The sequence below is a fragment of the Sphingomonas koreensis genome (genome assembly GCF_002797435.1).
In the GTDB taxonomy this organism is placed as follows: Bacteria; Pseudomonadota; Alphaproteobacteria; order Sphingomonadales; family Sphingomonadaceae; genus Sphingomonas; species Sphingomonas koreensis.
The window spans coordinates 3,472,495-3,528,028 of the sequence record NZ_PGEN01000001.1 but is presented as its reverse complement, the minus strand read 5'-3'; the positions used below and the strand labels follow the sequence as shown (position 1 = coordinate 3,528,028).

The 55,534-nt window shown below is 66.9% G+C and carries 56 protein-coding genes (2 of these 56 running past the window's edge); 33 read left to right on the top strand and 23 right to left on the bottom strand.

Features of this window, described 5'->3' with window-relative positions; all coding sequences use genetic code 11:
* A protein-coding gene (locus BDW16_RS16780) for a hypothetical protein (RefSeq protein ID WP_066576798.1) crosses the window boundary here: on the top strand, positions 1–72 show its final stretch. 309 nt of this gene lie to the left of the window's left edge; the window shows 72 of its 381 coding nt (coding positions 310–381); the start codon falls outside the window, past its left edge; the stop codon is at positions 70–72.
* Here BDW16_RS16780 and BDW16_RS21145 read toward each other — a convergent pair.
* From BDW16_RS21145 to BDW16_RS16755, 5 genes are all read right to left on the bottom strand, one after another.
* Positions 69–1,247 (bottom strand): hypothetical protein, encoded by a 1,179-nt coding sequence (locus BDW16_RS21145; protein WP_125958793.1) that lies wholly within the window; start codon positions 1,245–1,247, stop codon positions 69–71. The two genes, BDW16_RS16780 and BDW16_RS21145, sit on opposite strands and share 4 nt — an antisense overlap.
* Before the next feature lie 116 nt (positions 1,248–1,363).
* Positions 1,364–2,698 (bottom strand): hypothetical protein, encoded by a 1,335-nt coding sequence (locus BDW16_RS16770; protein ID WP_083954251.1) that lies wholly within the window; start codon positions 2,696–2,698, stop codon positions 1,364–1,366.
* A gap of 147 nt (positions 2,699–2,845) precedes the next feature.
* Entirely contained in the window at positions 2,846–4,255 is a 1,410-nt protein-coding gene (locus tag BDW16_RS16765; RefSeq protein WP_066576804.1) for a M16 family metallopeptidase, read from the bottom strand.
* 1 nt (position 4,256) lies between these two features.
* Entirely contained in the window at positions 4,257–5,675 is a 1,419-nt protein-coding gene (locus BDW16_RS16760) for a M16 family metallopeptidase (RefSeq protein WP_066576807.1), read from the bottom strand.
* A gap of 59 nt (positions 5,676–5,734) precedes the next feature.
* A complete protein-coding gene (locus tag BDW16_RS16755) occupies positions 5,735–6,490 on the bottom strand; it encodes a competence/damage-inducible protein A (protein ID WP_066576809.1) in 756 nt (251 codons plus the stop codon).
* 63 nt (positions 6,491–6,553) lie between these two features.
* On the opposite strand from BDW16_RS16755, the gene map reads away from it, so the two are divergent.
* The 4 genes from map (at position 6,554) to BDW16_RS16735 (ending at position 9,661) form a co-directional block, all read left to right on the top strand.
* Positions 6,554–7,381, top strand: coding sequence for a type I methionyl aminopeptidase (map, locus tag BDW16_RS16750; protein WP_066577007.1), 828 nt, complete (start codon positions 6,554–6,556; stop codon positions 7,379–7,381).
* Positions 7,381–7,563 (top strand): hypothetical protein, encoded by a 183-nt coding sequence (locus tag BDW16_RS16745; protein WP_066576812.1) that lies wholly within the window; start codon positions 7,381–7,383, stop codon positions 7,561–7,563. Before map ends, BDW16_RS16745 begins: the two co-directional genes overlap by 1 nt.
* Positions 7,564–7,703: 140 nt before the next feature.
* Complete coding sequence (locus BDW16_RS16740) at positions 7,704–8,888, top strand: BaiN/RdsA family NAD(P)/FAD-dependent oxidoreductase (protein WP_066577009.1); 1,185 nt, start codon at positions 7,704–7,706, stop codon at positions 8,886–8,888.
* Positions 8,889–9,001: 113 nt separating this feature from the next.
* Positions 9,002–9,661: a cation diffusion facilitator family transporter gene (locus BDW16_RS16735; RefSeq protein WP_066576816.1), complete on the top strand. Its 660-nt coding sequence runs from the start codon at positions 9,002–9,004 to the stop codon at positions 9,659–9,661.
* Positions 9,662–9,701: 40 nt separating this feature from the next.
* Here the strand turns inward: BDW16_RS16735 and BDW16_RS16730 are convergent, their stop codons facing one another.
* Positions 9,702–11,516 carry a DUF885 domain-containing protein gene (locus tag BDW16_RS16730; protein WP_066576820.1) on the bottom strand — a complete coding sequence of 605 codons (1,815 nt, stop codon included), beginning with the start codon at positions 11,514–11,516 and terminating at the stop codon, positions 9,702–9,704.
* Between the two features lie 313 nt (positions 11,517–11,829).
* On the opposite strand from BDW16_RS16730, the gene BDW16_RS16725 reads away from it, so the two are divergent.
* Positions 11,830–12,168, top strand: coding sequence for a P-II family nitrogen regulator (locus BDW16_RS16725; protein ID WP_066576824.1), 339 nt, complete (start codon positions 11,830–11,832; stop codon positions 12,166–12,168).
* A 125-nt stretch (positions 12,169–12,293) separates the two neighbouring features.
* Positions 12,294–13,706: a type I glutamate--ammonia ligase gene (gene glnA / locus BDW16_RS16720; protein ID WP_066576826.1), complete on the top strand. Its 1,413-nt coding sequence runs from the start codon at positions 12,294–12,296 to the stop codon at positions 13,704–13,706.
* A gap of 86 nt (positions 13,707–13,792) precedes the next feature.
* Here the strand turns inward: glnA and BDW16_RS16715 are convergent, their stop codons facing one another.
* Entirely contained in the window at positions 13,793–14,419 is a 627-nt protein-coding gene (locus BDW16_RS16715; RefSeq protein ID WP_066577015.1) for a TetR/AcrR family transcriptional regulator, read from the bottom strand.
* Positions 14,420–14,516: 97 nt separating this feature from the next.
* Between BDW16_RS16715 and BDW16_RS16710 the strand changes: the two genes are divergently transcribed.
* From BDW16_RS16710 to BDW16_RS16695, 4 genes are all read left to right on the top strand, one after another.
* A complete protein-coding gene (locus tag BDW16_RS16710) occupies positions 14,517–15,254 on the top strand; it encodes an SDR family NAD(P)-dependent oxidoreductase (protein WP_066577018.1) in 738 nt (245 codons plus the stop codon).
* Positions 15,251–16,369: an MFS transporter gene (locus tag BDW16_RS16705; protein WP_066576829.1), complete on the top strand. Its 1,119-nt coding sequence runs from the start codon at positions 15,251–15,253 to the stop codon at positions 16,367–16,369. Before BDW16_RS16710 ends, BDW16_RS16705 begins: the two co-directional genes overlap by 4 nt.
* 81 nt (positions 16,370–16,450) lie before the next feature.
* The gene (locus tag BDW16_RS16700) at positions 16,451–18,787 is read left to right on the top strand and encodes a TonB-dependent receptor plug domain-containing protein (RefSeq protein ID WP_083954252.1); all 2,337 of its coding nucleotides are present in this window, start codon (positions 16,451–16,453) and stop codon (positions 18,785–18,787) included.
* A gap of 2 nt (positions 18,788–18,789) precedes the next feature.
* Positions 18,790–19,836 carry a phytase gene (locus tag BDW16_RS16695; protein WP_066577021.1) on the top strand — a complete coding sequence of 349 codons (1,047 nt, stop codon included), beginning with the start codon at positions 18,790–18,792 and terminating at the stop codon, positions 19,834–19,836.
* 33 nt (positions 19,837–19,869) lie between these two features.
* Here BDW16_RS16695 and BDW16_RS16690 read toward each other — a convergent pair whose 3' ends face one another.
* Positions 19,870–20,658: a hypothetical protein gene (locus BDW16_RS16690; RefSeq protein ID WP_066576830.1), complete on the bottom strand. Its 789-nt coding sequence runs from the start codon at positions 20,656–20,658 to the stop codon at positions 19,870–19,872.
* Positions 20,659–20,762: 104 nt separating this feature from the next.
* Between BDW16_RS16690 and BDW16_RS16685 the strand changes: the two genes are divergently transcribed.
* Positions 20,763–22,265: a PQQ-dependent sugar dehydrogenase gene (locus BDW16_RS16685; RefSeq protein WP_066576831.1), complete on the top strand. Its 1,503-nt coding sequence runs from the start codon at positions 20,763–20,765 to the stop codon at positions 22,263–22,265.
* A 39-nt stretch (positions 22,266–22,304) separates the two neighbouring features.
* Entirely contained in the window at positions 22,305–23,612 is a 1,308-nt protein-coding gene (locus tag BDW16_RS16680) for a M20/M25/M40 family metallo-hydrolase (protein ID WP_066576833.1), read from the top strand.
* Here the strand turns inward: BDW16_RS16680 and BDW16_RS16675 are convergent.
* Positions 23,609–24,583 carry a quinone oxidoreductase family protein gene (locus tag BDW16_RS16675; protein ID WP_066576837.1) on the bottom strand — a complete coding sequence of 325 codons (975 nt, stop codon included), beginning with the start codon at positions 24,581–24,583 and terminating at the stop codon, positions 23,609–23,611. The genes BDW16_RS16680 and BDW16_RS16675 overlap by 4 nt on opposite strands.
* Before the next feature lie 87 nt (positions 24,584–24,670).
* Between BDW16_RS16675 and BDW16_RS16670 the strand changes: the two genes are divergently transcribed.
* The gene (locus tag BDW16_RS16670; RefSeq protein WP_066576839.1) at positions 24,671–26,095 is read left to right on the top strand and encodes an aldehyde dehydrogenase family protein; all 1,425 of its coding nucleotides are present in this window, start codon (positions 24,671–24,673) and stop codon (positions 26,093–26,095) included.
* A gap of 40 nt (positions 26,096–26,135) precedes the next feature.
* Here BDW16_RS16670 and BDW16_RS16665 read toward each other — a convergent pair whose 3' ends face one another.
* Genes BDW16_RS16665 through BDW16_RS16655 form a run of 3 tightly spaced genes read right to left on the bottom strand, consistent with a single transcriptional unit; the run spans position 26,136 to position 28,599 of the window.
* Positions 26,136–26,492, bottom strand: a complete 357-nt coding sequence (locus tag BDW16_RS16665) for a TFIIB-type zinc ribbon-containing protein (protein WP_075152722.1) — start codon at positions 26,490–26,492, stop codon at positions 26,136–26,138.
* A 50-nt stretch (positions 26,493–26,542) separates the two neighbouring features.
* On the bottom strand, positions 26,543–28,315 hold the full coding sequence (locus BDW16_RS16660) for an SLC13 family permease (RefSeq protein ID WP_066576845.1): 1,773 nt from the start codon (positions 28,313–28,315) through the stop codon (positions 26,543–26,545).
* A 59-nt stretch (positions 28,316–28,374) separates the two neighbouring features.
* Positions 28,375–28,599 carry a hypothetical protein gene (locus BDW16_RS16655; RefSeq protein ID WP_066576852.1) on the bottom strand — a complete coding sequence of 75 codons (225 nt, stop codon included), beginning with the start codon at positions 28,597–28,599 and terminating at the stop codon, positions 28,375–28,377.
* 183 nt (positions 28,600–28,782) lie between these two features.
* Here BDW16_RS16655 and BDW16_RS16650 point away from each other — a divergent pair, with 183 nt between their 5' ends.
* Positions 28,783–28,980, top strand: a complete 198-nt coding sequence (locus tag BDW16_RS16650) for a hypothetical protein (RefSeq protein ID WP_066576855.1) — start codon at positions 28,783–28,785, stop codon at positions 28,978–28,980.
* 6 nt (positions 28,981–28,986) lie between these two features.
* Here BDW16_RS16650 and BDW16_RS16645 read toward each other — a convergent pair whose 3' ends face one another.
* Together BDW16_RS16645 and BDW16_RS16640 are read right to left on the bottom strand one after the other, a co-directional pair.
* Complete coding sequence (locus BDW16_RS16645) at positions 28,987–30,123, bottom strand: alpha/beta fold hydrolase (protein ID WP_125958796.1); 1,137 nt, start codon at positions 30,121–30,123, stop codon at positions 28,987–28,989.
* 59 nt (positions 30,124–30,182) lie between these two features.
* The gene (locus BDW16_RS16640) at positions 30,183–30,803 is read right to left on the bottom strand and encodes a S24 family peptidase (protein WP_066576860.1); all 621 of its coding nucleotides are present in this window, start codon (positions 30,801–30,803) and stop codon (positions 30,183–30,185) included.
* 99 nt (positions 30,804–30,902) lie between these two features.
* On the opposite strand from BDW16_RS16640, the gene BDW16_RS16635 reads away from it, so the two are divergent.
* Together BDW16_RS16635 and BDW16_RS16630 are read left to right on the top strand one after the other, a co-directional pair.
* Complete coding sequence (locus BDW16_RS16635) at positions 30,903–31,091, top strand: hypothetical protein (RefSeq protein ID WP_066576861.1); 189 nt, start codon at positions 30,903–30,905, stop codon at positions 31,089–31,091.
* A complete protein-coding gene (locus BDW16_RS16630; RefSeq protein WP_241230464.1) occupies positions 31,088–31,402 on the top strand; it encodes a hypothetical protein in 315 nt (104 codons plus the stop codon). The genes BDW16_RS16635 and BDW16_RS16630 overlap by 4 nt, the downstream gene beginning before the upstream one ends.
* Here BDW16_RS16630 and BDW16_RS16625 read toward each other — a convergent pair.
* Together BDW16_RS16625 and BDW16_RS16620 are read right to left on the bottom strand one after the other, a co-directional pair.
* Positions 31,399–32,460: a hypothetical protein gene (locus tag BDW16_RS16625; protein ID WP_066576864.1), complete on the bottom strand. Its 1,062-nt coding sequence runs from the start codon at positions 32,458–32,460 to the stop codon at positions 31,399–31,401. The genes BDW16_RS16630 and BDW16_RS16625 overlap by 4 nt on opposite strands.
* Entirely contained in the window at positions 32,430–33,671 is a 1,242-nt protein-coding gene (locus BDW16_RS16620) for a TIGR04063 family PEP-CTERM/XrtA system glycosyltransferase (protein WP_066576866.1), read from the bottom strand. The genes BDW16_RS16625 and BDW16_RS16620 overlap by 31 nt, the downstream gene beginning before the upstream one ends.
* 102 nt (positions 33,672–33,773) lie before the next feature.
* Here BDW16_RS16620 and BDW16_RS21510 point away from each other — a divergent pair, with 102 nt between their 5' ends.
* The 3 genes from BDW16_RS21510 to BDW16_RS16610 are packed head-to-tail and all read left to right on the top strand — an operon-like array spanning position 33,774 to position 37,034.
* Entirely contained in the window at positions 33,774–33,920 is a 147-nt protein-coding gene (locus BDW16_RS21510; protein ID WP_164519399.1) for a hypothetical protein, read from the top strand.
* The gene (locus BDW16_RS16615) at positions 33,913–35,274 is read left to right on the top strand and encodes a DUF5935 domain-containing protein (RefSeq protein WP_066576868.1); all 1,362 of its coding nucleotides are present in this window, start codon (positions 33,913–33,915) and stop codon (positions 35,272–35,274) included. Before BDW16_RS21510 ends, BDW16_RS16615 begins: the two co-directional genes overlap by 8 nt.
* A gap of 17 nt (positions 35,275–35,291) precedes the next feature.
* Positions 35,292–37,034 (top strand): asparagine synthetase B family protein, encoded by a 1,743-nt coding sequence (locus BDW16_RS16610; RefSeq protein WP_066576870.1) that lies wholly within the window; start codon positions 35,292–35,294, stop codon positions 37,032–37,034.
* Between the two features lie 16 nt (positions 37,035–37,050).
* Here the strand turns inward: BDW16_RS16610 and BDW16_RS16605 are convergent, their stop codons facing one another.
* The 3 genes from BDW16_RS16605 to BDW16_RS16595 all read right to left on the bottom strand — a co-directional run bounded on the left by BDW16_RS16605 (position 37,051) and on the right by BDW16_RS16595 (position 39,831).
* Positions 37,051–37,920: a dienelactone hydrolase family protein gene (locus BDW16_RS16605; protein WP_066576873.1), complete on the bottom strand. Its 870-nt coding sequence runs from the start codon at positions 37,918–37,920 to the stop codon at positions 37,051–37,053.
* A gap of 86 nt (positions 37,921–38,006) precedes the next feature.
* Positions 38,007–39,101 carry an MBL fold metallo-hydrolase gene (locus BDW16_RS16600; protein WP_066576877.1) on the bottom strand — a complete coding sequence of 365 codons (1,095 nt, stop codon included), beginning with the start codon at positions 39,099–39,101 and terminating at the stop codon, positions 38,007–38,009.
* Between the two features lie 76 nt (positions 39,102–39,177).
* A complete protein-coding gene (locus BDW16_RS16595) occupies positions 39,178–39,831 on the bottom strand; it encodes a DUF1013 domain-containing protein (protein WP_066576879.1) in 654 nt (217 codons plus the stop codon).
* A 203-nt stretch (positions 39,832–40,034) separates the two neighbouring features.
* Between BDW16_RS16595 and BDW16_RS16590 the strand changes: the two genes are divergently transcribed.
* From BDW16_RS16590 to BDW16_RS16580, 4 genes are all read left to right on the top strand, one after another.
* Positions 40,035–40,310 carry a hypothetical protein gene (locus BDW16_RS16590; RefSeq protein ID WP_066576882.1) on the top strand — a complete coding sequence of 92 codons (276 nt, stop codon included), beginning with the start codon at positions 40,035–40,037 and terminating at the stop codon, positions 40,308–40,310.
* 61 nt (positions 40,311–40,371) lie between these two features.
* Positions 40,372–40,536, top strand: coding sequence for a hypothetical protein (locus tag BDW16_RS21385; RefSeq protein WP_157081387.1), 165 nt, complete (start codon positions 40,372–40,374; stop codon positions 40,534–40,536).
* Positions 40,533–41,474 carry an aldo/keto reductase gene (locus BDW16_RS16585; protein WP_066576884.1) on the top strand — a complete coding sequence of 314 codons (942 nt, stop codon included), beginning with the start codon at positions 40,533–40,535 and terminating at the stop codon, positions 41,472–41,474. Before BDW16_RS21385 ends, BDW16_RS16585 begins: the two co-directional genes overlap by 4 nt.
* A gap of 1 nt (position 41,475) precedes the next feature.
* Positions 41,476–42,300, top strand: coding sequence for a phytanoyl-CoA dioxygenase family protein (locus BDW16_RS16580; RefSeq protein WP_066576886.1), 825 nt, complete (start codon positions 41,476–41,478; stop codon positions 42,298–42,300).
* A 22-nt stretch (positions 42,301–42,322) separates the two neighbouring features.
* On the opposite strand, the gene BDW16_RS16575 is transcribed toward BDW16_RS16580, so the two are convergent.
* Positions 42,323–43,441: a GGDEF domain-containing protein gene (locus BDW16_RS16575; RefSeq protein WP_066576888.1), complete on the bottom strand. Its 1,119-nt coding sequence runs from the start codon at positions 43,439–43,441 to the stop codon at positions 42,323–42,325.
* 120 nt (positions 43,442–43,561) lie between these two features.
* On the opposite strand from BDW16_RS16575, the gene BDW16_RS16570 reads away from it, so the two are divergent.
* The 6 genes from BDW16_RS16570 to BDW16_RS16545 all read left to right on the top strand — a co-directional run bounded on the left by BDW16_RS16570 (position 43,562) and on the right by BDW16_RS16545 (position 51,608).
* Positions 43,562–44,458, top strand: a complete 897-nt coding sequence (locus BDW16_RS16570) for a LysR family transcriptional regulator (protein ID WP_066576890.1) — start codon at positions 43,562–43,564, stop codon at positions 44,456–44,458.
* Between the two features lie 141 nt (positions 44,459–44,599).
* Complete coding sequence (locus BDW16_RS16565) at positions 44,600–45,817, top strand: FAD-dependent oxidoreductase (RefSeq protein ID WP_066576893.1); 1,218 nt, start codon at positions 44,600–44,602, stop codon at positions 45,815–45,817.
* A gap of 181 nt (positions 45,818–45,998) precedes the next feature.
* Complete coding sequence (locus tag BDW16_RS16560; RefSeq protein WP_066576896.1) at positions 45,999–47,309, top strand: dicarboxylate/amino acid:cation symporter; 1,311 nt, start codon at positions 45,999–46,001, stop codon at positions 47,307–47,309.
* Between the two features lie 136 nt (positions 47,310–47,445).
* A complete protein-coding gene (locus BDW16_RS16555) occupies positions 47,446–49,179 on the top strand; it encodes a gamma-glutamyltransferase family protein (RefSeq protein WP_198585805.1) in 1,734 nt (577 codons plus the stop codon).
* A complete protein-coding gene (locus BDW16_RS16550; RefSeq protein WP_066576899.1) occupies positions 49,176–50,033 on the top strand; it encodes a dienelactone hydrolase family protein in 858 nt (285 codons plus the stop codon). Before BDW16_RS16555 ends, BDW16_RS16550 begins: the two co-directional genes overlap by 4 nt.
* A gap of 78 nt (positions 50,034–50,111) precedes the next feature.
* Positions 50,112–51,608: a helicase HerA domain-containing protein gene (locus tag BDW16_RS16545; protein ID WP_066576900.1), complete on the top strand. Its 1,497-nt coding sequence runs from the start codon at positions 50,112–50,114 to the stop codon at positions 51,606–51,608.
* Here the strand turns inward: BDW16_RS16545 and BDW16_RS21380 are convergent.
* Both BDW16_RS21380 and BDW16_RS16540 read right to left on the bottom strand, forming a co-directional pair.
* On the bottom strand, positions 51,605–51,757 hold the full coding sequence (locus tag BDW16_RS21380; protein ID WP_157081389.1) for a hypothetical protein: 153 nt from the start codon (positions 51,755–51,757) through the stop codon (positions 51,605–51,607). The two genes, BDW16_RS16545 and BDW16_RS21380, sit on opposite strands and share 4 nt — an antisense overlap.
* Positions 51,758–51,812: 55 nt before the next feature.
* Positions 51,813–52,610 carry a TlyA family RNA methyltransferase gene (locus tag BDW16_RS16540; protein WP_083954254.1) on the bottom strand — a complete coding sequence of 266 codons (798 nt, stop codon included), beginning with the start codon at positions 52,608–52,610 and terminating at the stop codon, positions 51,813–51,815.
* Between the two features lie 82 nt (positions 52,611–52,692).
* On the opposite strand from BDW16_RS16540, the gene BDW16_RS16535 reads away from it, so the two are divergent.
* Both BDW16_RS16535 and BDW16_RS16530 read left to right on the top strand, forming a co-directional pair.
* Entirely contained in the window at positions 52,693–53,235 is a 543-nt protein-coding gene (locus BDW16_RS16535) for a glycoside hydrolase family 108 protein (RefSeq protein WP_066576901.1), read from the top strand.
* A gap of 46 nt (positions 53,236–53,281) precedes the next feature.
* On the top strand, positions 53,282–53,695 hold the full coding sequence (locus BDW16_RS16530; protein ID WP_066576904.1) for a holin family protein: 414 nt from the start codon (positions 53,282–53,284) through the stop codon (positions 53,693–53,695).
* Positions 53,696–53,779: 84 nt separating this feature from the next.
* Here the strand turns inward: BDW16_RS16530 and BDW16_RS16525 are convergent, their stop codons facing one another.
* Positions 53,780–54,856 carry a Yip1 family protein gene (locus BDW16_RS16525; RefSeq protein ID WP_255265767.1) on the bottom strand — a complete coding sequence of 359 codons (1,077 nt, stop codon included), beginning with the start codon at positions 54,854–54,856 and terminating at the stop codon, positions 53,780–53,782.
* Positions 54,857–55,021: 165 nt separating this feature from the next.
* Here BDW16_RS16525 and hslV point away from each other — a divergent pair, with 165 nt between their 5' ends.
* Positions 55,022–55,534: the 5' portion of an ATP-dependent protease subunit HslV gene (gene hslV / locus BDW16_RS16520; RefSeq protein WP_066576908.1), read on the top strand. It continues 39 nt past the right edge of the window; only the first 513 of its 552 coding nucleotides appear in the window; its start codon is at positions 55,022–55,024; its stop codon lies off the right edge, out of view.

Below are 55,534 nucleotides of genomic sequence, written 5' to 3'. Positions count from 1 at the left end.
TGGATGCTGCTGTTCCTGGCGATCGGCATGGCGCTGGTCGTCCTGCTCGGCGCCGTCATCCTCACCCGCTAAACCTTGGGCACGTAGCGTTTCGCCGCGAGGCGCCCGAAGCCCTCGCCCGCCCGCTCCACCCAGAGCGGCCCCAGCCGGTCGCCGCCCGCAGCCGGCGCGGTCCCGACCATGAAAGCGTCGCGCAGCGTACGGATGCTGAGCCCAGCATACCATTTGAGCGATACGGGGACGATCGGTACGAACATCGGCTTGCCCTGCACCGTCACCACCTGCATCTGATCGCCGGGCAGGCTCACCTGGACGTTGAGCGCATGGATTGCACCGGGCGCGATGCTGAAGGGCTCGGAGCCCGCGGCGATCCGCGCGGCGCCGTGGAAGGTGGAAATCTGCGCATCCTGCTCGGCATTGGCGCCGAGCAGCGTCAGGACCGCGCGGATATTGTCCGCAGACTCGTGCCCGCGGTTCTGGATGAACAATTCCAGATCCAGCGTGACCATCCCGTCACGGATCGCTGCACGCATCGGCCGGATCTCGGTCACTAGCGGTCCATCGGGCGGCGGGACCGAGGGCAGCACAGGCTTTGCCGCCATGGGTGCGGCGGGCACCGCCGGAGCCACGGGAACCGGAGGTGCCTTGCTCAGCGGCGGCGGACCCGGAGTGGGGGCAGAAGCCGGAACCTCCAGCCCTTCGGGCTGCGCTTCCTCAACGTCCCGCAACCGACGGCGGCGGCCGAACCACCAACCCGCAACGCTGCCCGCCGCAAGAAGCAGGACACCGCCGAGTGCCGGCCAGAGCCAGCCGGGCAGGCCTTCAGGGGCAACCGGCGGCGCAACCGCACTGGTCGGGGAAGGCTGAGGCAGTTCGAGTTCGGGTGACGATATCGCAGCCGGAGGCGGCGTCGGGCTCGCCGCAGGCGCCGGCGCGGTCTCCAAGGCAGAAGCCGCGGGCACATCGGCCGCAGGAGCGCGGGCAGCTGCCGGGGTGGAGCGTCCGGTCGGCACGCGCGCCGCAGCGGTTGCCGAAGGCGTCGGGATCGGCACGGGCTGGACGGTCGCCGCAGGAGTGGGCGTTGGAGTGGGCGCCGGGGATGGCGTCTGTCCTGATGGCGGCAGGCTAAAATCGCGTACCGGCGGCGTGATGACGGCCGGGGGCGTGCTGTCCTGCGCTGCAACTGGCGCGGCGAGGAGCATGATCGGGATCAGCGCGATGGTCGCGCGAAGGGAAGACGCAGTCACGCGGGGCGCGTTAGCATGATGCGCAGGCAGCGGGGCACCAAAAAATGCGTACGGCCGGGCGCAGACAAAGCCCGCTCCACCGCGCGGGTGGAGCGGGCTTTCGCTACGCCCTCGCCTCAGATCTTGGCGGGAACGCTGTGCAGCCGGGCCTCGATATCGGCATAGACTGCCGGATCGTCCTGCAACGCGATCGGGACGAGATGCTCGCCGCCATTGACGCGGCCAATGGTGAAAGCTGCGGCAGTCCGCCCTTCGCCGCCACCGGGGAGACGATACCGCGCGTCGGCAACCAGCACCGGCGTGAAGCCGTCCTCGCCGTCGTGCGCAGCCGCGTCGACCAGCTCACGCGGCAGCGTTACCGCGGCATCGAGACGTTTGCCGCCGCCCGGCTCGATCCGCTCGGCGGGCACGACCTGCTCCGTGGGCAGTTGCATGAGCAGTCGCTCGATCTCCGAAGGAACGGCGGCGCTGTCGCCCAGCATGAACGCGCCGATGCGGACATCCTCCGCGGGCAGCGCGCCGGCATTGGCAACGGTCAACTCGAACTCGACCATAGCGCCGCGGCGGCTCATTCCCGCGCGAGTCGGCCGCATCGCGAGCTCAAGCACCGGGCGGCGGCCCTGCGGTTTCGCGCCGCCCAGCACCGCATCGATGTCCGCGGCATCAGGCGTGACCAGCTCCGGATTCTCGAGCGCAGGCTGCGCTGCGGTCGAAGCCACCTCCGGCTCGTGGCGCGGGGCGACGAAGATCGGCGCGGCGGCCACCGGGTCGGCAAGGCGCGGCCTGTGCACGGGTTCATGCACGAGCTCGGGCTGGACGGCGGCGGCCTCGGAACGGGGCGCATAGGCCAGATCCTCGTCGCGGCGGCGCGGACGTAGCAGCAGGAAGGCCGCGATCGCAGCCAATGCCAAGCCGGCGGCGGCGAGAATCAACCAGAGATTGCCGTTACCGGACGGTTCCGGCTGAGTCGCAGTCTCGGTGACCGGGGCCGCTGCGGTCTCGACCGGCGGATTCACGATCTCCGCTGAAGGCGGAGTCGCCGGCGCAGCGGCAACCGACTCGGCCGTTTCGGCTAGCGCGGTCTCAGGCGCGGGCTTCACGGCTGGGCGCGCCAGTGCCTCGGATCGCGGAGCGGGCCGTGCGGCGCGCTGTAGCTGCCGCGCCTCGGCTCGTGCGGCTTGGCGGGCGGCAGCGCGTTCGCGCTCCTCCTGCTCGACCTGAGCCAGCGCGCTGGGCGCGACCGGAGTGCGGGATTCGCCCGATGGCGCCTGCACCGCGGGTGCAGGTGCAGGTGCAGGTGCAGGAATCGGCGCAGGCTGGCTAGGCACCAGCACCGTCGGCGGGGTCACCGTCTCCTGCGCCAGCGCGGTTGTAGGGAGGGCAACGGCCGCAAGCAGCACGGCGATCGCCCGGCGGTGCGCGTAACGCGCTGGGTTGCTGTGTTGGGTCATAACGGGGGTTCAATGAGTGGAACCCGCATTTCGTCGCGTCACAAACTCGCAATTGCGGCGAACCGTTGACTGTCATCGCTCAAATGAAAAACGGGGCCAGCATCATACCGGCCCCGCTTCATTTCACTTCACTTCCCGAATATTCGTTCAAGGGACCGTAACGGTCTTGAACTCGACACCCTTCAACTCGGGAAGTTCCTGAAGCTGCGGCGTGACGACCTTCAGGTCACCCACCACCACCAGCGTCAACTTGTCGATCGGCAGGTTCTTTGCCGCTTCGCTGATCTGCGCCGGGGTTACAGCCAGCGTGGCGGGGACATATTTATCCATCCAGTCGCGCGGCAACCCGAGCGAGTCCCGCGTCGCCAGCGATCCCACCAGCGCCCCCGGGGTCGAGTTCTGGATCACGAACAGGCCCGCCATATACTGGCGCATCCCCGCCGCTTCCTCGTCGCCCGGCGGGGTCGCCTGGAGCGTGCGGATCTCGTGGAACACTTCCTTGAGCGCCGGACCGGTCACCGCGGTGGTCACGTCCGCGTTGAACGTCCACACCGCATTGGCCGGGTAGAAGGCCAGGCCAGATCCCGGCGAATAGGTATAGCCCTTCGCCTCGCGGATGTTGCGCGTGATGCGCGAGCTGAAGGATCCGCCCAGCAACGCGTTCGACACGCGCATCGGGATGTCTCCCGGCGTCCCCGCATTCGGTGCCGGATAGGCGATGCTGAAGGTAGATTGCGGTGCGCCCGGCCGGTCGACCAGCAAAACCTGCGGCCCCGGCTTGGGGCTCGGCGGCAGCGACAGCCGCTCCGGACCCGCGGCCCAGCCACCGAACGCCTTCTCGACCGCCGCTTTCACCACCGCCGCATCGAACTTGCCGGCAATGTAGAGATGCGAGCGCTTCGCCCCGAAATTCGCGGCGTGCCACGCCTTGAGCTGTGCGGTGGTGTAGGCGCCGAACTGCTGCGGAGTCGGCAACACCCGGCCATAGGGGTGGTCCGCGCCGTAATAGGCCCGGGTCAGCGCCGCATTGGCGAGCGTGCCCGGCTGGCTCAGCGCTACCGCTAGGCGGCGGTTCCAGTTGGCCTTGACCCGCGCCAGCTCGCTTTCGGGATAGCTCGGCTTTTGCACGACATCGGCGACCAGCGCGATCGCATCCGCTGCGCGCTCGGACAGCACATTGAGCGTCACTGACGAGCTTTCAGCCCCTGCGTTGGTGCCCAGCCCGCCGCCCATTTCGGCAGCTTTCTGCGCGATCTGCGCGGCGGTCATGCCTGCCGCGCCTTCCTTCAGCATGTCCACGGCTAGCAGCCCGAGCCAGGTATTCTCGCCCTCGTTGAGCGAACCGGCATAGGTCTGGAGCGACACCACCACCTTGGGCGCGACGCCATAGGGGATGAGCGTGACCTTCATCCCGTTGGCGAGCGTGAATGTTTCCGAAGCCGGTACCTTGAACGCCTTGGGCGCCGGGATCGGCGGCGGTGTGGTCGGAAGCTCCTGCGCGGCGAGCGGGCCGGTGAGCAGCGTTGCAGCCATCAGGCTTGCGATCATGCGGCGCATCTTACTTGGCTCCCGCGGGCTTGGGCGCAGCAGCGGGCGCCGCGCCGGGGTCGATCGCGTAGATCGATCGGTTGGTGGAACGCAGATATTCCTGCGCGGTCTTCTGGATCAGCGCCGGCGTCACCTTGGCGAAGCCGTCCTCGATCTGGTTCACCTTGTTCGGGTCGTTGTCGAACAACGCATACACCGCCAGCAGGTCGATCAGGCCGATCCGTCCGGTGCCGTCGATCGTCGAGTAAAGCGACGAGCGCATCTTGGTTCGCGCCCGCGCCAGCTCCTCGGCGGAGACCGGCTTGGTGCGCAGATCCTCGATCACGCTGTCAACCGCCGCCTTGATCTCGTCGCGGCTGCGATTGGCGTCATGCGTGAAGTTGAAGCTCCACAACATCGGGCCCTGATAGTTGAACATATTGCCCAACGGGAAGTTGATCCCCCCGCCTACCTCGCCGGCAATGCCGGTCTCGGCCACCAGCTTGCGGTAGAGACGACTGTCCTGTCCCTTGACCAGCATCTGGTCGATCAGGCCCATCGCATACCATTCGGGCGTGCCGCGCGCGGGAACGTGATAGCCCGCCGCCCAGCCCGGTTTGGGCGCAAGGCGATCGACGCGGCTCTTGAACTTCTCCGCGGTCTGGCGCGGCTCGCTGATGTCGGGCAGCTTCACCGGTGCGGATTTGGGCATCCAGCCGAAATATTTCTCGACCATCGCTTTGGTCGCCGCATAATCGATGTCGCCCGCCACCACGAGCACGGCGTTGGACGGCTTGTAGAAGGCGTCATGGAACTGGGTGGCGTCCGCCACCGTCGCCGCCTCGATCTCCTTGAGCTCGCCGTAGAAGTTATGGCTGTTGTACCAGTTGGTGTTGGCCAGCATCGGCAGGTCGATCCACGGCCAGGTGCTGTACGGCTGGTTGAGGACGTTGACCTTGACCTCGTTGCCGACGACGCCCTGCTGGTTCTTCAGCACCTCATCATTGATGACCGGGCTCGCCATGCGATCCGCCTCGAGCCACAGCATCCGCTCGAGCGCGTTCGAGGGAACGACCTCGAAATAGTTGGTGAAGTCGAACCGGGTCGATCCGTTGAGGATGCCGCCTGCGTTGCTGATGGTACTGATATGCACGCCCTTGGGCGCGTTCTTCGATCCCTGGAACAGCAGATGCTCGAACAGGTGCGCGAAGCCGGTGCGCTCCTTGGGCTCGATGCGGAAGCCGATGCCGTAATAGACGCCGACGGTCACCGTCGGCGAGATCGTGTCCTTGGCCAGCACCACACGCAAGCCGTTGGGCAGCGTGTAATATTGCATCTCGACCGACAGCTTCTGCTGCGCCTCGCGAGCCGCTGCGGGCGTTGCCGCCAGCCCGAGCGGCAGCGCCGCTCCGGCGAGCGCAAGCACCGCCACCCATCGTTTCATCTTCATGTGCATCCCCTGCTGATATTGTGTGTTACGATATCAGCACAGCACGTCACGTAAAGGGGTTAGATACCCCCTTTGACGACCTCGTACCCCGCGGCCGAAAGCCGGGCGCCCAGCTCCGCGGCGCAGGTATCGACCAGCGCCGGGTCGGTCGCCCGGACGACGAAATTGGCCCCCGTCCGCCCTTCACGGAAAAAGGGGTAGCTGCCGATCGCAACCCCCTCGAACGCGCGTTCGGTCTCGCCGAGCAGCCCGGAAATCTCGCTCTCCGCCGCCCAGCTGCCGATCGTTGCGCTCACCACCGGCCGCCCGCCCTCGAGCGTACCGGTCAGCGCGTCGAGCATCCCCGCGGTGATATGCGGCACCCCCGCCAGGATGAAGAGGTTGCCGACGCGGATGCCCGGCGCCCCCGACATCCGGTTTGGTATCAGATCCGCGCCCTCGGGAACGCGTGCCATGCGCAACCGCGCCTCGGTCAGCCCGCCGCGCGTCTCGTAATAGCGTTCCATCAGCGCGCGCGCCTCCGGATGGATCACCACCGGCACCCCCAGCGCCGCCGCGATCGCATCGACGGTGATGTCGTCATGCGTCGGGCCGATCCCGCCTGTGGTGAAGCAATAATCGTATCCGGTGCGGATCGCATTCACCGCTTCGACGATGCGGTCCTGCGTATCGGGCACCACCCGCACCTCGGCCAGCTGAATGCCCTGCACATTGAGCCAGATCGCGATCTGCGCGACATTCTTGTCCTGCGTGCGGCCCGAGAGAATCTCGTCGCCGATCACCACAAGTCCCGCGGTCCAGATACGCTCGCTCATGGCATGGCCATAGCCTGCCCGGCCGCCCTCGCAAAGCCGCCCTCTTTCGCCTATATCGCGGCGATGACCGAATATGTTGCCGTAACCGAAGACACGAATTTCGCCCGCGACGGGTCGATCAAGCTCTATGGTCCCGACGGGTTCGCAGGGATGCGCGCCGCCGGGCGCCTTGCCGCGGACATTCTCGATGCGCTGGTGCCACATGTCGTGCCCGGCGTGACGACGCAGGAGTTGGACGACATCGTCCGCAAGATGACGATCGATGGCGGCGCGGTGCCCGCGACGCTCGGCTATCGCGGCTATACGCACAGCTGCTGCATCAGCATCAACCATGTCGTCTGCCACGGCATTCCGGGCCCCAAGACGCTCAAGGACGGCGACATCGTCAATATCGACGTCACGCCCCTGCTCGACGGATGGCACGGCGACACCAGCCGCATGTATCTGGTCGGCGACGTGCCCTTGAAGGCCAAGCGCCTGGTCGACGTGACCTATGAATGCCTGATGATCGGGATCGAAATGGCGAAGCCCGGCAACACGATGGGCGATATCGGCCACGCCATCCAGAAATATGCCGAGAAGCACCGCTATGGCGTGGTTCGCGATTTCTGCGGCCACGGTCTTGGCCGCGTCTTCCACGACGCGCCCGAAGTCGTCCATGTCGGCCGCCCCGGCACCGGCCCGGAGCTGCGCCCCGGCATGTTCTTCACGATAGAACCGATGATCAACATCGGTCGCCCCGACGTGAAGCTGCTCGACGACGGCTGGACGGCGGTAACCCGCGACCGCTCGCTCTCGGCGCAGTTCGAGCATTCGATCGGCATCACCGAGGACGGCTGCGAGATCTTCACGCAGAGCCAGCGCGGCCTGCACCAGCCCCCGTACGCCTGATGGCAGAGGGAAAGTTCGAGCGGCACCGCCAGCCGTGGCGCACCGACGAGGTGCAGAAGCTGCACACGCTGGCGAAGAAGGGCATGGCGCTGAAGGCGATCGCCAAGGCGCTGACCCGCAGCGAGGAATCGGTCAAGGACCGCGCCAAGGCCGACGGCCTGTCGATCGCGAAGCTGCGTTAGGCAATTCCCAGCTACCCTAAGCCGTCACCCCGGCCTTGTGCCGGGGTCCACGGTTCCGCAAGCATTGAACAAGAGGCTCATTGTCACCGCTCGCCTTCCGGTGGATCCTGGCACAAGGCCGGGATGACGAAGGAAGCGACGTGACCGCCCAACCAACCACCTACGACGCGATCATCCTCGGCGCAGGCGCCGCCGGCCTGATGTGCGCGCTCACCGCCGGCCAGCGCGGGCGTCGCGTATTGCTGATCGACCATGCCGATCAGGTCGGGAAGAAGATCCTCATCTCCGGCGGCGGACGGTGCAACTTCACCAATCTGGGCATCGCGCCCGACCGCTATCTCTCCGCCAACCCGCATTTCGCCAAGTCGGCGCTGCGCCGCTACACCCAGCACGACTTCATCGCGCTGGTCGATCGCCATGGCATCGCCTGGCATGAAAAGACGCTCGGCCAGCTCTTCTGCGACGGCAGCGCGAAGCAGATCGTCGCGATGCTGCTCGCCGAATGCGAGGCCGGCGGGGTCGAGATCGCGCTGGGCCATGCGGTTCGCGACGTGACGCATGCCGATGGCCAGTACCGGGTGAGCGTCGGCGACCGCGAAGCCACCGCCCCTGCCCTCGTCCTCGCCACCGGCGGGCCATCCATTCCCAAGATGGGTGCCACCGGCTTCGCCTATGATCTTGCGCGCAAGTTCGGGCTCAAGGTGGTCGAGCCCCGTCCCGCGCTCGTGCCCCTGACGCTCGGCGGAGACGAAGTGCTGTTCCGCGAGCTCTCGGGCGTCGCCGCGCCGGTCGAGGCGCGCGCGGGCAAGGCGAAGTTCCGGGAGGCGGCGCTGTTCACCCATCGGGGCCTGTCCGGCCCTGCGATCCTCCAGGTCAGTTCTTTTTGGCGCCATGGCGAACCGGTCGAGATCGATTTCCTCCCTGATCGGGTGCCCAACTGGCTCACCGAAGCCAAGCGCGCCCACCCCCGCACAACGCTACGCAAGCTGCTCGGCGATGCGCTGCCCAACCGCCTCGCCGACACGCTCGCCGATCAGTTGGAGCTCGATACTGAACTCGCCAATACCGCCGACAAGAAGCTGGCAGAAGCCGAACGCCGCCTTGCCGCCTGGCACTTTCACCCCAACGGCACCGAGGGATACGCCAAGGCCGAAGTTACGATTGGCGGCATCAGCACCGCGGGCCTGTCCTCCCAAACCATGGAAGCACGCGACGTCCCCGGCCTCTATGCGATCGGCGAAGCGGTGGACGTCACCGGCTGGCTCGGCGGCTACAATTTCCAATGGGCCTGGGCGAGCGGCTGGGCGGCTGGAATGGCGCTCTGATCTGCCCATCGCGCTGTCGTGAAACGGTAGCGCCAATAAAACATATCCTGATCGCCTCACTATTGTAGCACGCCCTGCGATGCGGCACCGTCGCACCCGGGGGACGACAAGCAATGATACTCTGCTTTTTGCTCGAGCTTGTGTGGCAAGCGCTGACCTCACGCCCTAGTTTGGCCGGGCTTCAGGACTTTGTAGCCATTGTTATCAACGCGCTTGGCGGCTGCCTGACCTTCGTGTTCAGCGGAACCAAGATCACCGACTGGATATCGGTTGGCATTACAGCAATCGCAGCCGTTGTCGCCTTGAACGCATATCGCTATACCAGGCGGGCCGCACGTGAATCCCATGCCCAGACTTTGTTTCGCGAGTATCTGAAGTTCAGAGCGGATATTCAGGCAGACAGCAAATCAGTTCCCGACAAGGGAGATTTCATTTCCTACAAACTCCACGCGCTTGAGGAACTTTGGGACTATGTCGAGCAGATGACGATCTTCTGGTCGGACAATGAGTCCGGCGGACGGAAACAAGACCCGAGAAGATTCAACATATGGCCGATGTCAAGAATTCCTCCGCTTGGAAGATCGCGTAGAAAAGAATGGCAGGCATACTTCAAATCATGGGAACAGACGATCGCCTACCAGCTTCACCGGGATGGCATTGAAACGATCGAGCACATGATGCTGCCTCATATATCAGAAATATATGGTAGGAGATTCGTGAAGTTCGTAAAAAGAACTCACGAATCTCTCACCAGTACGAGCTACACTATATAGCTCCATTGATACGAATGACTGGCCTGCATTCTTTACAAATTCACTTCGCCGACACGATCCAGTCATCCACCTTCTTTTCCAGCACCGGCATCGGCAGTGCACCCGTGTCGAGCACCGTGGCATGGAAGGCGCGCGGATCGAATTTGGCTCCCAGTCCCGCCCTGGCTTTCGCCTTCGCGTTGAGGAGGGTCAGCTGGCCGATCTTGTACGCGAGCGCCTGCCCCGGCATCGCGATATAGCGCTCGACCTCGGCGATCGCGTCGGTCCTGGGCATCGGCGAGTTGGCGAGCATATAGTCGATCGCCTGCTCGCGGCTCCAGCCCTTGGCGTGGAGGCCGGTATCGACCACCAGCCGCATCGCGCGCAGCATCTCGTCGCTGAGGCCGCCCATCCGCTGGTACGGCTCCACCGCGACATCGAGTTCCCTGTACAGCGTCTCGGCATAGAGCGCCCAGCCCTCGACGAAGGCGGTGTTGCCGCCGAAGCGCATGAAGGCAGGGAGCTTGTCATTCTCCTGCGCCAGGCTGATCTGGAAGTGATGCCCCGGCACGGCCTCGTGCAGGTAGAGCGTCTCCATGCCCCAGGTATAGCGCACCGGCAGATCGTGGGTGTTGTAGAAGAACACGCCCGGACGCGACCCGTCGGGCGTACCCTGGACATAGCTGCCCGCGGCATCGCCTTCGGCACGGTAATCGGGCACCGGGCGGATCTCGAGCGGGGTCTTGGGGATCAGCGAGAATTGCTCGCGCACGCGCAGGTCCACGCGCTTGCCGATCGCCTCATACCCCTCGCGCAGCGCGTCGGCGCTCTTGGGCTGGAAGCGCGTGTCGGTGCGCAGGAAGGTGAAGAATTCGGGCAAGGTTCCGGTGAAGCCGACCGCCTTCTTCTGCGCCTCCATCTCGGCCAGGATACGCTTCACTTCGGACAGGCCCAGATTGTGCACATAGTCCGCGGTCAGCGGCAGCGTCGTGTTGCTCTCGATCGCATAATTGTACACCGCCGCGCCGCCGGGCAGCGCCGAGGTGCCGACGGTATCGCGCGCGGCCGGGAGATACTCGTTCGCCAGGAAGTCGCGCATCTTCCTGTGCGCGGGGATGATCACGTCCCGGATCTGTGCGGCATAGGCCGCGCGCAGCCGCGCCTGATCGGCTTCCCCGACGCCGTCGGGGAACTTCTTGACCGGCGCGTAGAAGACCGAGTCCTCGACGCCCTGCGCGATCAGCTTGTCGAACTGACCGATCATGTTGCGCACGACGAGCTTGGGCTGGACGATCTTGCGCTTCATCCCCTCGCGGAACAGCCCGATCACGCGATCATAGGTCGCTGCATATTCGATGTTGCGCTTGAGATTGTTGTCATAGTCAGCGACCGTCTTGAACGGTGCCGCACCCTGCCCCGAGGCAAAGTCGGGATAGAAGGTCTGAAAACCGGTGAAGTGATCCATCGGCAGGTACTTGCCGACGCTCATGATCGCGGGGGCAAAGCCCTTGAGGCTACGCTCCTGATCCGCCTTGAACACGTCATAGGCGATCCGGTTCACCGCGCTCAGCTTGCTCCGGTCGATCCGCTTGAGCGCGGCAAGGTCGTGCTCGACCGCCGCCTTCTCGGCAGCGGTATAAGCGTCGGTGTAATAGTTGCCGAGCCTGTCGGCGTAGCGCAGGTCGCCGCGGAAGATCGCCATCAGCGGCTGGCGCTTGAGCATCGCTTCGTCGCTGGCGTGGAACAGCGCCTTGAGCCTGGCGTCCTCGACGCCTTCGCCCGGCTGGGCCGCCGGGGCCTGCTGCGCAAGCGCGGGGGCGGAAAGAAGGGCGCTTCCGGCAAGCAGACCGGCGAGCATCAGGCGGGCGAGGCGCATAGGTTAAGAAATCCCCGAACAGGTGTGATAGCGAACCGCTACACCCGCCTTCCACACGCGGCAAGGCTGCCCCGCAATCGCGCAGAATTTCGCCCGCCCTGCCCAATTGTTAGGCAGGGATTCACGCGCCCGCGCCGCTACGGTGCCGAATCCCTTCGGACAGATGGACCGGGGATTCTGGCACGGCTCGTGCAACCCGCGCGGCAAGGGGCGTTTTGCTTGATCCTTGTCCGGGCCTTCGCCAAGCATCGGTGCGGGACCAGGCAAAGTCGGAGCGAAGCCAGCTCCGCTTGAAGCGAAGGAATGACAGGCCGTGAAAAAGATCGAAGCCATCATCAAGCCGTTCAAGCTGGATGAGGTGAAGGAAGCACTGCACGAAGTGGGGGTTTCGGGGATCACCGTCACCGAAGCCAAGGGGTTCGGGCGCCAGAAGGGGCATACCGAACTGTATCGCGGTGCAGAATATGTCGTCGACTTCCTCCCCAAGGTTAAGCTGGAGGTCGTGGTCGAGGACGCGCTGACCGACCGCGTGGTCGAGGCGATCGCCGCCGCGGCGCAGACCGGCCGCATCGGCGACGGCAAGATCTTCGTCACCGCGATCGAGACCGCGCTGCGCATCCGTACCGGAGAGCGCGACGACAACGCGATCTGATCGCCACGTTTCAGCTGATCATACGAATTTGACGCAGCGCAAAAATTTCACGAGACACCGCTGCAACGCAACATGATTCTCCGGCAGCCGCCGGTCTGACAATCAAGAGAAAGGGCTTGGTTCCAATGGCTAACACCGCCGCCGACATTCTGAAGATGGTTGAGGAACAGTCGATCGAGTGGATCGACCTGCGCTTCACCGACCCCAAGGGCAAGTGGCAGCACCTCACCATGGTGGCCAGCATCCTCGGCGAGGACGAACTGACCGACGGCCTGATGTTCGACGGATCGTCGATCGAGGGCTGGAAGGCGATCAACGAATCGGACATGATCCTGAAGCCCGATCTGGACGCGGTGTGGACCGATCCGTTCAGCGCCACCCCGATGCTGATCCTGGTCTGCGACATCGTCGAGCCTTCGACCGGCGAGCTCTATGCCCGCGACCCGCGCTCGACCGCGAAGCGTTCGGAGGCCTATCTCCAGTCGCTCGGCATCGGCGACACCGTCTATGTCGGCCCGGAAGCCGAATTCTTCATGTTCGACGACGTCCGCTTCGAGAACACCTATTCCTCGAGCTATTACCAGCTCGACGATATCGAGCTGCCGGGCAATTCGTCCAAACAGTATGAGAGCGGCAATATGGGCCACCGCCCGCGCGCCAAGGGCGGTTACTTCCCCGTCGCGCCGGTGGACAGCGCCGTCGATATCCGTGGCGAGATGGTCTCGACCATGCTCGAAATGGGCCTGCCCTGCGACAAGCACCACCACGAGGTCGCCGCGGCGCAGCACGAGCTGGGCCTGACCTATGGCACGCTGGTCCAGACCGCCGACCGCATGCAGATCTACAAGTATGTCGTGCATCAGGTCGCGCATGCCTATGGCAAGACCGCGACGTTCATGCCCAAGCCGATCAAGGAAGATAACGGCTCGGGCATGCACACCCACTTCTCGATCTGGGATGGCGGCAAGCCGCTGTTCGCGGGCAATGGTTATGCCGGCCTCAGCGAGATGTGCCTCTACTTCATCGGCGGCGTGATCAAGCACGCCAAGGCGCTCAACGCCTTCACCAACCCGTCGACCAACAGCTACAAGCGCCTGGTCCCGGGCTATGAGGCGCCGGTTCTGCTCGCCTATTCGTCGCGCAACCGCTCGGCCTCCTGCCGCATTCCGTACGGCGCGGGCAGCAAGGCGAAGCGCGTCGAGTTCCGCTTCCCCGACGCGCTGGCCAACCCGTATCTCTGCTATGCGGCGCTGCTGATGGCCGGCCTCGACGGCATCCAGAACAAGATCCATCCGGGCGACCCGATGGACAAGAACCTCTACGATCTGCCGCCCGAAGAACTGGCCGAAGTGCCGACCGTGTGCGGCTCGCTTCGCGAGGCATTGGACAGCCTGGAAGCCGATATGGACTTCCTCCTCAAGGGCGACGTGTTCTCGAAGGACCAGATCGAGGCCTATATCGAGATCAAGCGCGGCGACGTCGCGCGCTGGGAAATGACCCCCAGCCCGGTCGAGTTCGACATGTACTATTCGGCCTGAGCCGAATCCCTTCCAGGCGCCGCTTCCGCAGGAAGCCCGCCGGACAGCGAGACGCCCGGACCCGCAAAGGTCCGGGCGTTTTCGTATCAGTTGTTCAGCCGCCGCAAGCCGCACCAGCCCAGCAGTCCGCCGCGCGCCGCGGCCTCCAGTGCCGCGCGCCCCGCCCCGTCGCGTGCGAGCACCGACATGCCGGTCTGCACGCTGAGCAGAAACGCCGCGGCGCCGGCGACATCGAAGCCGGACGGCAACTCGCCATCGGCGACCGCGCGGGAAAGCCGTTCGGCGATGAGGTCGAGACCGGCCCGCCGTCGCGCACGAAGCTCGCACCGGACAGGGTCGCTCTCGCCATCCGCATGCTGGGTACCGAGCACGATCATGCACCCAGCCGGATCGCCGGGCGTCGAATAGGATCGCGCGGTCGCAGCCAGGAATTCCTCGATCGCGGCGTCGATCGTCGGGATATCGCGCAGCGCCCGCCAGATTTCGGTGCCGTAATGCGCTGCGTAGTGCGCCACCGCCTCACGGAACAGCGCATCCTTGCTGCCGAAGGCCGCGTAGAGGCTCGGCGCATTGATCCCCATCGCCGCCGTCAGGTCGGCGAGCGAGGTCCCTTCATAGGTCTGGCGCCAGAATAGCCGCATCGCGCGTTCGAGCGCCGCATCGCGATCGAACCCGCGGGGTCTGCCCCGTTCGGTCCGCTTAGCTTCCGGCATACCGGCCTCCTTTCTGTAGCGATCGATATAGAAAGCGGTTGACGCGCGGGCAAGCTGGCCCATATTTGTATCGATCACTACAGAAATGGAGATTGCAATGCGACTGGACGGGAAGCGAGCCTTGGTTACCGGCGGCAGCCGCGGAATCGGTGCGGCGATCGCGCGGCGGCTGGCTCGGGAGGGCGCGGATGTCGCCATCACCTACGCGTCCTCGGCCGGCGCTGCTGCCGGTGTGGCCGCCGAGATCGAGGCGCTCGGCCGCAGGGCGCTGGCGATCACCGCCGACAATCGCGACGCCGCGGCGGTCGAGGCCGCCGTCGACCAAGCAGCGGCGGCGCTGGGCGGGATCGATATCCTGGTCAACAATGCCGGCATCTTCCTCGCCGCGCCGGCGGACGACCTCAGCCTGGAGGATTTCGACGCGACGATGGCGGTCAATCTGCGCGCGCCGTTCGTCGCAGTGCGCGCGGTGCTCCCGCATATGGGCGAAGGCGGCCGCATCGTCGCGATCGGCAGCAACGTCGCGCTGGTCGCCCCCACGCCGGGCTTCTCGGTCTATTCCACGAGCAAGGCAGCGGTCACGATGCTGCATCAGGCGCTTGCCCGCGATCTCGCGCCGCGCGGCATTACCGTCAACACCGTCCATCCCGGATCGACCGACACCGACATGAACCCCGCCGACGGTCCGCACGCCGCGGACCAGATCGCCCGCACCGCGCTCGGCCGGTTCGGCAGCGCCGACGACATCGCCTCGGCGGTCGCCTATCTCGCCTCCCCCGAAGCGCGATCGGTGACGGGCACCGCGCTTCTGGTCGACAGCGGCGCCAACGCGTGAGGCTCGCCGCGGCCGCGCCGCTCGTCTTCGGCGCGGCCGTGATGGTGGCGGCGGAATTTGTCGTCATCGGCCTGATTCCGCCAATCATCGCCGATCTCCGGCTCTCGCCCGCGCAGGCGGGATCGCTGATCACGGTATTCGCGCTTTCCTCAGCGCTGCTCGGACCGCCGCTCGTCGCGGCGGCGACACGGCTGCCGGCGACGTTCGTGCTCGCCGGCGCCCTGCTGCCCTTCGCCGCGAACCTGTTGCTGCTCGTTGTGCCTGATTTCCCGCTCATGCTGCTGCTGCGAGTGTTGCAGGGCGCGGCGCTCCCTCTGTTCATGAGCCGGGCCGGAGTTCAACTCGGCGGCGGCGGGGGCAACGGGCGGGGGATCGCGCTTCTCTATGTCGGCGTGACACTCGGCGGCACGCTCTCACCGCCGGCGGGCAGCTTCATGGCCGGCCAGTTCGGCTGGCGGCTGCCGGTGGCGGCGATCGGCGCGCTCGCGCTGGCGGGCATCATCGCTTGCTTGGCGGGAAGCTTCGACGCGAAACCCGATCGTACCAGCGCGCCCTGGCGTCTGTTGGCGCGTCCCACGCTGCGCCGCCACCTGCTCCTCTCGACCCTGGCGTTTGCGGCGATGTTCACTGGTTTCAGCTATGCCGGGCTCCTGCTCCGCCATGCCGGGTTTGTCGGCGATGACGTCACGCTCGCGCTTCTCGCCTTTGGCGCTGCGGGCCTTGGCGGAAACTGGCTGGCGGGGAAGCTGGCGTCGCGCGCGCTCGCCGGCACCGCCATCTCGGCGCTGCTCACGGCGATGGCGGCGCTCACGCTCGGCACCGGCCCGTCCGTCGCCGGCGTGGTGATCGTGATCTGGGGTGCGGCGCATGCCGCGGGGTTCGTCTTTTGCCAAGTCCGGGTGATGGATGCCGCGCCGGAAGCGCCGGGCTTTGCCGGATCGCTCAACATCTCGGCCGCGAATATCGGCATCGCGATCGGTAGCCTCGGCGGGGGCAAGGCGATCGAGGCGGGCGGCGTTACGGGCGCTTCCGCTGCTGCGTGCGTCATAGCCCTGCTCGCGGTGGGCGTCGCCCTGACGTGGCCCAATAGCAACGTCATACAAACGTCATCGTAACGCAACCGATCCGACATCGATTTAGCACCGGAGTGACATGCGCCCCGCCTAGGCGCCCCTTCGACTCAATCGGGGGACCTCATGAACTGCAAATCGATCGTCGCCGCCCTTGCGGGGGCCAGCCTGCCCGTGATCGCGCTTGGCCTCGCCGCGCCCGCCGCCGCCCAGGCCGACGCGGCGGATGCCGAAGCGCAGACCGGAGGCGAGATCGAACGCGCCGCGGACGTCGTGGTCAACGGCAGCATCGCCTATCGCAACCGCACCGAGGGCGCCGAGCCCGAGCTGGTCTATGATCAGGAATTCTTCCAGCGCTTCGAGCCGCTGACCGCCGGCGACGCGCTCAAGCGCGTGCCCAGCGTCACCTTCCTGTCGGACGTGATCGAGAGCGACGGTGCGCGCCTGCGCGGCCTCGACCCCGGCTATACCCAGATTCTGATCAACGGCGAAAAGGTGCCCGGCACCAATGCCGACCGCAGCTTCTTCCTCGACCGGATCCCGGCCGAACTGATCAAGCAGGTCGAGATCGTCCGTTCCTCCTCTGCCCGCCGCACCGGCGACGCGGTCGCGGGCACGCTCAACATCGTCCTGCGCGACGGCTATCAGCTCGACGGCGGCTATATCCGCGGCGGCGCGCTGTTCTTCGACGATGGCGAGGTCAAGCCGAGCTTCGGCGCGGTGTTCGGAACCCAGGCCGGTCCCGGCCGCCTGCTCCTCGGCGCCAATGTCCAGGGCCGCTACAACCCCAAGAAGAAGTTCAGCACGCGCTTCGCATCGCCCGGCGGCGCCTTGCTCAACCGTGAGGATCAGTCGGACATCCGCGACGGCACCGACTATGCCTTCAACACCAGCTACAATATCGACGGCGAGACCACCGATATCGAGCTGAGCGGCTTCTATGTCCGCACGGATCGCATCGAGACCGAGCGTTCGTTCGAGTACAATACCGCGACCGGCTCCCGCGGCTCGCTTCGCAACGGGAGCGGCGGCAACCTGCTCACCGACAATTCGAACATCAACAACATCGATCAGTACAACTACTCGATCGGCGCCAAGATCACTCAGGAATGGTCAGCCGGTGAGACCAAGCTCAAGGTCGGCTTCGCCAAGATGAACGACGAGCAGTGGGAAACCGAGAACGAGATCGACTTCGACCGCGCCGTGCCGCGCTTCACCGGCGATCGCTTCGACACGCATATCCTCGACCGCGAATTCTCGGCCGGGGTCGAGCACAAGGCGCCGCTCGGCAACGGCATCGACCTCGTCTTCGGCGGCTTCTACCAGAACAAGGTCCGCGACGCGGACATCGAGGATGCGGCGCGCCAGCGCTTCAACCTCACCGCCGCGTTCCACACCGGCTACAACCAGTTCCAGTCGAGCCCCGACCAGAACGCCACCGCGTTCATCAACTTCGCGCCGTCGGTCGACAGCAAGGTCAAGGAAGAGCGCAAGGATCTGTTCGCGCTGGTCGAAGGCGATACCGGCCCGGTGAAATGGGAAGTCGGCCTCCGCTGGGAGAACACCAGCACCCGCGTCGACGACCTGACCACCGCCGCAGCGCCGATTAGCGGTGACTACAGCCATCTGCTGCCCAGCGCCTCGGCGAAGATCAAGGTGGGCAATAGCGGCCGAATCGCCATTTCGGGCGCACGCACCGTCCGCCGTCCGCGCTTCGACTACATCACGCCGGGCAATGTCGACAATCTCGGCGACAACCCCTTGATCGGCAACCCGTTCCTGCGGCCCGAAAGCGCGTGGGGCGCCGATATCGGCTATGAACACCGCATTGGCCGCACCGGCGTGATCGGCGTCAACTTCTTCTACCGTGACGTCAAGGATCTGGTGGAGATCGAGACGGTCCGCGCACTGAGCGGCACCGGCAACAGCACCATCTTCGAGCTGCAGCCGCGCAATGCCGGCGATGGCCGCGTCTACGGGGTGGAGTTCGACCTCTCGACCAGCCTCGGCTTCCTCGGCCTTCCCGACACGGGCGTATTCGGCAACATGTCGTGGCTTGAGAGCGAGATCACCGACCGGTTCGGCGAGCGCCGCTTCAACGACCAGTCCAACTATGTCTACAATTTCGGCGTCATCCAGAACGTGCCGACCTTCGCCGCGGCATTCGGGGCGACCTATCGCAAACAGGGTTCGGCGTTCGGGCGCATGGTCGGTGAAGAGGTCCGCACCACCTATGGCGCGGATCTCGAGATCTTCGTCGAGAAGCGTTTCGGAAAGAGCTTCACGATCCGCGCGGTCGGCTCGAACCTGCTGAATGGCGCCAAGCAGGAGCTGTTCAACAAGTTCGCCACGATCGGTGGCCAGAAACGGCGCGACGCCGCACTGGGCGACTGGGAGGAGTATGAGATCGAGCGCGAGACCGCTGGTCCCGTGTTTCAGTTCATGGCACGTTTCGCTTTCTGATGATGAAGCGCGCCCTCACCCTCAGCCTGCTGCCGTTCGCGGCGGCAGGCTGCGCCTCGACCAAGAGCGAGGTTCCGATCGTCCCCACCACCCCGGCGGCCAGCGTCCAGGCACGCGGCGAGACCGAGGCGGTAGGCACCGCCAATGCCGATGCCGCGGACGATCCCGCAATCTGGCGCAACCCGGCCAATCCCGCCGCCAGCCTGATCGTCGGCACCGACAAGAAGGCCGGGCTGCACGTCTATGACCTGACCGGCAAGGACCGCTTCTTCATCGACGCCGGCCGGGTCAACAATGTCGATCTGAAGGATATGGGCGAAGCGGGCGTGATCGTCGCGGCGAGCGACCGCAACGATCCGCGCAACGCGAAGCTCGCGCTGTTCCGGCTCGACACCGCGACCGCGAAGCTGATCCCGCTCGGCACCGTGCCGGTCGGCGCGGGCGAGGCCTATGGCGTCTGCCTCTACCGTACCGGCGGCAGGCTCCACGCCTTCAACGTCATCAAGGACGGCACGATCCGCCAGGTCGAGCTGGACCTGACGGGCCCCGCGCCCACGGGCAAGCTGCTTCGCACGATGAAGCTTGCCACCCAGTCCGAAGGCTGCGTCGCCGATGAGCGTACCCACCGCCTCTATGTCGGCGAGGAGGATGCCGGCGTGTGGCGCTTCGACGCGCGCGCCGACGGTCCGGTCGCAGGGACCAACATCGCCGCTGCGGACACCGAGAAGCTCATCGCGGACGTCGAGGGCGTCGCCATCGCCACCGAGGGCGAGGGCAATGGCGGCTATCTGCTGGTCTCCAGCCAGGGCGACCACGCCTATGCGGTCTACCGACTGTCGGACGAAGCATTCGTCGGCCGCTTCCGCCTCACGCCCGGCAAATTCGGCTCCACCGAGGAGACCGACGGGATCGAACTGATCACCGGCGATTTCGGCCCGGACTATCCGGGCGGCCTGTTCATCGCACAGGACGGCTACAACCCGCCCAAGGCGCAGAACTTCAAGTTCGCCGCCTGGGCCGACATCAAGGCCGCGCTCAAGCTCGACTGACGCGATGACCGCGCGGCCCGCCCGGCCGCGCGGTCATCGCCAGCCGCTGAGGTCCGCGGTTTCCAGCGTCGCGAGCAGATCGGGATATTCGCGGTCGAGCACCTTGAGGGTGCCGCGAAACACGCCGCGCAGATAGTCCTTGAGCTCGCGCTCAGCCGCATCGGCATTCTCACCCGCCATCCGTACGAAAATCGCGAGTGCAGCGGTCAGCGCCTCCTCGCTCAGATAGCCCTGGCGGCGCATCTCCCAGCCGGACTCGGCTTCGTTCTGGAACTGCGCAAAGGTCTTGGCGCCATTCGCAACGAAGATACCGAAGCCGAGGAACACCGCGGCGACGTCGGTCGCATGCTCTTCCAGGTCCGCGCCGCCCGGCGGCATGCTGCCATCGGCATGGATCAGATAGTGCGACAGCTCGTGCGCGAAGGTCGCGACCAGATCCGCCGGCCGCGCCAGCGCGGAAGGATTGTAGGTAATCACCACGCCGTTTCCGTCATGGCCGAACGTACCGCCGGGCGGGCTGTAATCGTGCTTCAAGGCATGGCCGGGGGCGATCCGCGTTTCCCGCTCCGCCGCGCCCGCAACCAGTTCGCACGCCCAGCCCGCCATCCCGGCATGGCCTCGCACCTGATCGAACAGTTCGACGGCTCGGTCATGGCCCTCGAGGCGGCTCGGGGGAAAAAACTCATCCGTCGGGAGGATCGTGCGCGCCTCGCGATAGGCCCTGTCGCGATCGACGGTCTGGATCAGCCACGCGAACACCGCGAGCAGCCAGTCATATTCATCCCGGTCGATCGGCAGTCGCGCACGAAACAGACTGAGCATCCATGTCCCCTTACAAAGAGATAGCGCGAGCGCCCGTCTCCCCATAGACCAAAGGAACAAAGTTGCGCTCGCGCGTTTCGACTTTGCTGTAACGGGAGGAAATCATGCGCCGGTCGGTCTTGTTGTCAGTCCTCGGCGCGACCACGCTTGCCGCATGCAGTGGTGGTGGCACGCCAACGCCCAGCCCCACGCCGACCCCGGCCAACCGCGCACCGGCCTTCACTTCGGCCGCGACCGCATCGGTGGTGGAAAATGCCACCGCTGTGCTCGCCGCGGCCGCGAGCGATCCCGACGGCAACCCGCTCACCTTCTCGATTGCGGGCGGTGCCGATGCGACCCGTTTCACGATCACGCCTGCCGGCGCCCTCGCCTTCGCGCCCGCACCCAATTTCGACCTTCCCGCCGATGCGGACGGCGACAATGTCTACCAGGTCCAGCTGCGCGTCAGCGACGGGAGCCTCTCGGCGACGCAGGATGTGTCCGTGACCGTCACCAACAGCCGCGAAGGGATCGAGGTGCGCCGCGTCGGCACCGGGTTCAACCAGCCGCTCTATGTCGCGGCCATCCCGGGCGATACGCGCGTCTATGTGGTCGAGAAGGGCGGCGGTATCTGGCGGCTCGATCCTGCGACGGGGGCCAAGACGCTGATTCGCACCGCGGAGAACCTCTCGACCAGCGGCGAGCGCGGGTTGCTTGGCCTGACCGTCAATCGATGGTCCACGAACCCGCTCGACGTGTTCGCCGTTGCTACCGGAACGGACGGGTCGGTGCAGGTTCGGCACTATATTCTTGACCGCCCTTTGATCGGCGGCGGCGTTCCCTTTGAGATCGTGCTGTACATTCCCCACGCGGATTTCAACAATCACAACGGCGGCTGGATCGGCTTCGGCCCTGACAACCTCCTGTACGTCGGCGTGGGCGACGGCGGCGGATCGGGCGACCCGAACAACAATGCCCAGAACACCAATGTTCAGTTGGGCAAGATCCTGCGCATCGCCCAGAATCCCGATCCTTACGCCTGTGCCGCGGTCTGTCCCTGGATGCCTGCGCCCGGCAATCCCTATCTCGCGGGCGGTGGTGATCGGTATGTCTTCGCGATCGGCCTGCGCAATCCGTTCCGCGCGTCCTTCGCGCCCGATGGCCGCCTGATCATCGGCGATGTCGGTCAAGGCGCGCGCGAAGAGATCGACATCGTCCGGCCCAACCAGCCCGGCCTCAATTTCGGCTGGCGTTTCCTCGAGGGTACCCAGCCGTTCAGCGGAACTGCGCCCGCCGGCCTCACCCCGCCCGCCACCGAGTACAGCCACGGCACCGGACCGCGTCAGGGGCGATCGGTGATCGGCGGCTATGTCTATCGCGGGCCCGTGGCCTCGCTCACCGGATCCTACATCTTCGGCGATTTCATCAGCGGCAACATCTGGAGCGTCCCCTATGCCTCGCTCGTCGCGGGCAGCACGCTCGCGTCGAGCAGCTACGAGCGCCGGAACCTCGACCTCGCGCCCGATGCCGGAACCATCAATCAACTCGCCTCCTTCGGTGAGGATGCCGCGGGCAACCTCTTCATCGTCGATCTCGACGGCGAGATCTTCATGGTGACTCCGGGCTGAGGGTTGCGGCGCGCGCGGCCAGCCGCTTTAACGTGCGGCATGTATCGCACCCCGACCCTGGCTGTACTGGCCCCGTTCGCCCTGATCCTCGCCCTGCCTGCGGCCGCGCAGAGCGACGCCGAGCAGAAGATGGCGGCCACCGTCAAGGCGGAGACCGAACGCCACGTCGCGCTGCTGGAGACACTGGTCAACCAGAACTCCGGCTCGCTCAACATCGACGGGGTGACCAAGGTCGGGCAGATGGTCCGTACCGAGCTTGAGCCGCTCGGCTTCAAGGTCGAGTGGATCGACATGAAGGAGACCGGCCGCGCCGGGCATCTGATCGCGACGCATACCGGCAACGGCAAGGGGAAGCGGCTGTTGCTGATCGGGCATCTCGACACGGTGTTCGAGCCCGAATCGCCCTTCCAGAAATTCGTCCGCAACGGCGACCGTGCTTCGGGCCCCGGCATCGGCGACGACAAAGGCGGGATCGTCGTGATCGTCGCGGCGCTGCGCGCGATGCGGGCGGCGGGCACGCTCAAGGGCGCGGATATCAAGATCGTGCTAACCGGCGACGAAGAGCGTACCGGCAAGCCGCTGGAGATCGCGCGTCGCGACCTGATCGCCGCAGGAAAATGGGCCGATGTCGCGCTGGAATACGAGAATCTGGCGCGCGACGAGAGCGGCGACAAGGGCACGATCGCCCGGCGCAGCTCGGCGAGCTGGACGCTCACCACGAGCGGCAAGACCGGGCACAGCAGCGGGGTGTTCGGCGCCGCGCTCGGCTATGGCGCGGCCTATGAGCTGGTGCGCATCCTCGACGAGTTCCGCCGTACGCTGCCCGAGCAGAATCTGACCTTCAACATCGGCACGATGGCGGCAGGCACCCCTGCGACGCTGGCGCCGAACAACTATCAGGTCAGCGCGAGCGGCAAGACCAACATCGTCGCGGAGCAGGCCGTCGCGCGCGGCGATCTGCGCGCCCTCACGCCCGAGCAGGAGGCGAAGACCCGCGCCGCGATGCAGGCGATCGTCGCAAAGAGCCTGCCCGGCACCAGCGCGAAGATCGAATTCGAAGAATCCTATCCGCCGATGGCGCCGACCGCGGGCAACCGTGCGCTCCTCGTCAAGCTCAACGCGGTCAACCGCGACATGAAGCTTCCCGAGATGACCGAGATGGACCCGGCCAAGCGCGGCGCCGCCGACAGCGCCTTCGTTGCGGCCGATGTGGATACGCTCGCCGGCCTCGGCGTCGCGGGCGGCGGCGCCCATGCCGAAGGCGAGTGGGTCGATCTGACCTCGATCCCGCTCCAGGCGCTGCGCAACGCGGTGTTCATGACGCGGCTGAGCAAGGAAAAGCGCTAAGGGATCAGCAGCGTCGCACCCATCGTTTCGCCCGCCTCGATGGCGCGATGGGCCGCGGCGGCGTCCTCCAGCGCGAACCGCTGGCCGATCTCGACGCTCAGAACGCCGCTCGCCACCAGCTCGAAGACCCGTGCCACACCCGCGGCGCGCTCCTCGGGGCTCGCATAATAGTCGTACAGCGTCGGGCGGGTGACGAAGAGCGACCCGTGGCGGCTCAGCGTGCCTAGATTGACGCCTTCGACCGGGCCGCCCGCATTGCCGAAGCTGACGATGAGCCCGCGGCGCGCGGCGGACTTGAGCGACGCCTCCCAGGTCGATCCGCCGACGCCGTCGAGCACGACCGGCACGCCTGCGCCACCGGTGATCTCGCGCACCCGCTCGGCGATATCCTCGCGCTTGTACTCGATGACATGATCCGCGCCGAGCGCTCGTGCCCGCGCCGCCTTCTCGGGCGATCCGGCGGTGCCGATCACCGTTGCGCCGAGATGCTTGATCCACTGCACCAGCAGCTGCCCGGTGCCCCCCGCCGCGGCGTGGACCAGCACCGTCATTCCCGGCTGTACCCGTGCGGCACGCTCGACCAGATACTCGGCCGTGCAGCCCTTAAGCATCACCGCCGCGGCGACCTCGTCCGAGATCGCATCGGGCAGTTTCGAGAGGATGTCGGCGGGCACGTTGCGTTCGCTGGCATAGGCGCCGAGACCCGGACCATAGGTCGCGACGCGATCGCCCGGAACGAGCGACGCGACGCCGGCGCCCACCGCCTCGACCACTCCGGCCGCCTCGCCGCCAAGCCCGCTCGGCAGCGGTACGGGGTAGAGGCCCGAGCGGTGATAGGTGTCGATGAAATTCAATCCCACCGCAGTCTGGCGCACCCGCACTTCACCCGGCCCGGGCGGCGGCAGATCACGCGTCGTCCACAGGATCACCTCGGGTCCGCCGGTCTTCTCGATCACCGCAACACGCGCCATGCACTCATCTCCAGTTTCAGGTTGCAACCGGTGCCCCGCATGGCCATCTAAGCCACCATACCCGATGCTTGAAAACCGGAGGCCAGGATGCGGAGCTATTTGAAGCACTATATTGGTGGCGAATGGGTCGAAAGCGAGGGCGGCACTCGCCACGACGTGATCAATCCCGCGACCGAGGCGCCGGTGACCGAAATCACGCTCGGCTCGGAAGCCGATGCCGACAAGGCGGTCGCTGCGGCCAAGGCAGCGTTCGACAGCTTCTCGCGCACCAGCGTCGATGAGCGCATCGCACTGCTCGAAGCGATCCTTGCCGAGTACAAGAACCGTGCAGGCGACCTTGCCGACGCGATCGCTGCCGAAATGGGCGCCCCGATCAGCCTCGCGAAGACCGCGCAGGTCGGCAGCGGCATCGGCCATCTGATGTCGACGATCAACGCGCTCAAGGCCTTCGAATTCTCCGAGCAGATCGGCCAGAGCCTCGTCGTGCACGAGCCGATCGGCGTGGTCGCGCTGATCACCCCGTGGAACTGGCCGCTCAACCAGATCGTCGCCAAGGTCGCCCCCGCGCTCGCAGCCGGCAACACGATGGTACTGAAACCCAGCGAGGAAGCACCGGGCAGCGCCGCGATCTTCGCCGAGATCATGGACAAGGCCGGCGTTCCCGCGGGCGTGTTCAACCTCGTCCAGGGCGACGGCCCGATCGTCGGCACGGCGCTCAGCCGCCACAGGGATGTCGACATGGTGAGCTTCACCGGATCGACCCGGGCGGGCATCCAGGTCGCGAAGAACGCCGCCGAGACCGTCAAGCGCGTGCACCAGGAGCTGGGCGGCAAGTCGCCCAACGTCATCCTTCCCGGTGCGGACCTGTCCAGGGCAGTCCAGGTCGGCCTGTTCAGCGTCGTCATGAATTCGGGCCAAAGCTGCATCGCCCCTGCGCGCATGCTCGTCCACGAAAGCCAGGCGGCCGAAGCCGCGCAGATCGCGAGCGGGTTGATGAAGGCGGTCGAGACCGGCGACCCCGCTCAGGAGGGCCGCCATATCGGCCCCGTGGTCAACAAGGCGCAGTGGGAAAAGATTCAGGGCCTGATCCGCAAGGGCATGGAGGAAGGCGCCAAGCTGGAGACCGGCGGCCCCGGCCGGCCCGACGGCATCGAGACCGGCTATTTCGTGAAGCCGACCCTGTTCTCGGGCGTGCGCAACGACATGACGATCGCGCGCGAGGAGATCTTCGGTCCGGTGATCACCATCATCCCCTATCGGGACGAGGAAGAGGCCGTCCGCATCGCCAACGACACCGATTACGGCCTGTCAGCGGTGCTGTTCGGCAGCCCCGAGGAAGTGAAGCGCGTGGCGCCCCGCCTGCGCGCCGGCATGGTCTATATCAATGGCGGCCAGCCTGACCCCAGCCTGCCCTTTGGCGGCTACAAGCAATCGGGCAATGGCCGCGAGCACGGCAAGTTCGGCCTTGCCGAGTTCATGGAAGTGAAGGCGATGGTCGGCGCGCTGGCCTGATCGAAAAAACCCTCCCCGGTGACCGGGGAGGGTTCGAACCTCAGTCGAACAGTTCTTCGAGGAAGCTTTTCCGGCGCTTGTGCTTGTAGCGCGGGTCATAGCCATGTCCGTAGCCCTGATGGCCATAGCCCTGTTGCGGCGGATAGCCGCCCTGCTGCTGCCAGGGGCTGCCCTGCGGAGGGGGCGGCGGAGCTTGCGGTGCCTGCGGCGCGGCCGGAGTTGCGGGGGTCTCGGCAACGCCGCTGCGCTCGATGATCTTGTCGAGCTCGCCGCGGTCGAGCCAGATGCCCCGGCATTGCGGGCAGTAGTCGATCTCGATCCCCTGCCGATCGCTCATATGCAAGCCCACCTTGCATACGGGGCACAACATTCCGGCAACGGCTTCAGCGGTTCGCATCGAATACTCCTGTGGTGATAACCGTGCTCAACCTAGGTAGCGCCCGCGCCTCACGCAACCGGCCACACCCACAGGATCAACGGCGTTCCCACCACCAGCACCAGCAGCGACAGCGGCGCGCCCAGCCGGGCATAGTCGCTGAACCTGTAGCCGCCCGGACCCATTACCAGCGTGTTGCACTGGTGCCCGATCGGGGTCAGGAAATCGCACCCTGCCCCCACCGCCGTCGCCATCAGGAACGCCTCAGGCCTCAGGCCCAGATCGCCCGCGAACGTCGCGGCGATCGGCGCCATCACCAGCACCGTCGCCGCGTTGTTCAGGAACGGCGTCACTGCCATCGCCGCCGCCATGATCAGCGCCACCGCGCCCCATGGCGGGAGCGACGCCGCGGTCAGCGACAGCCAGTTGCCGATGATCTCCGTCACGCCCGTGGCGCGCAGCGTGTCGCTGACCGGGATCAATGCGCCCAGCATGATCAGGATCGGCCATTCGACATGCTCATAGGCGTCGCGCACCGGTAGCGCGCCGGTGATCACCACCGCGGCGGCGGCGGCGAAGAAGGCGATCGTCACCGGCACCACACCCGTCGCCGTCGCCGCCATCGCGACGGCCAGGATCGCGATCGGCAACAAGCCCTTGCGCACGCTGCCCAGCCGCAGTTCGCGCTCGGCCAGCGGCAGCGCACCCAGCTCGTTCAGCGTCTGCGGCAGACCGCCCAGCGGCCCTTGCAACACGATCACGTCGCCTGCGCGGAAGACCACGTTGGGCATGCGCCGAACGATCCGTTCGCCCTGTCGCGACACCGCGATCAGGTTGATGCCGAAGCGCTGGCGCAACATCAGCGACCCCGCCGTTCCGCCCACCAGCGGCGATCCGGCCGAGACCACCGCCTCGATCACGCCGATCTCCTCACCTTCTTCGCTCTCCGGCGCTTCGCTGGTGCCGACGAAATCGAGCTTGTCGCGTGCGATCGCGCGTTCGAGGCTGTCGGGTGCACCGCCCAGGATCAGGATGTCGCCCTCGCGCAGCACGGTGCCTGGCGCCGGGGTCGCGCGAATGCCGTCGCGCAGGAACATGGAGATCGTCACTTCCTGCTCGTGCCGGGCGATGAAGTCCTCCACCCGCTCGCCCACCGCCGCCGACTGTTCGACGATCTTCGCCTCGGTCGCATAGTCGTGGATGTCGAGCGCTTCGCCCATCGTCGGCGCCGCGCGCCGGTCGAGCGGAAGCAGCCGGTATCCGAAGCGCAGGAAGATCAGCCCGACGACGGTGAGGCCGAGTCCGACCGGTGCATAGTCGAACATGTGGAAGGGCTGCCCCGTCATTTCCTCGCGTACGCGGCTGACGATGATGTTGGGCGAGGTGCCGATCAGCGTGATCAGCCCGCCGAGCAGCGAGGCGAATGCCATCGGCATCAGAAAGGCGGATGGCGAGGTGTCCGACTTCTTCGCCATCTGGAACGCGGCGGGCATCATCATCGCCAGCGCGCCGATATTCTTGACCAGCGCCGATCCCAGGCCGACGCTCGCGGCAAGCAGCAGCAATTGCGAGCGCACGGTCGTCACATGCTTTTGCAGCCGGCGCATCAGCCCCTCGATCGCGCCCGATCGCTGAACCGCGCCCGACAGCACCAACGCGGATCCGACGATGATGACGATATCGTCCGAAAAGCCGCGAAAGGCATCGGCAGGCTTGACGATGCCCGCGACGACCGCTGCGAGCAGCGCCATCACCGCGACGACATCGTACCGGAACCTGCCCCATAGAAACATCGCCATCATGCCCACCAGCACAGCGACGGACAGAAACTGCGGTAATGTCATGAAGCCCCCATGCGTTCTAAACGCCGGGATGCCAACAGGTTTCCGTCAGCCGGAACGGGTCAGTGAACGGTGCCCACCGCGCGCGGGACGCTCATCAGCACGATCAACCGCTCGATCTGGCGCCAGCGGCAGAAATTGATGTGGTTGCCGAGGTCGCGATACCGGTCCGCACGCGCCGCCGCCTCGAAGCCAGCATCGTCGCCGAACGCCGCGATCAGCTCGGCGGCGTCAGTCACATGGGCGCGATCGGCCAGATAGGGAAGAGTGGATATCGAAAGCGACATGGAAAGGCGCACTCCGGCGGTGATGCGCGTTGAACACGCACCCCCCATGCCATCATCGGCAAACTCCCGCATTCCGGGGCCTCCCAAGGGTAAACCGCTGGAAACCATACGCCTTTCCGCCGTGCCACACGTTCCGCATCGGGACAGTGGCGTCCCGGCGCGGGACGTGGCAAGGGGAACAGGATGGACCGCAAGCCCGCCCCCAAAGCCGGAAGCAGCGCCCCCGTTGCGGGCGGCGCATTGCTCGCCTTCAGCCTGATCGCCGGCGCCGTGATCGGCGTGCGCAACGGCCAGCCCTCGCTCGGCTTCATCGGCGGACTGGGTGTCGGCCTCGCCCTGCTGCTGATCGTCGCGCTGATCGACCGCGCACGGCGCCGCTGACCGCGTCTAGATCCGCCCGCAATCGCTCGGAGCGCGCTGGCCAGCGAAGCGCGCGTCGATCCAGTCGAGTGTCTGCGCAGCTTCGGTCCGCGCCACCGTCGCATGCTCGCCGCCCGGTATCGAGATATAGCGCACGGCTTTGCCCGCACGGCAGGCTCGGCGCGCGAAATCGCGGACGACGGCGGGCGCGACGATCACATCGGCGCTTCCGGTGGCGATCAGCAGCGGCGAGGGCGCATTGGCAGGCGAGACGCTGTTCTCACGCATCAGCCGGCCCCAGGGCTGCTGCTTGCTGAGGTCGAGGTTGCGGATGGCGCGCTGAACCGTGACGATGCCCAGGATCGTGCTGAGCTTCGGCTTCTTGTGCGTCTCGATGCAATAATTGTCGGAAAGCCGGGTCATGATAGTCTGCGTCGAGCGATTGCCGAGCGCACTCATCGGGATGCCGTAGTGACGTGACCAGCTCGTCGCCGTGTATGCCGTCAGCAGCGCCCGCGCATTCTTGTCGCTGCCCTCCATCATGTTGCGCGCCAGATCGGTGGGCGGCACGATCGCTGCGACCCCCATCAGATTGAGTTCCGGCGCATAGCTTCGCGCAAGCTGCCCGGTCCACAGCGCGGCATGCCCGCCCTGCGATTCGCCCCACACGGCAAAGCGCAGACCGGTATTGGCGCCGCGAATGTCGCGCGCCGCGCGCACCGCATCGAGCACGGAACGCCCGGTGCTGACGCCGACCAGCGCAGGGTGGGCCATGGAGGAGCCCAGCCCCGGATAGTCGGGCGCGACGACAGTGTAGCCGCGCGCGATCACGTCCGCGAGCGACGGGATCATCGTGAAATTGGTGTCATCCTTCGACGGTGCGCAACGCTGTGCCACGCCGATCATGCCATGCGTCCATGCGATCACCTTGCCGGGACCGCCGGCCGGCCGCGCCGGAGCGATCACCATGCCGCTTACCTCGATCGGCTGGTTGCGGTCGCTCAGCGTGCGGTAGCGCACCCGCCAGGCACGCATGCCATCGGGCGCGCTGCCGACCGGTTCGGCGGAGACCAGGGTCCCGGCGCGTTGTGCGGAAGCGGTGGCCGGCATGGTGAGCAGGGCCGCCGCAACGATGCTGGCCAGACTGGCGCGTGCACGATGCATGGCATTGAAATACCACAGGCGCAGCCGAAACGAAAAGCGCGGCAACGCTCGAATTCCGCCTAAACCAGCGCCCGGTGAAGCCACACCACCCGCCCGACGACATCGATCGAGCGCAGCGGCACCACTTCGCGCCCGAAGGCGGGATTGTCGCTCACCACCTCGACCTCCTGTCCCATCGCGCGCAGCCGCTTGACCGATACCAGTCCCTCGCGCCGGAACACGTAGATCGCCGGGCGCACGCCCAGCGCGCGCCGCGCGCCATCGACCAGGATCTCGTCGCCATCGCACAGGTTCGGCTCCATCGACGCGCCTTCCACCCGGATCGTCGAGGCCATGTCCGCGCGTACCCCCAGCCGCCGCAGCAGCGCTGGGTCGAGCAGCAATTCGCTGCGCCGTTCGGTCTCGACCAACCGCCCGCGTCCCGCCGCCGCGCCGGCATCGACCCGCGCCACCGGTACCAGCCCCTCCACCGCCGGCCCGCCCAGCGCCGCATCGCTCAGGCCCAGATAGCGCGCCAGCTTGCGCCGGTCGGCCTCCGCCAGCAGGCGCGGCGAACCGCGCGTCACGAACTGCTGCAGATAAGCGGCGTTACGCCCGATCAGCCGCGACAGCGCCGCCAGCGACTCCCCCCGCGCCACGGCCGCACGCTCCAGCGCTTCGCGTTGCTCGATCGATTCCATGGTCCGAACATAGCCGTAGGATTTTTCCTAGACAAGTTGGAAATGAGAACATTTAATGAACATCTGAAAGCGAGCGAGTCGGGAGAACAGGAGTGATCGATGGCGATTTTGGGCAAGGTGGAACGGTATCTGCGCAAGCACGGCATCCCGGCCACCAAATTCGGGCGGCTGGCGGTACGCGATCCGCGGCTGGTCGGCGATTTGCGCAATGGGCGGGAATTGCGCGCAAGGACGCTGGCGCGGGTCGAGGCGTTTCTCGCCAAGCCGCCGCCGCAGGCGCAACCATGAGCCGCTGGCCCGATCCGGGCACACAGCTTGAGCGTGCCCTGGTACGAGGCGCCGCCGAGGCGGGTATCGCGCTGCATGTGGAATCGGCCGCGTCGACGCCATGGGCCAGCGTGACCTTCACCGGCGCACGTCATCGCCTGCGGGCTGCCGCCCCGGCCTCGCCTGCGCTGGATATCTGGCTGGCAACCCTGTCCGAAGCCGAGTTCCGCCTGCGCGGTCATCTCGTTGCCGATCTGGCCGTAGCGGAGGAAGCGCGCGCCAACGGACAGGCCGAGGTGACGCTAGAGATCCTGACGGTCGAGGATTGCTAAGCGCGAACCGCCATCTTGCGGAGTGCGGCAAGCGCGCCTTCCAGCCCCGAAGCGGGCGGCGCGGGCTCGGGCGCCTCGTTGCGGACCTGCGCCGCCGGCTCGGCTGGCGGCACAGGTTCCGGCTGCGGCGCCGATTCGGCCTGCGGCGCGTGATGCACACGCCGGGCGATGCCGCGCTCCAGCCGGTCGAGCAGCGCATGGACGCTGGCATCGGTCTCGGGCGCGGCGAGGCTTTCGGCCTGAACGGGCGGCTGGGGCGGGGCTGCCGGGCGCACCGGCGGGGTCAATTCGAACGTCTCGAACCGCTCGCCCTCGGCCAACACCGGTTTGACCGGCGCGCGCGCCAGCGGCGCGAGTGGCGGCGGCGGCGCCAGCGGCACATCGCGGATCGCCGACGGATCGAACGCCGAGAGCGGCTGATCGAGATCGGCCGGCAGCGGCTGCGGCGCGGGAGGGATGACGGGCGGCGGAGTTTCTGCCGCCGCGGGCGGAATCGAAACGGCTGGAATCGTCTCGGCCGGGGGCGCGGGCGAGCCCATCGCAATGACGGGTTCGGGCGGCAATTCGGGAAGGTCGAGATCGCGAACCTCGGCCGTCTCCCGACTGTGCGCGGCCGCTACGTGCACATCGGCCTCGATCGGCTCCGGTTCGGCCACCATGCCCTTCGCCCGGAAGGGCGCGCCAAGGTCGCGGTTGGCCAGCAACGGCGCACGCGGCGGCGCATCCGGATGCGCATCGGCGCGGCGAATCACCGGCATCCGCTCCCCCGGTTCATCGACGCGGCGCGAATCGCGCCACATCAGCAAAGCCGAAAGTGCGAACCAGGCGATCAGCGCGGCCACCCCGCCTGCAAACACCCCGACGCAGATTCGCGCCGTCGCACCCAGCGGCGGCTCGGCAGCCGGGATGAAGGCGGCGATGCCGCTCGTCACCACGATGTCCTCAAGCAGCCCGTACGGAATCACCAGCGTCGCCAGTGTGGCGAGCACACCAGCGGCCCCGGCGCCGGCCAGCGCGAGATTGGGGGTCAGACGTTGAACGAAGTCTTGCGCAACCATTTCCCGGACCGTGAGCGTGCTTCGATGATCTTTTGGTAAACAGGTTCGTAGCGTGAAATGTTTGACGACCAGTTACGCTCATTCTCGACGAATGCCCGCCCCCGTTCGCGCTGAGCGTCCCAGCCGCCGCGATTCTCGAATACCCCCGCCACCGCCTTCGCCAGTGCCGCCGGATCATCGGGCGGGAACAGGGTGCCGGTGTCGCCGTCGCGTATCAGCTCGCGATGCCCGCCCACGTCCGACGCCGCGACCAGCCGCCGCTGCGCCATCGCTTCCAGCGGCTTGAGCGGCGTCACCAGATCGGTCAGCCGCATATGCTTGCGCGGATAGACCAGCAGGTCGATCAGCGAATAATAGCGTTCGACCTGCTCGTGCGGCACGCGGCCGACGAAATGGATCGCATCCGCCGCGCTCGACGCCTTGGCCTGCGCGCGGAGCTTCTCTTCCATCGGCCCGCCGCCGACCATCAGCAGCCGTGCCTTTGGACGCGCCGCCACCAGCGCCGGCATCGCCGCGATCAGATCGTCCAGCCCCTCATAGTCATAGAAGCTGCCGATGAAGCCGATCACCTCGGCATCGTCGAGCCGCCATTCGGCCGACAGCGCGGCGTCGCGCGCCGGCGGCTCGCCGAACAGGTGCAGGTCGACGCCATTGGGCGAGATCATGATCTTGCCGCCATCGATGCCGCGCGCGACCAGATCGCGCTTCAGCCCTTCGCAGATCACCGCCACGGCATCGGCGCGTTTGCAGGCATAGGTCTCGAGCCCGCGGGTCGCCCGGTATTTGAGCGATCCCTCGCTTCCGGTGCCGTTGCCGACCGCGGCATCCTCCCAAAAGGCGCGGATCTCGTAGAGCAAGGGAATCCCGTGCTTCTTCGACGCGCGCATCGCCGCCAGCGGATCGATCACCGGCGAATGGGCATGGAGGATATCGGGACGGAACTGCTGCACGACCTGGTCGATCCGCCGCGCGAACGCCGCGATCTCCGCGGCCTCGCCGACCACTGGCGGCAGACGCCGCATCTGCCTGGTGCGGTGGAAATCGATCCCGTCGAGCGTCTCGAACGGCGCGTCGCCCGTGTGGTATCGCGGCCCGGTGACACCGGCGACGGTCCAGCCGCGCTCCATCTGCGCCTTCAGGATCGCGCGGGTACGGAAGGTATAGCCGCTATGGAGTGGCAGCGAATGATCGAGGACGTGCAATATGCGCATGATAGGAGGCCCCTTGCCACGCCAGCACTTAACGCCGCGTCAACCTCACCGCGCTAGTAAAAATGCGGTTTGGGGACCCAGACGCGTGAAGGGACGGCAACGATGATCGACAGTCTGGTGCTGGGCCTGACCCATGGGTTGCTGCTGCTCACCGCCTGGCGCCTGATCCACAGCCCCGCGCTCGACGACGAGAACGCCCCGCCCCCGAACGAGGCACCGCGCAACCGCTGGGGCCGCAAGCGTGCGTGATCTAGCCTTTATCGCGTTCCTGGCGGCGATCTTCGGCCTTGGCTTCCGCCGGCCGTTCCTGTTCGTCCTGGCGTATGTCTATATCGACGTCGTCTCGCCCCAGCGGATGAGCTATTTCTTGCTCAACGCCTTCCCGATCTCGGCGATGGCGGTGGCGTTCGCTGTCCTCTCCTGGCTTGCCTTCGACGACAAGAAGGACACGCGTGTCGCCCCGCGCCAGGGGCTGATGCTGGCGCTGCTCGCCTATTGCTACTGGACGACGACGCGCGCGGATTTTCCGATCGACGCGGCCTATAAATGGGACTGGGTATGGAAGGCGCTGGCTTTCGCCATCTTCCTCCCCCTCACCTTGCGTACCAAGCTGCGAATCGAAGCATTGCTGCTGTTCATGCTGCTCTCGGTCGCGACGATCATCATCGCGGGCGGGCTCAAGACCGCACTGGGCGGCGGCGGCTATGGCCAGCTCAAGCTGTTCGTCGACAATAATTCCGGCCTGTTCGAGGGCAGCATCATCTCCGCCGTCGCGATCTGCGTGATCCCGCTGATCCTGTGGTTCACCCGCTACGGCACGATCTTCCCGCCCGACTGGCGCGTGAAGACCTTCGGCTACCTGCTCATCTTCGCCTGCCTGCTGATGCCGATCGGCACCCAGGCGCGGACCGGCCTGCTCTGCGTCGGCCTGCTCGCCGTCCTGATGCTGCGCGACGTCAAACGGCGCATGGTCTATATCGGCGGCGCGGCGGCACTCGCACTCGTCGCCGTCCCCTTCCTCCCCACCGCGTTCAGCGAGCGCATGGGCACAATCCGCACCTACAAGGCCGACGCCTCCGCATCGACCCGGATCGCGGTGTGGCAATGGACGCTCGACTATGTGAAGGACCACCCGTTCGGCGGCGGGTTCGAGGCCTATCGCCAGAACGAGATCAAGTACGACAAGATCGAGATGGTCGGCGAAGGCGCCAGCGTCACCGTCGTCCGCACGCCCGAGATCGACAAGTCGCGTGCCTATCACTCGGCCTATTTCGAGATGCTGGGCGAGCAGGGATGGCCCGGCTTCGCCATCTGGCTGACGATCCACTTCGGCGGCATCATCCGCATGGAAATACTGCGCCGCCGCTACATGAAGGCCCCGCCCGATCAGGCGTGGATCTCGCCGCTCGCGACCGCGCTGCAGCACGCGCACATGATCTATCTGTTCGGCGCGCTGTTCGTCGGCATCGCGCTCAATCCGTTCGTCTACATGCTGGTCGGCGCGCAGATCGGGCTCGACACCTACCTCGCCCGAAAGCGCGCCGAAGAGGGGATGAAGCCCATGCAGAAACGGCGCGATTCCACCGCGCCAGCGCCGGCATGATCGGCTAAGGCGCTCGGATGTCAGGCCTGTTTCTAGCCCGTAACGATGGCTCCGATTTCACTGCCAGTGCCCTGGCGGCGGCGCGCGAAGCGTTCTCGGCACAGAGCTTCCCGGCAGCGGTCGAGCATGTTCTGCCCGGCTGGTCCCTGCTCCACTTCCCCTACATCATCGGCGGCCCGGACGGATTGCTGGTGCGTGGAGAGGAGGTCGCTGCAGCGGCGGGCACCCCGGTCGTCGACGGCAAGTTCGGCAAGGCTGCGCTCGAGGCGCTGCTCGGCATGGACCCGCTCGCGCTCGACTGGCGCCGGATCGGCGGCCAGTTCGTCGCGCTGGTCCGCCGCAATGGCAGGACCTTCCTGTTCGGCGACTATTTCTCCGCCTTCCAGCTGTTTTGCGACACCGGCGACCGGCTCTTCTCGACCTCGCTCCTCGCCGCGGCGGGTGCGATGCCGCGGCTGAGCTTTGACCCGCAGGGCGTGTACGAGCTTGCCTTCAACGTCATGCCGATCGGCGACGACACGGTGTTCGCCGAACTGAAGACGCTTTCACCCTTTGCGGTGATCGAGCTGACCGACAAGGGCATCGTCCGGCACCGCATCGACAAGCCCCTCCCCGCCGCCCCGTCGCGTGCGCCGCTTGCCGAGCAGATCGAACGCCACCGCGCCCCGCTCGCCGCCATCGTCGGTGCACATGTGGCGCAGTTCGGCAACCATGTCCGCAGTCCGTTGTCGGGCGGGCTCGATTCCCGGCTCGTCCTTGCAGCGCTGCGCGAAGCGGGCTGCCATCCTGAGCTCTATGTCTACGGCCTGCCCGGCGACGACGATGTCGAGATCGCGCAGGCGATGGGCGAGGCGTGCGGCTTCGAGGTCGCCTGGACCGACAAATACGCCGAAACCCCCCCGCCCGATGCGTTCCCCGAACTGGTTGCGCGCAACTTCCATCAGTTCGACGGGCTTCCGACCTTCGGCAACATCTTCGACAATGGCGGCCATGGCGAGGCACAGCGCCGCCGGCATGCTGGCGGCGCGCTCGCGGTCTCGGGCGGGTGCGGCGAGATCTACCGCAACTTCTTCTACCTGCCCGACCGCCGCTTCACCGCGCACGACATCGCCCGCACCTTCTTCGCGCGCTTCACGCCGGGCGATGCGACCCCTGGGTTCGATGCCGGCGCGTTCCTCGACGGGATCGCCGCGCGCATCCGCGAGGCGATCGAGCCGCCCGCCGCCACCGGCCGTCTCGATCGTACGCGGATCGAGCAGATCTATCCGCGCATCCGCTGCCGCGCCTTGTTCGGGCGCGAGATCAGCCTTGAGGGCCGCTACAGCCCGTATCTGATGCCCTTCCTGGACCATCAGGTGGTGGCGCAGGCGATGACGATCCCGCTCGGCCTCAAACATGCCGGCCGGTTCGAGGCCGCGTTGCTCAACGCGATCGATCCGCAGCTCGCGGCCCAGCCGTCCGCCTATGGCCATGACTTTACCGGACTGCCCAGCCGCAAGCATCGCTTTGGCGAATGGTCGACGCGCGTCCGCCCGGTCTGGGTCCGCCAGCATAGCTATGCGCTGCGCCGGCGCCTCGGGCCGATGGGCGACGAGCATGGCGGGCTGTTGTCGCCCGACTATATGCACCGCGTGATCGATCTCGAATTCCCGGCGATGCGCCGTTTCTTCCGGATGGACGCGATCACCGACAGCGGCCTGTGGCGCCGCATCGCCAACCTCGAATATCTGGCGGCGGAGCTGGGTTCGAAACTGGTCTAGTTGGCTTCAGCTGGCATCAAGCCAGCGCCTTCCCGAACAGTGCCAGCAGCCGGCCCCACGCCTTCTCGGCCTGAACCTGATTGTACACCGGGCTGTCGGGCGGGCACCAGCCGTGCATCGCGCCGGCATAGACCTCGATCTCGGCAGGCAGCTTCGCCGCGACGAACGCCGCCCGCAGCGTTTCCTTCTCCTGCGGAAAGCGTTTGTCGTCATTCTCGGCGACGGCGATCAGGAAGTTCGCCTTCATCTTCGGGATCAGCAGATGCGGGCTGTCGGGCTTGTCGGTGGCGAGGCCCCCGCCATGAAACGACGCCGCCGCCCGGATGCGGCCCGGAAGCGCCGCGGCGGTCTGCATGATGATCGGGCCACCCATGCAGTAACCGATGGTTCCGGCGCCGCGCTTCGGATCGACCTCCGGCTGCTTGTCGAGAAAGGCGAGGAACGCGCCCGCATCCCGCGCGATCGCGTCAGCGGTCAGCCCCTGCCGCCACTCCATGACGCGCGCGCGCACCTCGGGCTGCTCCCAGGCCTCGCCTTGCTTGAAGATCGGCAAGCCGCTGGTGCGGTAGAACTGGTTCACGGTCAGCACCGCATAGCCCGATTGCGCCAGCCGCTCGCCCATCTTGCGGAAACCCGGGCGCAGCCCGAACACGTCGGGCCAAACCAGCACTGCGGGATGCCGGCCCTTTGCCGGGGCTGTGAAATAGGCCTGCGCGACGCCGTCCGGCGTCTTGATGGTGATGTCGCGATGCTTCAGCGTCTGGGCATTGGCCGGGGCCGGGAGCAGTGCCGCAAGCGCCGCCGCGCCCGTCATCCCGGCGAAGTCGCGCCGCGACACCTTGCCGAAGGTGCGTTCATTGTCGGCGTCGGTCAGATCGTCACACATCGCGCAGCTCTCCCCTGAATCGGCTCGGTGTCCATCCTAGGCGGCGTTCGCCGCGGCACAAACCCGGTTCGACGAACGTCACACGGTCAGGGCGCGCGATACCACCAGACTCCGTCGCGTTCCTCGCGCACCGCGCGCCCCTCGACTTCCAGCCGCCGCAGATGCGCCAGCGTCTCGCCGGTGGCGAGGCCGATCATGCTGCCATCGATCTTCCGCCGGAACATCCGCCCGAAACAATCGACCGCGCGGCGCGGCTCGGTCAGGTGCGCTTCGAGGATATCGAGCCGCTTCAGATGCTCGTCGCGCAGTGCCGCCAGCCGCGCGTGCAGCCCCGTGAACGGCTCGCCATGCGCGGGCAGCACCAGCAGGTCGCCGGGCAGTTCCATCAGCCTGTCGATCGAGGCGAGCCATTCGCCCAGCGGATCGCCCTCCGGCTCGGTCAGGCCGAGCGAGACGTTGGAGCTGATCCGCGGCAGCACCTGATCGCCCGCGATCAGCACGCCTTCGCGCTCGTTCCACAGGCAGGCATGTTCGGGACAATGGCCCGACGCGGTCACCACGCGCCAGTCCGCGCCGCCGATCGCGATGATCTCTCCCTCGACGATGCGCCGGTACGAGAGGGGCAGCGGCGCGACCATCTTGCTCATCCGCCCGAACCCGCCGGCCGAGGCTTCCGCAATCTGCGCCTCGTCCCAACCCGCCGCACGCCAGAAGGCGATCTGCTCGTCGGGCACCACATCGCGCGCATCGGCAGTCAGCACGCGCAGGGTCAACCACTCGCCGCGGGTCATCCACAGTCGCGCTGCGAACTTGCGGCACAGCCAGCCCGCCAGCCCGGCATGATCAGGGTGGAAGTGCGTGCAGATTACCCGCCCCACCGGGCGCTCCGCCAGTGGCTCCGCCGTGAACAATGCACGCCATGCATCGACCGCCTCGGCGATGTTCAGCCCGGTATCGACCGCGGTGGTCGTGTCGCCGTCATCGAGCAGCCAGCAATTGATGTGGTTGAGCGGACCCGGCACCGGCAACCGGATCCAGCGCACGCCACGCGCGATCTCGATTGCCTCGCCCACGCCCGGCACACGCTCACCAAAGGGATAGGTCAGCCCGCGATGGCTGGTCGCGACGAAGCTCTCGTCCTGGGTCAGCGAGACATCGGGGGAAATGACCGGGCGATCCATACCGGAAACATTGACGGCGCGGAACTCGCTTGTCGAGTCGCCGCGCCGCCACGATACCGGAAAATGGAAAAACGGATCAGCTCTTGAACAGATTCTCCGCGGTCGGCTCGGCGTCGCCCGGCTCGCGGGAGGCAGCCTCGCGCTCGGCGCGCAGCTGCTCGATCAGCGCCTCGCGGTCGCCTTCCAGACGCGTATCCACCGGCGCCTCGATCCCTGCGGCCTTCGCCGCCTTCGAAACCGCAGCGTCCAGCTCGCGCTGGCTGGTCAGGCCCAGCGTCACCGGATCCTTCGGGACGATGTTGGCGATGTTCCAGTGGCTGCGGTCGCGGATCGCAGCGATGGTGTTGCGCGTGGTACCGATCAGCTTGCCGATCGCGCCGTCCGAGATCTCTGGATGGTTGCGGATGATCCAGGCGATGCCGTCGGGCTTGTCCTGACGCTTCGACACCGGCGTGTAGCGCGGTCCCTTGGTGCGGCGGACCTGTTCGGGGCCCTTGCTCATCTTCAGGCGGTAGTCGGGATCGGCCTGGCCCTTCTCGATCTCTTCCATCGTCAGCTCGTGCGCGCGGACGGGATCACGGCCGGTCAGCTTGGTCGCGGCGGTGTCGTCCGCGATCGCCTGCACCTCCAGAATGTGCAGGCCGCAGAACTCGGCGATCTGCTCGAACGAGAGCGCTGTGTTGTCGACCAGCCAGGAAGCGGTCGCGTGCGGCATGAGCGGCTGGGCCACGTCAAAGTCTCCAGAAACAATAAGGGCCGCCCTCACCGGGCGGCCGTTCGTGCTGGCTGATTTACGCGTATGGGGTCGTCGAGGCAAGCGTCTTGGGCATTTCGCCTCGCCTATGGGCTCGAAACTTGCCCCGGGCGGCGCAGGGACATAGGTTTGCATGAGGGTGCCCCGCGGCTCCCCTGCCCTATCAAAGAGGAAACCGCATGAAACGAGTCCTTCTTCCCCTCACCGCCGTCGCAGCGCTCGGCCTCGCCGCGTGCAGCGACAAGGCCAAGAACGAAGCGGCCGAGGCGGCCAACGCGATCGGCGCCGACGTCAACGCCACCATGTCCGACGCCGAACAGGACGTCAAAGCCGCTACCGAGGGCGCGCTCGGCACTGCCGAGAACACCGCCGACAGCATCGGCAACACGATCAGCGAAGGGGCAGACAAGGTCGGCAACGCCGTCGAGGCCGCGCACGGCGAGCTCAAGAAGTAAGCGTTTCGGGGCTGCCGCAATGGCAGCCCCGCCTGTCCTCCCGGTCGATCGAGGTGCCGTGATGCGTGCCCTGCTTTTTCTTCCGCTGGCGCTGCTCGCCGCATGCAATTCGGCCGATGACACTACCGGCGTCACCGCGGACGAGGCGGCGCAGCTCAACGCCGCCGCCGACATGCTCGACATCAACGCGACCGAGCCGACGCCCCCGCCCGCGGAGGAGAAATGAGGATGCGGCGGATCGGCGTCACCGATATCGAAACGCCGCCGATGGTGTTCGGCGGCAATGTCTTCGGCTGGACCGCCGATCGCGAAACCAGCTTCGCCCTGCTCGACCGATTCGCTGATGCGGGCGGCACGCTGGTCGATACCGCCGACGTCTATTCGGCCTGGGTCGCCGGCCATCAGGGCGGCGAGTCCGAGACGCTGATCGGCGAGTGGATGCAGGCACGCGGCAAGCGCATCGGCATCGCCACCAAGGTCGGGATGCTGCCCGGCGAGGGCGGCGAGAAGCTGGCCCCGGCCCGCATCGCCGCCGCCTGCGACGCGTCGCTCAAGCGGCTCGGAGTCGAGACGATCGACCTCTATTACGCGCATCAGGACGACGAGAATGTTCCGCAGGAAGAGGTTCTGGCTGCATTCCAGACGCTGATCGACGCCGGCAAGGTGCGCCACATCGCAGCGTCGAACTTCTCCGCCACGCGGCTCAAATCGGCGCTCGACATCGCCGCGCGCGACGGGCTGCCGCATTACCGTGCGCTTCAGCCCGAATATAATCTCGTCAGCCGCCACCGGTTCGAGGGCGAGCTTCAGGACCTGTGCGTCACGCACAATATCGGCGTGCTGCCTTATTACGGCCTCGCCTCGGGCTTCCTCACCGGCAAGTATCGCGGCGAAGCGGATCTCGGGAAGAGCGTGCGCGGCGCCCGCATGACCGCTTTTCTGGAGGGCAAGGGCCGCCCCGTCCTGGAGGCGATGGACCAGGTCGCCGTGGAGACCGGTGCCACGCTCTCGCAGATCGCGCTCGCCTGGCTTGCCGCGCAGCCCGGCATCGCAGCGCCGATCGCCAGCGCGACCAGCGTGGCGCAGCTCGACGAGCTGATCGCCGGCTGGGATCTCGCGCTTTCACAGGATCAACTCGACAGGCTTACCGCTGCAGGAGTGTAGAATGGATCATGTCGCCGCGTATCTGGACCAGGGCTATGCCATCGTCCGTGGCGTGTTCTCTCCCACTGAAATCGCGGCGATCGGCGCCGCGGTCGATCAGGTCCACGAAGAGGGGGTGGCGCACGGCCGCAGCTTCCGGCACGGCAACCTCTTCTACAATGTCGCCCCCGATGCCGACGGCACGCCGCTCGTCCGCATGGTCCAGTGGCCCTCCTATCACAATGCCGCGCTCAACGCCGTCCGGCTCGATCCACGCTACCACGCCATCCTCGCGCCGCTGATCGGCTCCGATCTCAAGCAGATCATCAACCAGCTGCACTGGAAGGCGCCGGGTTCGCTCGGCGACTTCGCCTGGCATCAGGATTCGCGCTTCCGCAAGCCGGACAGCGTCTATCGCAACCTCGGCACGTCCTATGTCCAGACGGGGCTCGCGATCGATCCGCACACGCCGGAAAGCGGCGCGATGCGCTTCATCCCGCGCAGCCACGCCGCCGGCGCGCTCGATCTCGATACCTCCACCGAGGTGCTCGGCACCGAGATGAGCGACGATGCCCTGATCGCCGCGGGAATCGATCCCGCGCAGGTCGTCGATCTCGTCCTCGATCCGGGTGACGTCGCGCTGTGGAACCCCTATCTGGTTCACGGCTCGGGCCGGAACCGCGCGGATCATCAGCGCCGCCTCTACATCAACGGCTATGTCGCCGCAGCCGATTGCGACCGCGGCGAATGGGCATTCCGGGACGGCAAGCCCGTCCCGCTCGGCCCCGAGCCGGCGCTGGTCCATTACGAGGAACTGCTCGAGGATCCCCACCCCCATTATGTCTAGGTGAATCCGCCCGGCCGGCGGCTCAGGCCGCCAGCCGGACCCGCCCGCCGCCGCGCGTCTTCGCGCCATAGAGTGCGGCGTCGGCCCAGCGCAGCGTTTCACCGATCGCATCGCCCTCGCCCATCGCCGCCGCGCCGACGCTCACCCCGATCCGGGTCGTGGCGCCATCGAGCATAAAGGCTTCCGCCGTGATCCGTTCGACGATCCGAGCACCAAACCGCTCGATGCCTTGCGGGCTCAGCACCGGCGCCAGCAGCGCGAATTCGTCGCCGCCCAGCCGCGCGGCCTGGCCATGCCGGCCTGCCAGCCGCACCAGCCGTTGCGCCACTTCGCGCAGTACCTGATCGCCGGCCTCGTGCCCATGGCGGTCGTTGACCGGCTTGAACCCGTCGAGATCGAGATAGAATAATGTCCCGCCGATGCCGCTGCGCCCCGCGGCCGCTTGCATGAATCCCGTACGGTTGAGCAGTCCGGTCAACGGATCGTGTGCAGCGCGATGGGCATGCGCCTGCTCGGCCTCCATGGTCGCGATCATCATCCCGTTCAGCCGCTTCGCCGCCTGCGCCATGCTGAACAGCGCCAGCGGTGCCTGGAGAGTGGTGACGAGCAGCACCGGATCGCCCGCGAACGCCGCGGCGACGGCCATCGGGCCGAGCGTTGCGCTGCACACCAGCAGCACGAAGCGCGGCGCCCCGAAATAGCGGATACTCATTCCGCCCGCGATGCATGCGGTGGCGATATTGACCACGATCGCCGCGGCATAGTCGCCGCTCAGCGTCGTGATCGCGGCACCATAGCCCAGCGTCGCTGCCCATAGCGCCGTCATCAGCAGGTAGAGGTCGGTTCTGGACGCTGCGCCGCAACGGGCCGCCTTCCGGTCGCGGTTGAGCAGGGCGATCCGCAGCCCGATCGTTCCCAATTCCAGTCCCAGCCAGACCGCGAACAACGGTGTCTGATGCCGCCACCAGATCGCGGCGGCGCACATCAAGGTCGCAATCGCGGCGGAATAGAAGATCGCCAGCGAGCTGTAGAGCGTGCTCACCTGCGCGACATGGATCGCCCGGCTCACCGGACGGCCGGTGCGGGTCAACCAGTTCGTCACGCGCCAGCGCGGCAAGCTGTACTTCACGTCGCCGTCCAAACCGCCCTCCGGCTGCTTTCCGTTCCGCCACGGTAACGACACGGGGTTAACGTAGCGTTCGCCACACCCGCCTTGCGCCAAGGTCATTGCTCCCCGCGCCGCCGCCCCTAAGATGGCGCTATGCGTTTCCGTCAGCTCGAAGTCTTCCACGCCGTCTACCTTCACGGTTCGATCAGCGCCGCGGCCCGCGCGCTCGGCGTCTCGCAACCCTCGGTTTCGAAGACGCTCCACCATGCCGAGGACAGTCTGGGCATCCCGCTGTTCCAGCTCTCCCGCGGCCGGCTGATCCCCACCGACGAGGCGCATGCCCTGATGCGCGAGGCTGGCGATTTGTTCGAGCGGCTCGACACGCTGCAGCAGACCGCGCGCAACCTGGCTCAGGCGGGGGGTGGCCATATCCGGCTCGGCATCGTGCCCAGCCTCGCGCTCGACGTGGTGCCGCAGGCGATGGCGCAGTTCCGCCGCGAATGGCCGCGCGTGACGTTCGAGGTCCATACCCATCACCATGACGACCTTGTCCGCTCGCTGATCGGGCGCGAGATCGACCTGGCGATCGCCTATACCCCGCCCCCGCATCCGCGGCTGACGCATCAGGTGCTGGCGGAGGGCGAGCTAGTGGTCCTGTACCCCGACAAGATGTTCGCCCCTGCGGGCGACCGTTTTCCGCTCGACCTGCTCGCCGACCGCGACGTGATCGGCGTCGCCGCGACCGGCCCGATCGGCGACGTGCTCACCCGCGCCGCCCGCGAGCGCGGCCTTGCCTTTCGCGAGACCGTATCGGTGCAGACCTTCTTCATCGCCGCCCGGCTTGCCCAGCTCGAAGGCGGCGTCACCGTGATCGACGAGTTCACCGCGCGCGCCTGGGCCGCGCCGGGCTTCCGCTGGCTGCCGACCGATCCGCCGCTGCGATTCACCATCTCCTGGACCGCGCTGGAGGAACGCCAGCCCTCGCGCGTCGCGCGCCTGTTCCTCCGCACGCTGGAGAACACTTTGGTCGAGAGCCGCCGCCAGCCATAACCTTTGGCTATGGGAAGCGGATCGATTCCGGACTTCGCACATCGTTGCGGAGCGATCATCTTCCGGCCGCACCGTCATCAGGACGATGCGTGGGGGAGTAGGTAGCCTGTTTCGATCAACCATCCTGAGCCGGCGCGATCGATGAGCCGTCGCGAGGAGATCATCGTGCTCGGCGCCGGTGTCGTCGGCATGGCGACCGCGCTGACGCTCGCCGGGCGCGGTCACCGCGTGACGGTGGTGGACGGCGCCGGCGGCCCCGGCCTCGGCACTTCCTTCGCCAATGGCGCGCAGCTCAGCTACGCCTATACCGATGCGCTGGCGAGCCCATCGGTGCTGCGCCAGATTCCGCATATCCTGCTCGGTCTCGATCCGGCGCTGCGGTTCCAGCCGCACCTCGACCCCGATTTCCTGCGCTGGAGCATCGCCTTTCTGCGCAATTGCGGCGCGGGGAGCTTCCGCCGCAACACGCTGGCCGGCCTGGCGCTCGCCGCCCGATCCCGCCTCGCGCTCGACCAGCTGACCGAACGCCACGCGCTCGAATATGGCCAAAGCGTCCCGGGAAAGATCCATATCTACCGCACCGCCGCCTCCTTCGCCGCCGCCGAAGCGATGGTCGCGCTCAAGCGTGCGAACGGCATCACCCAGACATTGCTCGATCCGGATGCCGCGGTCGCGCTCGAACCCATGCTGGCGCCCGTGCGCGACGAGATCGCCGGCGCGCTGCACACGCCCGGCGAAGCGGTCGGCGATCCGCACCGTTTCTGTTCCGGCGCACATGACGCGTTGATCCGCGCGGGCGGCAGCTCGATGTTCGATCTTCCGGTCGAGCGGATCGAAACACAGGGCAGCCAGCCTGCGATCGTCACCCGCTGCGGCACCCGCGTCCCGGCCGATCGCATCGTCCTCGCCGCTGGCCCCGGGGCACCACGGCTCGCGCGCAGCCTGGGCGTGTACCTTCCCGTCCAGCCGATGAAGGGCTATTCGATCACGGCCCCCACGGGCGCTGCCGCCCCGCGTGCGAGCATCACCGACGTCGCCAATCGCGTCGTCTTCGCCCGGCTGGGCAACCGGATGCGCATCGCCGGTCTCGCCGAGGTCGGCAGGCGCGATACGCGCGTCGAGCCCGATAGGCTGCGGGCGCTGACCGACAGCGCGCGCGCGGCACTCCCTCAGGCCGCAGACTATGACAATATCGAATCGAGCTGGGCGGGATTGCGCCCGATGACGCCGGATTCGCTGCCGATCACGCGGACGATCGCGCCGGGCGTCATCGCCAATACCGGGCATGGCGGCCTTGGCTGGACCTATGCCGCCGGATCGGCGGAACGGGTCGCGCAGATCATCGAGGGGACCGCCTGACCGTGCGCAGGCTCCCGCGGGCAATGAACATGGAGGGAAGCAAGGATGAAGACCGGAACCAGCCGCCACGCCCACCGCTGCCCCTGCTGCTTCGCGCCGCATATGCATCCTGTTTCGCCAAACGCCGTTGATGCCCTGGGCTGGCACTGTTCCAGCCGTCCCGACTGACCGGAGCCGAGCGATGACCGAAACGACACCACCCGAACCGATCGCCCCCGGCGCGCAACTGCACCCGTTCCGCCGCGCGCTTGGCTGGTGGTTCGGCGTTGCCCTCTGGAGGCGCATCCTCGGCGCACTGGTGCTCGGCGCGATCGCCGGGGTCGCCTGGGGGCCGGGCGCCACATCGATCGCCTGGATCGGCGAGTTGTTCGTGCGGCTGATCCGCATGCTGGTCGTGCCGCTCGTCTTCCTCACCATCGCCGCGGGGGTTGCCGCGCTCGCCGATCCCAAGCGCCTCGGCAGCATCGGCGTGAAGACGCTCGCCATGTATGTCTTCACCACCACGCTCGCGGTCACCACGGGCCTTATCGTGGCGACGCTGATCGGTCCGGGCATCGGAGCCAGCTTCGCCGATGCCGTGCCGCGCGCGATGGGCACCCCGCCCGATACCGCCCGGATGTTCATGGAGATCATCCCCGACAATCCGGTCGGCGCGATGGCGGATGGCAAGACGCTGTCGGTGATCTTCTTCGCCATTCTGGTCGGCGCAGGCGTGATCGCGGCGGGCAAGGGTGCCGAACCGGTGCGCGCCTTCCTCAACGGCGCGTCGGACGTGATGCTCAAGATTGTCGGTTTCGTGATGGAGACCGCGCCGTTCGGCGTTTTCGCGCTGATCGCCGTCGTCATGGGCACCAGCGGCCCGGCGAGTTTCCTCGCGATCCTCAAGCTTGCGATCTGCGTCGTCGCCGGATCGGCAGTGGTCACGCTGCTGATCCACGGCCTCATCGTCGTGCGCCTGATGGCGTGGCTGTCGCCCCTGCCCTTCTTCCGCGGCATTGCCGACGCGATCATGGTCGGCTTCTCGACCTCGTCCAGCTCGGCGACGCTCCCAGTCGCGATCCGCGTCGCCCAGAACAATCTCGGCATCTCCAAACCCGTCGCCTCGACCGTCCTCCCGCTCGGCGCGACGATCGGCATGGACGGCGCGGCGATGTATGTCGCGATGCTCACCCTCTTCTCGGCGCAGGCCTTCGGCCTCGACCTGACCTGGGCCGATTATCTGGTGATCGCCGCCACCACGACCATCGTCGCGATGGGGGTGGCGCCGGTGCCGTCGGGATCGCTGTTCGTGCTCGCCGCGGTGCTCCATGCGATCGGCATCACGCCCGAGCAGACCGCGCTCGTCGTCGGCTTCGTGCTGCCCTTCGATCGAATCCTCGATATGACCCGCACCGTCCCCAACGTTACCTCCGATCTCGCCATCGCCACCGCCGTCGCGCGTTGGGAAGGGGAGATGGACGTGACCGTCTACAACTCGGCCAACGACGTGTGAGGGCAGGACCGATTGCCATCTTTTCAACCACCGCATGGTTGCGGCGTTCGCGGCAAAAGGCCATCGGATCGCGATCCGATGGGCGGCGCCCGCTCAACCCTGTGACCTTCATACCCGGCGCAAAGGCGATTGAACGATGAACCTACCGATGAAACCCCTCCTCGCCGCCTTCGCGCTCGCCAGCCTCGCCGCCTGTGCGCCGCGTGCCGCGCTCCCGCCGGCGACAGCGCCGGCTCCTGTCGCGCCGGCCGCCACGCCCGCCAAGGAACGCCAGGCCTTCGTCGCCGCCGCGCATCCGCTGGCGGTCGAAGCCGGTCTCGAGGTGCTGCGCAAGGGCGGCTCGGCGGTCGACGCCGCGGTCGCTGTCCAGGCGATGCTGAGCCTGGTCGAGCCGCAGAGCAGCGGGCTCGGCGGCGGCGCCTTCATGGTCCGCTACGATGCGAAGACGAAGGGGATCACCGTCTATAACGGCCGCGAGACCGCGCCCGCGGGCGCGACGCCGGACATGCTGCTCGGCCCCGACGGCAAGCCTTTGTCCTTCTTCACCGCGGTCGTCTCCGGCCGGGCGACCGGCGTTCCCGGCGTGGTCCGGATGCTGGCGCTGGCGCAGGAAAGGCACGGCAATCTCGCCTGGAAGGATCTGTTCGGCGATGTCATCCGCACCGCCGATCAGGGCTTCACCGTCACCGAACGGCTTGCCGGCATGATCGCGAGCCGCGCACCGCAGGCGCGCGGCGCCGACGCCGTCGCCTATTTCCGCAATGAGCGCGGCGAGCAGATCAGGGCCGGCGACACGCTGCGCAACCCCGCCTATGCCGCCTTCGTCCGCCGCCTCGCCGCGCAGGGCCCCGACGCGATGTACAAGGGCGAGACCGCCCGCCGCATCGTTGCCCGCCTGCGCGAAGGCGAATTCGCCAGTACCATGACCGAGGCGGACATCGCCGGCTACAAGCCCGAGGTGCGCGACGCGGTGTGCAACCCCTATCGCGTCTACATCCTCTGCGCCCCGCCCCCGCCTTCCTCGGGTGTCGGCCTGCTTCAGCTGATGGCGATGATCGAGCGCACCGATATCGGCACGCGCGGCCCCAACGACCCGGTCGCCTGGGTCAAATATGCCGAGGCGAGCCGCGTCATGTATGCCGATCGCGACGCCTATGTCGGCGACGTGCCGACCGTGCCCGTCAAGGGCATGCTCGATCCCGCCTATGTCGCCAGCCGCGCCGCGTTGGTCGGCGACCGCGCCGGCCCCGCGCCGCAGCCCGGCACCCCGCCGGGCGCGGTCACCGCGCGCATCGACGCCACCAACGAAGTCGCCGGCACGTCGCACTTCATCGTCATCGACGGCGAGGGCAACGCCGTGTCGATGACCACCACGGTCGAAAGCCTCTTCGGCAGCGGCCGCATGGTCGACGGCTTCTTCCTCAACAACCAGATGACCGACTTCTCCTTCATCCCCGAAGGTCCCAACGCGATCGCACCCGGCAAGCGCCCGCGCTCGTCGATGGTACCGACGATCATCTTGAACCCCGACCGCAGCCTTGCCGGTGCGATCGGCTCGCCCGGCGGTAACGCGATCCTCGCTTATGTGTCGAAGGCGCTGCTCGGCATCGTCGAATGGAACATGCCCGTCGCCGATGCGATCGCCCTGCCCAACCTCGTCGCCCGCGGCTCCAGCTTCAACGGCGAGGAAAGCAAGTTCGCCCCCCCGATCCTCGCCGGAATGGCCGAACGCGGCGTGGTGGTGCGCGGCGGATCGGGCGAGAATTCGGGCCTGCACGGCGTGATGCTGCGCAATGGCGGCTTCGACGGCGGCGCCGATCCGCGCCGCGACGGCGTCGCGCGCTCGATCACGCTTCCGCCCAAGAAATGACCCTGAGCCACCTGCTGCCCGTCGCGGCGATCATCGCCCTCGCTCTCCCCGCCGCCGCACAGGAGGTGAAGGTCGAGGAGGTGACGTTCCTCAGCCGCGACGGCAAGACGCAGGTGAAGGGCTATCTGTTCAAGCCCGCCGATGCTCGGGGCAAGCACCCTGCGATCGTGATGCTCCACGGCCGCGGCGGCGCCTATTCCTCGCTCGCCAGGGGCAAGTACGACGCCTCCACCCTGTCCAGCCGCCACAAGGCGTGGGGCGAGCTGCTGGCGCGGAACGGCTATACCGCGCTGATGGTCGATGATTTCGGCGCGGTCGGCTTTCCTGCCGGATTCGCGGCCGGCACCTACAAGGACCGGCCTGCCGCGGTGGACGAGGTCGATTTCCGCCCGCTCCATGCCTATGGCGCGCTCCGGTTCCTCCAGTCGCGCGCGGACGTGATCCCCAACCGCGTCGCGCTGCTCGGCTGGTCCAACGGCGCCAGCGCCACGCTCGCCGCCATGGCCGACGACAAGCCCGGCGACATGCGCAGGATCGGCTTTGCGGCCGGGATCGCGCTCTACCCCGGTTGCGGCCTCAAGAAGCGATTCGAGAAGGACGGCTACAAGCCCTATCACCCCGTCCGCGTGTTCATGGGCACGGCCGATGAAGAGGTTTCGCCCAAGCTCTGCCAGGCCTTTGTCGATCGCAGCAAGGCCAAGGGCAACGACATCGACCTGCGCATGTTCGAGGGCGCGACCCACAGCTACGACACCCCGACCAAGTCACGCCAGTCGGTCGAGGCCAACGCGACGGCCAGGGCCGCAACCGAAGCCGAGGTGCTGGCGTTCTTCGCGAGCAAGCTCAAGAACTGAGCGATCCTGACGGGCCGACACGATTTTCATCGCGCCGCCCTTGCCCCGACTCCCCCCGATGCGCCAAAGCAGCCGGCAATGACTGCCCGCATCGACATGGGACTCGACAGCGGCGGCAACCCGGTTGCCGTCGATCTGGAAGAGCTGCTTGCGACCCGTCTGCTCGTCCAGGGCAATTCGGGCTCGGGAAAGTCGCACTTGCTGCGCCGCCTGCTGGAGGGCAGCGCAGGCTATGTCCAGCAGGTGGTGATCGATCCCGAGGGCGACTTCGTCTCCCTCGCCGACGCCTTCGGCCATATCGCGGTCGATGCCGCCGAATACAGCCTGACCGAGCTTGGCCGCGTCGCGATGCGCGTGCGCGAGCATCGCGCGTCGGTCGTCCTCAATCTCGAAGGGCTCGAGATCGACGGCCAGATGCGCGCCGCCGCCGCCTTCCTCGCCGCCCTGTTCGATGCCCCGCGCGAGCATTGGTACCCGGTCCTGACCGTGGTCGATGAGGCGCAGCTCTTCGCCCCCGCCGCTGCCGGGGAAGTCTCGGAGGAAGCCCGCCGCACCTCGCTCGCCGCGATGACCAACCTCATGTGCCGCGGCCGCAAGCGCGGCCTTGCCGGGGTCATCGCCACCCAGCGCCTCGCCAAGCTCGCCAAGAACGTCGCGGCCGAGGCATCGAACTTCCTGATGGGCCGCACCTTCCTCGACATCGACATGGCCCGCGCCGCCGACCTGCTCGGCATGGAGCGCCGTCAGGCCGACACGATCCGCGATCTCGCGCGCGGCGAGTTCCTCGCGCTCGGCCCCGCCATCACCCGCCGGCCGATCTCGGTGAAGATCGGCGAGGTCAAGACCGGCTCCAAGGCGGTCAGCCCCAAGCTGATGCCGCTCCCCACCGCCGCAACCGAGGATATGCGCGACATGCTGTTCGCGCCGGGCGCAGAGGACGAAGTCCCTCCTCCCCCGCCGCCCGCGCCGGTTCCGATGTCCGATCTGATGCGCAGCATCGCGACCCCTGCCCCCGCACCGGTCCCCGACATGCCGGTGCTCGAGGAAGGCGAGCAGGAAGCGGTCCGGCGCGCGATCCTCGCCGAAATCGCCGGGGAGGAAGGCCGCCAGCCGCTCCCGGCCATCTTCCAGGATTACACCGTCCGATGCCGCATGCGCGGCGTCGAGCCGGGCATGGACCTTGCCGCGTTCCGCTCGGCGCTCGCCCTCGCCCGTGCCGGCATCGCCGATGCCGAGGGGTGGGACGAAGCCCTCACCCTCGCCGCCTCGCTGCCCGAGGAGATGTTGACGCCCTTCCTCGGCATCGCTCGCGCCGCCCGCGCGAACGAAGCCTGCCCGTCCGACGCGCAGCTCGCCGCGCTCTACGGCACCAGCTCGCTCGGCCGCGCCAAGCGTATGATGGCGCATATCGAGGAAAAGGGCCTGATCGTCATGCGCACCGATCTCTCGGGCAAGCGCACCGTCAGCCTGCCGCATCTGGGCTGGACGACTGCACCGTCATGGCCCGACCCCGCCAAGCCGCCGCCGGTGGGACGAACGGCGGTTCGCGCGGCCGAACGGGCGCGGCTGCTTTAAGATCCGGGGCCCAGAAGCGAGACGCCCGCATAGATCAGCAGGCCACAGGCTGCGATCGCTTCGATATAGCAGAACAACCGGCTCGGCATGTGCGGCTTTGCCGCATCGGAGCCCGCCTCGGTCGCCTGATGATTCAGTACGTTATGCATATTTCCTCCCCCCAGAGCAGGAAGGATGCTGCCCGCGGCAGTCACGCATGTCGAGTCATTGTTTCGTCACATAATCGCCGCCTGTGCCGTTTTGCGGGGGCTCCGCGAACGCTCCCGCCTTTCCTGCCCGAGCCGCGACCAGAAACTCGATATTCCCCTCGGGACCCGTGATCGGACTGGGCGTCACGCCCGCGACTGTCCAGCCAGCCTTCTCCAGCCACGCCACCACCTCGGCGCACACCCGCTCGTGCACCGCGGGATCGCGGACCACGCCGCCCTTGCCCACTTCGTCGCGCCCCGCCTCGAATTGCGGCTTGATCAGCGCTACCACCCAGGCGCCCTCGCGCACGAAGGCGAAAGGCCGTTCGAGCACCTTGGCGAGGCCGATGAAACTCGCATCGCACACCACGATATCGATCGGCTCGGGAACATGCCCGGGCGTCAGCACCCGCGCGCTGGTCTGCTCGTGCACCACGACGCGCTCGTCCTGCCGCAGCTTCCAGGCAAGCTGATTGGTTCCGCTATCCACCGCATAGACGCGCGTCGCCCCACGCGTCAGCAGCACGTCGGTAAAGCCGCCGGTCGATGATCCGACATCGATCGCCACCATGCCCGTGGGATCGATCCCGAAATGGTCGAGGCCATGCGCCAGCTTGACCCCGCCGCGCGAGACCCAGGGATGGTCGCGCCCCTTCACATCCAGCGGTGCGTCGGGCGCGATCGGCTGGCCGGGCTTGTCGATGCGCTTGTCGCCGCTGAAGACCAGCCCCGCCAGGATCAGCGCCTGCGCACGCGTGCGGCTTTCGGCCAGCCCGCGTTCGACGAGCAACTGGTCGGGTCGTGTCTTTGCCATAGGCAGCGCACTATCACAGAAAGCATTTTCCTACAACGAACCATATAGGTTATCTTGAGTCGTTCAACAGGAGCGATTTGAAATGACCATCGACCAATTGATCGAGGAGGTGATCGCCCGGGAGGGCGGCTATTCCAACCACCCCGCCGACCGTGGCGGGCCGACCCGCTGGGGCATCACCCAGGCGGTCGCGCGCCAGCACGGCTTCACCGGCGACATGCGCGCCTTCCCGCACGAAGAAGCAGTCGCGATCTATCGGCGTCTCTACTGGCTCCGCCCGCGTTTCGCGGACGTCGCGAACCATGCGCCCGCGCTCGCCGCCGAGCTGTTCGACACGGGAATCAACATGGGCCCTGCCGTCGCCGCACGCTTTCTCCAGCGCGCCCTCAATGCGCTCAACCGCAATGGCAGGGACTATGCCGACATGGCGGTCGATGGCGCGATCGGCCCTGCCACGCTCGCTGCGCTCACCGCCTTTCTCGACCATCGCGGCACCGCCGGCGAGCTCGTGCTGATCAAGGCGGTCGAGGCGCTGCAAGGCGAACGCTATCTCGACCTCGCCGAGCGCCGCCCTGCGAACGAGGCCTTTCTCTATGGCTGGCTGGCAAACCGCATTGGTTCCTGACCACGCCGATCGCGTCAATTTCGTCACCATGCACAGGAAACCGGACATGAGCATCATCGAAAGCATCATCGGCCCGATCGCGGGCCTGATCGACAAGATCATCCCCGACCCCAAGGCGCGCGACGCGGCCAAGCTCGAGTTGCTCAAGCTCGAGGGGACACAGGAAATGGAATCGGTCCGCACCCAGCTGTCGGCGATCGTCGCCGAGGCGCAGTCGACCGATCCCTGGACCAGCCGCGCGCGGCCGAGCTTCCTCTACGTCATGTACGCGCTGCTGCTCTGGGCGATCCCGATGGGCCTGATCGCCGCTGTCCAGCCGGAAATGGCCAAAGGGATCGCGACCGGCATGAACGCCTATCTCGCCGGCATTCCCGAGCCGCTCTATGCGCTCTTCGGCACCGGCTATCTCGGCTACACCGCCGCACGGCAATGGGGGAAGATCAGGGGCGTCGAAAAGTGACGAGGTTGACAGAATGAGGCGCTGTTCGCGGACTTTCGTCAACTTTGCCGGGGAGCGCCGGACCGCTCCCCGGCACGATTTCGTTCAATTGGCGAGCGCTTCCAGCTTGCCCGCATCGACCGCGCCGACCAGCGCCTTCAACGTGCCGATATCGGGGACATTGCCTTCCGCCTCGACCAGGAACCGGTCCTTCAGCAGCACGCCATAGCTGCCGCTTCCGCTCTTGTTCCATTTCTCCATCGTGTAGCGGCCGTCGATCAGGCCCGACTTCTCGTAACCCTGATCGTCCTCGCGGCTGGTCTCGACCTTGAACGCGCTGGCCATCGCGGCGAACGCACCCGCCGCGGCGAGGTCGGCGACCTTCAGCCGCACGCTCTGGCCATTGGCTTCGTACCGCGCCTCGGCCTGCGATCCGCCCATGCCACCCGCGCTGGCGGTCGCGCTTTCGAGCGCGGTGCGCGTCCATCCGCCCGCCGATGCCGGAAGCAGCGCCGCGAGCGCCTGTCGATCGACCGGGGTCGCGGTCTGCGCGCGCTCGGCGGCGGCCTCCATTTTCTTGGAGGCTTCCTCGAGCTTGCTCAGGTCGACCTTGCCGACGCCGGGCACGCTCACTTCGCCGCTCATGGTGGCCGAGGTGATCGCCCGCGGCGCCACCAGGCTGGTCAGCGCTCCCGTCACGACGCTGACGACGAAGAACAGCACGATCGCGACGACGACCGTCACGATCGTATAGCCCATCGCCTTGTCCGCCGGCGCCTTCATCAGCCGCGGCAGGCCCAGATAGAGGAGATAGAGGCTGTAGAGACCCAAGAGGCCGAGAATGCCCAGTGCAGGGATGATCTGGAAGATGCCGGCCAGATAGGCGGCGGTGCCGCTGTACGCAGCCACCTTCATCGCCTGCACCGGGTTCTTCTGCCCGCCGAAGCTGGGCGCCAGCGCATCGATGATCTTGGAGAACAGCCACGCGCAGAGCAGCGCAAGCAAATAGCTGATCACCGCCCCGGTCACCGCCATGGTCACGCTCGGCCGGATGGTGATGCCGAACATCCCGCCATAGCCGAACACCAGCCCGCCGATCAGCCCGGCGACCGGCCCGATCGCGGCGAGCGGGACGACCCAGCTGGTCATCAGCCCGCCGACGGTCGCCGGCTCGGCATCGATCCGCTCCCACTCCTACTTGGGTTTCAACAGGATGTTCTTGATACGCTCGATCAGATTGCTCGAAGTCTCGCCGGTCATGCCGTGGCCCTCCCTGTCCGTGCTGCGCTCGCTATACACGAAAAATCGCGATTGAACCCGCGCGACGCACCCCCAATATGCGGCGCCATGAGCGACAACATGACGTGGCACGGCACGACAATCCTTTCCGTGCGCCGCAACGGCCGGGTGGTCATCGCCGGAGACGGCCAGGTGAGCCAGGGCAGCACGGTGATGAAGCCCAATGCGCGGAAGGTCCGCCCCCTCGGCGACGGCAAGGTCATCGCCGGTTTCGCGGGCGCCACCGCCGACGCCTTCACCCTGTTCGAACGGCTTGAAGGCAAGCTCGAACGGCACCAGGGCCAGCTGATGCGTGCCGCGGTCGAACTCGCCAAGGACTGGCGGACCGACAAGTATCTCCGCAACCTCGAGGCGATGCTGATCGTCGCCGACAAGGACACGACGCTGATCATCACGGGCAACGGCGACGTACTCGAACCGGAGGCCGGGGTGGCGGCGATTGGATCAGGGGGGAATTTTGCGCTGGCTGCGGCGCGGGCGCTGGTGGAGTATGAGCAGGATGCCGAGACGATCTGCCGCAAGGCGATGAAGATCGCTGGCGACCTGTGCGTCTACACCAAC

Bases quoted from the DNA above. Each gene is read 5' to 3' on its own strand.
- glnA (WP_066576826.1), top strand. From the start codon at position 12,294: ATGGCTAACACCGCCGCCGACATTCTGAAGATGGTTGAGGAACAGTCG.
- BDW16_RS21510 (WP_164519399.1), top strand. From the start codon at position 33,774: ATGATCGACAGTCTGGTGCTGGGCCTGACCCATGGGTTGCTGCTGCTC.
- BDW16_RS16660 (WP_066576845.1), bottom strand. From the start codon at position 28,315: ATGACATTACCGCAGTTTCTGTCCGTCGCTGTGCTGGTGGGCATGATG.
- BDW16_RS16690 (WP_066576830.1), bottom strand. From the start codon at position 20,658: ATGCTCAGTCTGTTTCGTGCGCGACTGCCGATCGACCGGGATGAATAT.
- BDW16_RS16760 (WP_066576807.1), bottom strand. From the start codon at position 5,675: ATGAAGATGAAACGATGGGTGGCGGTGCTTGCGCTCGCCGGAGCGGCG.
- BDW16_RS16555 (WP_198585805.1), top strand. From the start codon at position 47,446: ATGAACCTACCGATGAAACCCCTCCTCGCCGCCTTCGCGCTCGCCAGC.
- BDW16_RS16640 (WP_066576860.1), bottom strand. From the start codon at position 30,803: ATGGAATCGATCGAGCAACGCGAAGCGCTGGAGCGTGCGGCCGTGGCG.
- BDW16_RS16635 (WP_066576861.1), top strand. From the start codon at position 30,903: ATGGCGATTTTGGGCAAGGTGGAACGGTATCTGCGCAAGCACGGCATC.
- BDW16_RS16585 (WP_066576884.1), top strand. From the start codon at position 40,533: ATGAGGATGCGGCGGATCGGCGTCACCGATATCGAAACGCCGCCGATG.
- BDW16_RS16700 (WP_083954252.1), top strand. From the start codon at position 16,451: ATGAACTGCAAATCGATCGTCGCCGCCCTTGCGGGGGCCAGCCTGCCC.
- BDW16_RS21385 (WP_157081387.1), top strand. From the start codon at position 40,372: ATGCGTGCCCTGCTTTTTCTTCCGCTGGCGCTGCTCGCCGCATGCAAT.
- BDW16_RS16540 (WP_083954254.1), bottom strand. From the start codon at position 52,610: ATGGCAAAGACACGACCCGACCAGTTGCTCGTCGAACGCGGGCTGGCC.
- BDW16_RS16590 (WP_066576882.1), top strand. From the start codon at position 40,035: ATGAAACGAGTCCTTCTTCCCCTCACCGCCGTCGCAGCGCTCGGCCTC.
- BDW16_RS16530 (WP_066576904.1), top strand. From the start codon at position 53,282: ATGAGCATCATCGAAAGCATCATCGGCCCGATCGCGGGCCTGATCGAC.
- BDW16_RS16605 (WP_066576873.1), bottom strand. From the start codon at position 37,920: ATGTGTGACGATCTGACCGACGCCGACAATGAACGCACCTTCGGCAAG.
- BDW16_RS16580 (WP_066576886.1), top strand. From the start codon at position 41,476: ATGGATCATGTCGCCGCGTATCTGGACCAGGGCTATGCCATCGTCCGT.
- BDW16_RS16610 (WP_066576870.1), top strand. From the start codon at position 35,292: ATGTCAGGCCTGTTTCTAGCCCGTAACGATGGCTCCGATTTCACTGCC.
- BDW16_RS16765 (WP_066576804.1), bottom strand. From the start codon at position 4,255: ATGCGCCGCATGATCGCAAGCCTGATGGCTGCAACGCTGCTCACCGGC.
- BDW16_RS16630 (WP_241230464.1), top strand. From the start codon at position 31,088: ATGAGCCGCTGGCCCGATCCGGGCACACAGCTTGAGCGTGCCCTGGTA.
- BDW16_RS16625 (WP_066576864.1), bottom strand. From the start codon at position 32,460: ATGGTTGCGCAAGACTTCGTTCAACGTCTGACCCCCAATCTCGCGCTG.
- BDW16_RS16545 (WP_066576900.1), top strand. From the start codon at position 50,112: ATGACTGCCCGCATCGACATGGGACTCGACAGCGGCGGCAACCCGGTT.
- map (WP_066577007.1), top strand. From the start codon at position 6,554: ATGACCGAATATGTTGCCGTAACCGAAGACACGAATTTCGCCCGCGAC.
- BDW16_RS16745 (WP_066576812.1), top strand. From the start codon at position 7,381: ATGGCAGAGGGAAAGTTCGAGCGGCACCGCCAGCCGTGGCGCACCGAC.
- BDW16_RS16735 (WP_066576816.1), top strand. From the start codon at position 9,002: ATGATACTCTGCTTTTTGCTCGAGCTTGTGTGGCAAGCGCTGACCTCA.
- BDW16_RS16770 (WP_083954251.1), bottom strand. From the start codon at position 2,698: ATGACCCAACACAGCAACCCAGCGCGTTACGCGCACCGCCGGGCGATC.
- BDW16_RS16755 (WP_066576809.1), bottom strand. From the start codon at position 6,490: ATGAGCGAGCGTATCTGGACCGCGGGACTTGTGGTGATCGGCGACGAG.
- BDW16_RS16570 (WP_066576890.1), top strand. From the start codon at position 43,562: ATGCGTTTCCGTCAGCTCGAAGTCTTCCACGCCGTCTACCTTCACGGT.
- BDW16_RS16645 (WP_125958796.1), bottom strand. From the start codon at position 30,123: ATGCATCGTGCACGCGCCAGTCTGGCCAGCATCGTTGCGGCGGCCCTG.
- BDW16_RS16665 (WP_075152722.1), bottom strand. From the start codon at position 26,492: ATGCGAACCGCTGAAGCCGTTGCCGGAATGTTGTGCCCCGTATGCAAG.
- BDW16_RS16710 (WP_066577018.1), top strand. From the start codon at position 14,517: ATGCGACTGGACGGGAAGCGAGCCTTGGTTACCGGCGGCAGCCGCGGA.
- BDW16_RS16680 (WP_066576833.1), top strand. From the start codon at position 22,305: ATGTATCGCACCCCGACCCTGGCTGTACTGGCCCCGTTCGCCCTGATC.
- BDW16_RS16565 (WP_066576893.1), top strand. From the start codon at position 44,600: ATGAGCCGTCGCGAGGAGATCATCGTGCTCGGCGCCGGTGTCGTCGGC.
- BDW16_RS16620 (WP_066576866.1), bottom strand. From the start codon at position 33,671: ATGCGCATATTGCACGTCCTCGATCATTCGCTGCCACTCCATAGCGGC.
- BDW16_RS21380 (WP_157081389.1), bottom strand. From the start codon at position 51,757: ATGCATAACGTACTGAATCATCAGGCGACCGAGGCGGGCTCCGATGCG.
- BDW16_RS16560 (WP_066576896.1), top strand. From the start codon at position 45,999: ATGACCGAAACGACACCACCCGAACCGATCGCCCCCGGCGCGCAACTG.
- BDW16_RS16715 (WP_066577015.1), bottom strand. From the start codon at position 14,419: ATGCCGGAAGCTAAGCGGACCGAACGGGGCAGACCCCGCGGGTTCGAT.
- BDW16_RS16600 (WP_066576877.1), bottom strand. From the start codon at position 39,101: ATGGATCGCCCGGTCATTTCCCCCGATGTCTCGCTGACCCAGGACGAG.
- BDW16_RS16730 (WP_066576820.1), bottom strand. From the start codon at position 11,516: ATGCGCCTCGCCCGCCTGATGCTCGCCGGTCTGCTTGCCGGAAGCGCC.
- BDW16_RS16675 (WP_066576837.1), bottom strand. From the start codon at position 24,583: ATGGCGCGTGTTGCGGTGATCGAGAAGACCGGCGGACCCGAGGTGATC.
- BDW16_RS16655 (WP_066576852.1), bottom strand. From the start codon at position 28,599: ATGTCGCTTTCGATATCCACTCTTCCCTATCTGGCCGATCGCGCCCAT.
- BDW16_RS16685 (WP_066576831.1), top strand. From the start codon at position 20,763: ATGCGCCGGTCGGTCTTGTTGTCAGTCCTCGGCGCGACCACGCTTGCC.
- BDW16_RS16535 (WP_066576901.1), top strand. From the start codon at position 52,693: ATGACCATCGACCAATTGATCGAGGAGGTGATCGCCCGGGAGGGCGGC.
- BDW16_RS16650 (WP_066576855.1), top strand. From the start codon at position 28,783: ATGGACCGCAAGCCCGCCCCCAAAGCCGGAAGCAGCGCCCCCGTTGCG.
- BDW16_RS16550 (WP_066576899.1), top strand. From the start codon at position 49,176: ATGACCCTGAGCCACCTGCTGCCCGTCGCGGCGATCATCGCCCTCGCT.
- BDW16_RS16670 (WP_066576839.1), top strand. From the start codon at position 24,671: ATGCGGAGCTATTTGAAGCACTATATTGGTGGCGAATGGGTCGAAAGC.
- BDW16_RS16695 (WP_066577021.1), top strand. From the start codon at position 18,790: ATGAAGCGCGCCCTCACCCTCAGCCTGCTGCCGTTCGCGGCGGCAGGC.